Raw genomic sequence first — 57,671 nt, forward strand, 5'->3', positions numbered from 1 at the left:
ACAAGCAAGATACAGTTCTCCGCTCCGGTAGAAAGCGTCTTGGGAGGAAAGAAAACAAATGAAGTCGTTGTAAACGCCCGCTTCACCGAGAACGGAAAAGACGGTGAAGTAATCACAAACAATTACTTCTTTGATCGTTATAAAGATATCGACTTTCCGAAAGCCGATATTCAAATGACATCGGTTCCGTCCGGAGACGGCTACGATGTGACAGTCAGCAGCGACGTATTTGCCCGGGGTGTGTTCCTGAGTATCGACGGCATCGACAATTTCTTCTCCGACAACTATTTCGATCTCTTGCCGGGCGAACCGGTAACCATCCATGTTACGACCCGGCTGGATAAAGCCTCTTTTGACAAGCAACTGAGAAGCGAAAGTATCGTAGATGCTATAAGTATTTATCCAAAACAGCCATCAGGGCAATAATATCGATCGGTTTTGCCAGATGATAATTCATACCGGCTTCGAGCGCATTCGTTACATCTTCGGAAAAAGCATTGGCAGTCATGGCTATAATCGGCATACCGGAAACATCAGCACGTCCGAGGGCGCGAATCCGGCGGGTTGCCTCGTAACCATCCATCACCGGCATCTGAACATCCATCAATATCATCTGGTAGAACCCTTCGGGAGATTGTGACACCTTGTTGACTGCCTCCAGGCCGTTCACAGCCGTATCGATGGAAACGCCGGTGCTTCCTATGATCTCGACAGCAATTTCAAGGTTCAATTCATTGTCTTCCACCAACAGGATACGCTTACCCGAAAAATCAGCATCAGACAATTTTGTCGGAGTGATATGTCCCCGGACATTCTCCTTGTCTATAAACCTTTTCAGGACCTGGATCAATTTAGATTTGAATAATGGCTTCGTAATAAATCCGTTCGCACCTGCCTTTTTGGCATCCGATTCATACTCTTCCACATCGTACGCGGATAAAATAATAATCGGGATATCGGGACCCACTGCCGCTCTAAGTAATTGGGTAGTTTCGATACCATTCAGCCCGGGCATCTTCAGGTCCATTATAATAGCAAAATATGCATTATTCTTTTCGCTTCTTTCCCTGGCAATCTCTACAGCTTCCTCACCGGAACAAACCCAGTCGCATCGTACCCCGATTTCCTCCAGGCAATTACAAGTACCCTGACAGGCAATCCGGTCATCATCGACAACAAGGATAGACATTCCAGGGACACCTATCGCTTCCGGGACATCCTGCTCACGAAGCCGTAACGGCATATTTATGGTAAAACGGGAACCTTTGCCGTATTCGCTTTCGATCAGTATGTCACCTCCCATCATCTGTACGATCTTATGGCTGATCGACATGCCGAGCCCCGTCCCCTGTATGCCTGCAATATCTTGATCGTCCGCCCGTTCGAACGGCTGGCATATCCTTGAAAGGAATTCGGGCTTCATCCCTCTTCCGTTATCTTCAAAAACAAATTCATAATACCCGATACCGTCCCGGGAGGACTTTTCATTGATCCGGATCAGAATCCGTCCGTTGTCCGGCGTATATTTTATTGCATTGGACAGGATATTCATCAAAACCTGTTTGATCCGCTGCATATCTCCAATTACATTTTCATGTTGCATTCCCATGAGATGGATATCCAATTGATGCTGTTTGCTCCGGATCTCCGGTTGCATCATAATGATCAGATCCTGCAACAATTCTCCAATATTCAGTTCATCATCGGAGAGCTTGAGTCGTCCGCTTTCAATTTTTGACATATCCAGCACCTCGTTAATCAAGCTGAGCAGCAATTTGGAAGCACCAGTGATCTTGTTCAGGCAGTCAAGGACCCGTTCTTTGTCATCCACATGGGCACCGGCAATGGCGGTCATTCCGACAATGGCATTCATAGGCGTACGGATATCATGGCTCATACGGGCCAGGAAATCAGATTTGGCCTGATTTGCTTTTTCTGCAAAATCAAGCGCTTCTTTTAATTGCTCGGATTGCTCTTCCAGCTTTTTCTGCAATTCGCGCTGCTCGGTAATATCAGTTATGTCGATGAAAACAACAAGGTAGACAGGCTCTTTACCTTCCCATCCGATACATTCGCCGTTCAGCTGCAACCAGGCATCCGTACCGTTTTTATCTTTGGATCGAATCACAAAATGCACAGATTCTCCCTTCTGCATCAAAGGAATATATTCATTCAGTACACTCCGGCTCTTATCGTCCAGTCGGGAAAAAGGGCAGAATGCGGAAATCATATCTTTTTCGATACCTGCAAAATCCAAATATTTATCATTCGCTTCAATCATGATAAAACGGCCATCCTGCTTTACCTTATATTTAGCAACAAAACCGGGCAGGTTATCATAAGCGACTGTTTGTTCGAGACGCACTTGCATGATGTCTTCAACGTCAGTCATCACTGTATATGAAATAGGGATACCGTTTTGTAGCTGATCAGTAAATGTTGCATTCAGTTTAATCCATCTCATTCCACCCTTCACCGGCATTTTGGTAATGAGCTCATAACCGTTTGCTTTGTTCTCAATTGCCTCGTAGACTTTCTGGCCTAAAGCTTCCCAGAGCTCCGGATATTGCTTATAATACAAATCCGGTCGATTGTGGAAAAGGGTTTCGTAATCATCTTTAGGATAACCAATCATATCATAGTAGAAATCATTTGCCCACAACAGGGTGAAATGTTCATCCAACAAATGTTTGCTGACACTAACACCCATTTGTCCCATTAACCCCACCAACAGCCTATACTCAAGATCTGTTCCTGATTGTGAAAAATGCTCATCCATGATCTATCCCTCCTATTTTCTGCCTAATGATTTTCTTTTATGACAGCATACAGTTTTTCATAGCGCAGTTTTAATTCCTCTTGTTCTTCCTTTATCATTGTCATATCCCCTCTTCTTAGCTGTTCGGTCATAGGCACCAGGACTTCCAGTAAAGACTCGAATTCCAGGTTTCCAGCAATGCCTTTCATGGTATGAGCCTGCATAAAAGCCTCGGTAGCATTACCCGTTTTTATGCACTCTTCCAGTTGCTTATAACATGTGTCCTGAATGAATTTCAGAAGAAACTTATCATACAATGCCTCACTTCCCATAAAGCGGTCTAATGCTTTATCCACATTAGTCCCAGCATCAAGCAGCTGTTGTTTATACACACTTTCCATATATAATAAATGAATGTATTGGGATATTCGCTCGTAATATCTTAAAATCCTGATAATATGTATCAATTCACAAAGTAAGGATTATCAGAGGAGATATCCAAATTTATTTTCAATTTATAAACAACGACAATGTTATTATTCTCGTTTTTGATGCATTTTCAACAGTATTTTTTCGAAAATAGAAAAGTTAGGCTGCATTCCCGGCAATCATTTTTGTTGTTTTCTTAAAATGAAAAGAAAAGCGGCAACGAGCAAAGCGACGATTATATATTTGACGAGTTCCCTGTTACCGGCATTTGTCCCTACTTCGGGCATTTGTGTCTTATCCAGTCGAAAAGAAACCGGAACAAACTTCTGTCCGGCAATATTCCGGCCATTACGTTTAGCCGGAATCCATTGGCCTGCGGTATTCTCCACAAACCGTACGGCTTCATCTTCAAAGCGGGAGTCAGGGCTATTGGACACCTTCACTTCCGTTACCTTTCCATCCGCCTCTATCGTGCAGGAAACCAAGACAACACCTTCCAATCCCTCTTCATATGCCTTCACCGGATATTTCAAATGTTCTTTCTGATACCGGGCAAAAGCGGCACTGCCACCTTTAAATTCAGGCGAAGTGATACCTGGGCCATCCGGAATCTCGACCGGACGGTACACATCTGTATCTCCCAATAAAAAGAGACCTATCAATATAAGCAACAATAAATTTTTCCCCATAAAAGTAGTGTTGTTTTTACTTATTCTCAGTTATCTTAGAACTGGAAATAGATAAAAGGCTGCACTCCAGCACTTTTAAACTGTACAACGACAAAGATGGCCACTGCCAGCATCACCGCTTGCACAAGTAAAGGAGAACGAGTCACAACTGCCTGCAACCCGTTTTCTGCCGATTTAGGCATGAAATGCATGACATAACCGATCACCATCAGGATAAATACCCCTTTATAGCCCATGACAAACTGCATGAACACTTCCGGATGGAAGTTTGTAAAAATCTGTGTCAGCACCTCGCCTACCGTCTGCATCGAATCGGCACGGAACAAGATCCAGCCGAAACAAACCAGATGAAAAGTAATCAATATTCCTAAAACTCTTCTCCAAGGCTTCATATCCGAGCCTAACGGTTTGAAACTACTGAAATGGCCCATCACAAACTTATGAATAGCCAAAGCGACTCCATGTAAAGCTCCCCAAAGGATAAAACTGATGGAAGCCCCATGCCATAAACCGCCCAACAGCATTGTAATCAACAGGTTTATATACGTTCGTATTTTACCTTTTCTATTTCCGCCGAGCGAAATATACAAATAATCTTTCAACCACGAAGAAAGAGAGATGTGCCAACGTCGCCAAAATTCCGTAATTGTTGCAGACTGATAAGGCGAATCGAAGTTTATATTGAAACGGAAACCCAGCAGCAGGGCTATACCGATTGCCATATCCGAATAGCCCGAAAAGTCACAATATATCTGCAAAGCATAGCCATATACCCCCATCAGGTTCTCCACTCCCGTATAGAGTAAAGGGGCATCGAAAATACGGTCTACAAAGTTAAGGCTGATATAATCGGATATAACTGTTTTCTTGAAAAGACCGCACAAGACCAGGAACAGGCCTTCGCCGAACTGTGCCCGTGTGACGGCAGGCACTTTATAAATCTGCGGAAGGAAGTCACGTGCCCGGACAATAGGGCCGGCCACCAGCTGCGGAAAGAAAGAGACATAAAAGACGTAGTCGATCCAACGGTGAAGCGGCTCTATCCTCCCCCGGTACACATCGATCACATAGCTGATCGTCTGGAAGGTAAAGAATGAAATACCGACCGGCAAGAAGATATCCAACGGCTGGTAAGTGATACTTTGCAAAGAGGTATTACCCAACTGATAGCCTAACTCGTGACCAATCGTCGCAACGATTTCCCGCAAGAAATTAAAATACTTGAAATATCCCAATAATCCGAGATCGATGCACAAACTCAAGATTACCCAAGCCTTGCGTCCCCATTTAGGTGCAGTCCGGACAATACGTTGCGCAATAAAAAAGTCGGACGTCGCAACAAACAACAACAGGAAAAAGAAGAACCCGCTGCTTTTATAATAGAAATAGATAGAAAACAGTGTGACATAAATAATACGTGCCAACAAATGTTTCCTTAATGACATATAAATAATCAGGAAACCGATAAAAAGGAAAAAGAACAGTCCGCTACTGAATAATATCGGTGCGTTATGATGGTAAAGAAAAAGCTCCCCAAGCTTCTCAATCGAAAATCCTCCTATATTATTTAAAATATCACCTGTCATCATCTTTCTTATTTTTCGTTTGCATCAAGGCCCGGTACAACAGTGTTCCCTGTTCCCGGTAGCCCTCTTTCGTAAAGTGGATACGGTCGCGCCCCATTAACCGTTCTTTATGCCATTTGGTACAAGAGCTTTTACCTCCCGTAGCCGTAAATAAATCCCAACAGGCAAGCCCCTCTTCATGAGCGACTTTTACGAGCGCCTTTGCCGCAAGCTGGGTATTTGCATTACGGACATAAGTACGTTTCTTGTCTACATAGGTCCGTTTGTAACATTCCGGCGGTGTAGTAAGCAGGATGGCTGTATCCGGCATATATTTCTTAACGAGCGAAATAAACGCCCGTACCTGTCCGCTAAATTCTTCGCTGTTGAAACGGCGGCCGAACGTCTCGTTCGTGCCCAGCGAAACAATCAGCAAAGAAGGTTTCAACAAGGCTAACTGCCGCACATAGGATTCGTCCGTATAATTGACAAACATAGCCCCGTTTACCCCAATCGAGTGGTATAAAACACCCGGATTCCCGTTTGTCAAGCTAAAGCCATAATAAACATTCCTGAAGGAAGAAGCCGGAAGCAACTGGTCCGTTCCTTGTTTCCTCCGGGTACTGTGGAGTTGCAGCGTATCGACAGGATAAGCGATACGGAATGTATCAGCCATAACACCAGCCACAGCCGGAACCATAGCCAAAGAAGTCTGTACGGAATCTTTCAACGGCCCGGTAGGCAACATCGGCATGGATTTCTCCCCCCGATAAAAAATAGCCTGGCTAAAAGAATAACCGGCCCCGTTGTTCGGGGCAATCCGCACATCCAGATTAATCGAAGGAGAGACGGATTGAATGCCGATTCCTCCGATTCCGACCGGACATTTTTTGTTTGCCTGGATACAGCGTCCGGCCACCCATTCCCGGATGGCGGAAGAGATAAAATAATCGTCCGGCTCGTTCGTCCGGCTCAACTTAAAGGGAGCGATCCATCCGCGTCCGGCATTTCCGAACTGCGCCTGTAAAAGACGCATCATCTGTCCGGAATAATACCCGGCCTGTATATGGGAATCTCCCAGATGGACAACCGTAAGAACAGTGTCTTTCCCTGCCCGCAATGAATCCAACCCGGCAAAGAAGGGCTGCAAAGAGGAAGGCGACATGATAGAATCCACCTCTTTCCCAATCGAATAAGAAAGTGAAGGGAGAGGGATTGTATCCAATTTTTCTTGGGCTCCGGCAGCACTTATTGCCATCAGCGCCAGACAAACCATCAGACTAACGAGCCACTTTGTCTGCTTCATCATAAAACTCTTTTTCTAATAATATTGCTTTTAACAAGGCAGAAGCGATCTCTTTTCCTCCCCTGAAACTTAAATGCGTATAATCCTTGCTGGCCCAATTGTTCTCCACAAAACGGACCATGCTGTTCTCGCCTCCCATCGCTCCGAACACATTCCAGAATGTGACACCCGAACGGCGGGCAGCTTGGCGTTGTGCATGGAGCAACGCCAACACGGCAGGCATCGTCTCAAACGTTCCGTCCACTTGCCGGCTTCTGTCCGACACACCCAGCATCAGCACATCGGCATCCGGAAAACAAGTCCTAACATGATGCACAGCTTCTTCCATCCGTTTTGCATACCAGCCATACTGTAGAATGCTGTCGCTGACAATGTTCAACCCATATTGCAGGATTACCAGATCATACGGGCGCAGGGCATTCAGCTCCCGGCAACGGGCACTGTCCAACCGTGTCAAGATCATACCCGAATTTCCGCGCAAGGAATAATTGTCGACAATCACTCCCGAATTATCTTCCAACGCGACTCCGAGTGCACGGAAACCGGCTGTATCGGCAAAAGCAAAGGAGGCCTCCGTAAAAGTCCCCGTACGTTCATATTGGGTAATAACGGAAGTCGGCTTCAGTACCTCGCGGATCGTATCCTGCGTCCCGTTGCAGATCAGTGTCATCCGGGTGCGGGTATTTTTCTCATACAAGAACTTGAGGGAAGATACGGTCTTTAGCTCCGGATAGCGGTCTGTTGTTTTAACAGAGACAGAGGGATGATCGCTTTCCGGCTCGAACGTCATCCCGGAAAGTGTGTACCGGTGGTGATGATCGGTCAGCATCGACCAGGTGTTCCATCCTTCAGCCTCCTGCTCGATAGTCGGACGGAATTGTGCGGCAACAGATGTAATAGGAATAAAACCGACTCCCCGCCCGCCAAACTCCTTCTGCATCCCGGAACGGAAATCAGCGACCACAATATCTCCTTCGATAAACGAGTCTCCCAAAAACGCCACACGAACCGGGCGCTCCTGCTTCCGACTGTCCCTCAAAGCAGCAAAGAAGCGTTTGAGGCCTATATGCCCTACTGAATAATCTTCAATATGCGTTCCCAACGAATCGGCTCCCCGGTCTGCATACATGACTTTATAAAGTGAATCGCGTAAAGCCAATGCCACGGAATCGATACCTGTCGTTTTCAGAATAGAATCGCGCACAGCAGCCGAATCGATCCGGACCGTATCCGGTTGTTCAAGCTGCATACGCAAAGAATCCATCGAGAGGGATTCCTGCTTTATCCTGATATCGGAAAGCAAATCAACCTTTTTTATTTTCATCCCGAACAACCGGTCCGGTAAGTAATATAGTCCTAAACAGATTCCTAATGCAATAAGTAACAGGAGCAAAAGCCTGCCGAAATTATCATCTTTATTCATCTAATCATCTCTTTCGAAGGGACAAAGATAATGATAAATATGAAGCTTGCCCCGGTAGGTCTGCCGTAAATCACAATTTATCGCAAACTAAGCCGTTTATAATATGCAAGTAACAATAAAACAATATAGAATGGAAACACCGGAAAACAAAAGTTGGAAAGTACTGAAAAGCGAATATCTGTTCCGTAAACCCTGGTTCACCGTACGCCGTGAAGAAGTGGAATTGCCGAATGGGAACAAAATACCCGAATATTATGTGTTTGAATATCCGGAATGGATCAATGTAATCGCGATAACCAAAGACCGGAAATTTGTCTTTGTAAGCCAGTACCGTCATGGACTGGGGATTGCAGCCTATGAACTTTGTGCCGGTGTCTGTGAGAAAGAAGACGCATCCCCGCTTGTTTCCGCCCAGCGGGAACTGTTGGAAGAGACCGGCTACGGAAATGGGAACTGGAGCGAACTGATGGTAGTCGGCGTTAATCCCAGTACACATACCAACCTGACATATTGCTATCTTGCCACCGATGTAGAGCCTGTCATGGCCCAACATCTCGAAGCAACGGAAGATCTGAGCGTCCATCTTTTGACACTCGATGAAGTAAAAGAACTCCTGATAAACGACCGGATCAAACAAGCGCTTCATGCCGCCCCGCTCTGGAAGTATATGGCGTTAAACCATCTTATCTGATTATTGTAGTACCTCACGAAGTACAATAGGTTCAGTTTTTTGCAGAACTGAACTATCCCGTTCCCGCGCTCCGACGCGGGATCGCAAAGGAACAGGTTTTATCCAAAACTGGTAAATGATGATTCAGGATACGGCAGGCTATTTTGCGATCCCGCGTCGAAGCGCGGGAACGAGGTAGTTCACTTTTTCTTAAATATGCTCCCTTTCAACTTTCAACTCTTAACTTTCAACTCCCCCGGGGGGCTTATTGTATAAAACGCATTTTTCAGGCTCAAAAGACATCCGAAACAAAACAAATGTTAATCCGTTTTTTGGGCCTCAAAAAGGGACTTTTTCCTCTTTTTTGAGTGTTTTCAACAATTACGACCGTCCTCTTTGCCATTATGACCGTGCTAATAGGTAGTGCACTCGGCACCTCGCGAAGATTAGGACGGTCGTAATGGCGATTTGCACGGTCGTAATTGAAAAGAGGACTGTCTTTAGGGCAAAAAAGTCCCTGAATTTCCTTGGGATATTCGGAACGCCGTCCGTTTTATTTTCAAATATTCGATTCTCCGGGAGTTAAGGTTTATCACTTTGTCGCTGTTTCCGGTTTTCGACAAACAAATTGCATGCTTTTTGGAATGGGCTCGGCAGCTCATTTTCTCTGTTGTCATCCGTAAAAGCTAAAACCATGAAAAGAGTCAATCCAAAATCGATCAAGATTTCGGACGAAATAGAAAAACGGCTGAAATAGGGGGTTATTGTAATCTTTTTATTAGCAATAGGGTTCAGTATTGCCGATTTTTTCTATCTTTGCAGCCGTAAAAAGTAATTATAAATTATGGACGACAGTATTCCGCGAGAAACAAAAACAGTAAGTAACAAATAACGTCGGAGAGGTTATAGCATTGCCTCTGCGCGTTGTAAAACAACGAAAGGAGGCAATAATGAGATCATTTCTTTATTGTGAAGCCGGTTTTGTGGAAAAAGACCAATGGCTTCCAAACAGCTGGATTAATGTAGAATGTCCCACACCGGATGATATCCATTATCTGACAAACGAATTCAATGTTCCCGAATCTTTTTTAAGTGATGTGGCCGATACGGACGAACGCCCGCGTATCGAATACGAAGGCAACTGGTTACTGACAATTATCCGTATCCCGGTACAAAGTCAGGAGCACGGCATCCCTTTTACGACTATTCCTTTGGGAATCATGACAAACAACGAAGTGATCGTTTCTGTCTGTTATTACAAGACGGAACTGATCCCCGATTTCATCCGCTATACACGTCGTAAGGAAGTGGTGGTACGCCATAAATATGATTTGATCCTGCGACTTATCCACTCGTCTGCCGTCTGGTTCCTGAAGTATCTGAAACAGATCAATAATGAGGTGGCACATGCAGAGAAAGCCCTGGAAAAGAGCATCCGGAATGAAGACTTGCTCCGGCTGATGAAACTGGAAAAAAGTATGGTTTATTTCAACACTTCCATTCGTGGCAATGAAGTGATGCTTACCAAACTGCAAAGTATTTTCCAGGAGCCGATCTATATGGATAACGAGCTATTGGAGGATGTGGAAACCGAGTTGAAACAGGCGCACCTGACAGTCAATATCTACAGCGATATCCTGACCGGTACGATGGATGCTTTCGCCTCCATCATTTCCAACAATGTGAACACCATCATGAAGCGCATGACCTCAATCTCCATCATCCTGATGGTCCCCACTCTTATCGCCAGTTTCTACGGGATGAACGTCCCGGTTTATGGTGAAGGTATGCCCCACGCCTTTGCCCTGATCGTCCTGGTATCGATCGCATTGTCTGCGTTGTCGTTCCTTATTTTCAGAAAGATCAAATGGTTCTAAGAACAATCTATTATTGATTACCAATATGGCTCGAACCGTATTGGTAATCAATTTCGATGTTCATGCCGCTATATCTTTTGTATTTTATTTGTTTAGTATCCCAAATACCTTGAAACATTAAAATATACTGAAGCGATACATCGTCCACGCGGGTAAAAAATTTAATGGTCATTTTCGTATCTCCACTGACCTTTGCGATACCCAATGGGACATCTGTTTCGCTTACCCCCGCCAAGGAGCCGTTGACAGAGGCTAAAACTTTGTATAAGGATTGAGTCGTATATTTGCAATCACTGTCTGTCAAACCCGGAAAAATAGAATAATAGGAATCCATATCAGACGTAATCTCCCAGCCCATTTTTTGTTTTGACATGATCTCGACCTCTTTGGCAAACAAACTACCCAAGTTATCGATGACCACCTCTCCCGCGCTTTCGAAAGATGTTAGAATAGTGTCCACCTCCAATTTAGGCCCTATCGAATGTATCGCATAAGAGGACTGTATAGTCGCCTCATGAATATTACGCAGCCAGTTAAAAGTTCCAATCGTTCCCGCCATCTCTTTCCATTGCCCGTCCACTTCTACGCAATGCACAAGCTGTCCGACGTGCAAGAGAGAGTTCGCCTGGTTTATTATTTCTACCGGAAGCGTTTTCTCCGGGCCGGACACTTCCAAATCAAAGGTAACCAAACCGGCATGTTCGAGATCTACCATAGGACCGTTGATAAACTCTGTAGCAGAAACATCTATCGGTTGATCGGATATACCGGCGGGAAATATAATGGAAGTCAGTTTATCTGCTCCCGGATAAACAATAACCGTATCCCTGGACGGATCAATCGTAACAACAGGATTCTTCTTTGCCATCTGCAAGGGAAGTGCCACACTGCTTCTGGTTTGCATTTCTTCCGGTATCGAGACTGTTGTAGTAATCGGAATATACCCTTCTTTCATATACGAAACGGTACATTTTCCCTTTTGGTTTACAGGCAATTGATACCATCCTTCGTGTGAGGTTTCAACCTGGGTATCGGAAAAGCTCACCACTACACCTTCAACAGGGCTATTTCCCTCTTTTATTTGCCCGATAATATAATAGACTTCTTCCTCTAACGGGTTATTCACGATCTCCGGCCTATAGCCTCTGCTACAAGATATAAATCCCATGCCTGCCACAAGCACAGATATAATAGCCATTATTATTTTCTTGAATTTCATATTAGATTTATTTATTCTGTAAATGTAGTAAAAAAACGGTAGCAACCCCTTGTTTTTCAATAAAAAAATCCGCTTTACCTTCACAGGCGAAGCGGATTTAATCGATAAGCTTTTTCTAATCAAATATCTAATCAGAAAACAATATCTCGGGAAGGATAATATCTAATTCTGATAATAATAAAACAAAGAGTGTGCCGGAAACGGTCAAAGGAATGCCACATATGCACCAATAAACTGAAATACAATACAATAAAGTGCGATTAAAGAAAACGGGGAAAATAAGAAAAGTGTGGAGTAAATTGTGGAATGTGTGTAAAAATTCCACACTCTATGGGGAATGCTTATTCTTTAGCGTAGAAATAACAATAGCGGTCAACCGCCTTTTTCAGCAACTCTTCCGGAATATCGGAAACATCATTGAAGAAAGAGACTTCAGGCGCCAGAGCTTTTTTCTTTACAGCTTTTTTCCAGTTGCCGATGATGCGGCCATTATGGAGGATAACCGGATAGAAAATGCCGAAAGTATTGAACGCCTTGGGATGATGCTCCCGGAGCAGGACGGTTGTCCGGTCTTTGTAGCTGATCAGATATTCGTCGTAGGAAGGCAGCAGGTGGAGCACCTGCCGGCAACGGGCTTTCAGGTCACAGGAAGTATGCAAATAGAAAATTTCCGAATCATACTGTTCCGTAAGCAAATCGCATTCGATCAGGCCGACCGCATGGCGGGCATCGGTCGTTGTCAGGCCGGACCACCAGATAAAATCGGCTAACGTAGCAGGGGAATGGCTTTGGAAATAGAGAGTGGCCAGACGGGCAAGCGCCTCTTCCCGGTGCAGTTCCTTAACCGGCGGCACCCGTTCATCCAGGAGGGCATAGGTAGGCTTTTTCCCTTTGTCGACGCCGCTGCAAATAAATCCATCCACTTCTGCACGGATCAAGAAAAGATGCATAGGGTAATTGCCGGCCTCGAGTCCGGATCGTGCAAACTCCTCTCCCAGCTCTTGCTTGGTTAAGCTCTTATTGCCGGCCAACAGCTTTTCCAAAAGATTATTGCTCTGGATATAAAGGCTTTCGGGGATTTCAATTTTATTGCTTCTGGCATACGACTCAAAAGCTGTCTTTATCCGCCCACCGGACAATTGCAGCATCCAACGGATATCCCCGGCGGCAACAAAATGCCAGGTCGGACGCAAGATATGGGTGCGCAGGATTTCGCCTTTTGCAAGTGCATTGTCTACAGCCTGCAACGTGGCAGACTTCAAACGGCAACCGACCGCCCATTTCGCCATTGTGTACTCCTGTGCTTGGATAGCGCCCATCCAGGCAACCACCTCTTCAGGAGTTTTGAACTTTGGTTTTGCCAATTGCTGGCTTAACAGGCGGATATCGGTCAGCATATTTCTTTCTATTAGCAGGATTTGCCGGTCATAATGTCCAACACCAACTTATCGGTCGCTTCCATCCCTTTGGAACCGATAGAGGTCAGGTTGATGATCGATTTGTCTACATCTTCGTCGATAATGCCTTCAACGGGAGTGACGACTTTGTTTTCCATCGCCATCAACGCAGACAGCATGGCGGTAGAGACACCGCTGGATACTTTCATGGCGCAACTGGGCTTTGCGCCGTCGCAGATCATGCCGGTTATGTTACCGATCATATTCTTGATGGCATAGGATATCTGTACTTTATTACCTCCCATCAGATAGGTAATCCCGCAACTGGCTCCCGTAGCCGCCACCACGCATCCGCAAAGGGCGGACAGGCGTCCTAAGCTTTGCTTGATATAAATGACCATCAAGTGGCTTAACATCAGGGCGCGGATCAACTGCTCTTCCGAACATTCGATGTCTTCGGCAAAAGAGAGAACGGGAAGCGTGGCTGCAATTCCCTGGTTACCGCTGCCGGAATTGCTCATTACCGGGATCATCGCCCCGTCCATGCGGGCATCGCAGGCTGCAGCGGTCATCGCCAGCATATGCGTATAGGCGGAATCGCCCATATATTTCCGTCCGTAGACACCGGAAACAGTCTTGCTTACCGTATGACCGAAATTACCTTTGAGCGAAGCTTCGGCTGCTTTCCGGTTCAAGTCGGCGGTTTCCAGGATGAAACGGATTTCGTCGAGCGGCATCTCCATCGCAAACTCATAGACGGTCGAGAAAGAGAGTTTCAGTTCATCATCTTCGGCGGAAGCATCACAGGTAACGCCTTCTTTCCTCAAGTCTGTCAGAACCGAGCCGTTCTTCTCCACATAGACGATATTCGTATGTTCATGGCAGATAATCACCCGGGAGGTTTCGTCTCCGGCAGAACAGAGCACTTCGATATACAGTTTGTCTACATTCTCCTTTAAAGCAATATGAATACATTTATCTTCAATCATCCGCTTACCGGCCGTAAGTGCTTCGGGTGTCAGGTCGCGCAAGACTTCAAGACCATAGGCCGATTTGCCGATCAACGTACCTAAGGCAATCGCGATCGGCAACCCGACCATTCCGGTTCCGGGGATTCCGACACCCATTGCGTTCTTCAGGATATTGGCACTCAGGAATACTTCCGTCTTTTCCGGACGGCAACCTAAAACTTCGGCAGCTTTAGCAGCAGCCAGTGCGACAGCAACAGGTTCCGTACAGCCGATAGCCGGGATTACTTCCTGATGTATAAGCTTGATGATTTGTGTTTGAGTTGTTTTGTTCATGGACTTAGAGTTTTTTCCTTAATTATCCGGCAAAGATAGTTATTTATCATTATTGCCTGCGGTTTCGACAGTGAAAGTTTCTTCATCCGTCCCGTTGCCGCGCCCTTCCAGAAGGCGGACACTGAAGACGGCTTCACCGGTACGCAACTTCGGTGATGCCTGTACGGTTACGTTGTATGTGATACGGTCTTCACGCGTGATCTTCGCTATCCGCACCGGATCGGACAGTTTGATGTTTTTCCCCTTCTTTACTTTCACTACCGGTTCGACATCCAGAGCATCCTGAAAGCTGTTGTTGACAATCACTAAGGAGATATGACAGGTTTCCCCGGCATCGATCTTTTGGTTACGGGCGGTGCTGTCTTCCACCAGGAAGATATCTTCAATCTGCAAGTCGGGAAGAAGGACATGTGACGAAGGCGTATAGTTGCCGGGCTCTCTTTTCTCTACCTTCACTTCGCCTGCATTGGCGGCAATCGAAGCGCCGGCAATTCCTCCGACAGCTGTCCCGACAAAAGAGCCGATGTCAGCCCCTACTTCGTCGTCAATAGCATATCCGACAGCCCCGCCAAAAAGCCAGCCGACAAACGACCCGATCTGCGCACCAAAGCCGACCCGGTCTTCCCGACTCATGTTCTTCATCGATCCGCAACCCGTCAGAATCAACAAAGACAACGATATAGACAGTACTTTATTTTTCATATTTTCCTATTTTAATCCTTCTTATTCCATGAACAAAGATAATCATCTGTTCGACTTTATGACACCGGAAAGGGCGAAAACCCCTATCCGATTGCATTTTTTTATGTAAGTTTGCGCCCGATTAAAACGAGAATAATGACAATTCAATATAAGACTCCATCCGCAGACTTGCAGCATCAGTTGGATCTTCTGCAAAAAGAATTCGACTATGAAAAGGAGATGTACAGGGAACAGACCGAGCGGACCGGAATACACCGGCGCATCCAGCAGGGACTTTGCTGGTATCCCGTCTTGCCGGGAAGGAGTTACTATAATTCACTTAACCAACTCGTCATCGAGATCGAACGGCGGGAAGACAAAGAGATAGAACATAACTTCGAGTACGGGCGGCCGGTTTGTTTTTTCACAACGGGCGCAAGCGGGAAACCGGAATACCTGAACTTCTCGGCAGTTATCAGCTACGTGCAGGACGACCGCATGGTTGTAGTATTGCCCTCGCCTTCCGCCCTGTTCGACATTCAGGGAAAAAGCGAGATCGGCGTACAGCTCTATTTCGACGAGACCAGCTATAAGACGATGTTTAGCGCCTTGTCTGCCGTCATAGGCGCCAAAGGAAACCGCCTGGCTTACCTGCGCGATGTGTTATTAGGAAAGACACCTGCCGGCAGGCGCACGCTTTTCCCGATCCGTTTTCCCTGGCTGAACGGGTCGCAGGAAGAGGCTGTCAACCATGTGCTGGCGGCCAAAGACGTTTCGATCGTACACGGCCCTCCCGGAACCGGAAAGACAACGACTTTGGTAGAGGCGATCTACGAGACTTTGCATCGTGAAAACCAGGTGATGGTCTGTGCACAGAGTAATACGGCCGTAGACTGGATCGCGGAGAAGTTAGTGGACCGCGGCATAAACGTCCTGCGTATCGGCAATCCGACGCGGGTAAACGACAAGATGCTTTCCTTCACCTACGAACGGCGTTTCGAATCGCATCCCGACTATGCCGAACTGTGGGGCATCCGCAAGGCGATCCGCGAGATACAATCCAACCTGAAGAAGAAAAGTCACAGCGAGAAAGAGACGGCACGCAACCGTCTTTCCCGTCTCCGCTTCCGGGTAACGGAGTTAGAGGTGAAGATCGATGCGGAACTGTTTGCCGAAGCGCGCGTCGTTGCCTGCACACTGGTCGGCTCTGCCAACCGGGTGCTGATGAACCGCAACTTCACTTCCTTGTTTATCGACGAAGCGGCACAGGCGCTCGAAGCAGCCTGCTGGATCGCCATCGGAAAGGCGGACCGCGTTATCCTTGCCGGCGACCATCACCAGCTCCCGCCTACTATTAAATGTATAGAGGCGGCACGGGGCGGACTGGACTGCACGCTGATGCAAAAAGTAACGGACAGTAAACCGGAAGTTGTCTCGCTACTGAAAACACAATACCGGATGCACGACGACATCATGCGCTTCCCCTCCCACTGGTTCTATAACGACGAATTGCTGTCTGCGCCGGAGGTGAAACATCGCGGCATCCTGGAATACGACACGCCTGTCGTCTGGCTTGACACGGCGGACTGCCATTTTACGGAAGACCAGCTTGCCGACAGCATGAGCCGTATCAATAAAGACGAAGCGAACCTGCTGGTCTCGACCTTGCAGACTTATATTGGGAAGATCGGAAAAGAGCGCGTCCTGGACGAGAGCATCGACTTCGGACTGATCTCGCCCTATAAATCCCAGGTGCATTATATCCGGGGACTGATCAAACGCAATGCCTTCTTCAAACCTTTCCGCCGTCTGATCACCGTCCACACGGTAGACGGTTTCCAGGGACAGGAACGCGATGTGATCATGATCAGCCTCGTCCGTGCCAACGAGAAAGGACAGATCGGCTTCCTCGGCGACCTGCGCCGCATGAATGTGGCCATCACCCGCGCCCGGATGAAACTGATAATCTTAGGCGATGCACCGACGATGACACGGCATGCTTTCTATAAGGCGCTTTTCCAATATATCCGGCAGAACGGGCAAGTGATAACGCTTACACCTGAAGAATAGTTCGCCCGGCAGGAAGGAAGGGAAATAAATTTTCCCTATATTTGTATCATTAACAAAAAATACAGAGAGGCCATGAAGTATAAATTATTAGTTCTCGACGTAGACGGGACGCTGCTCAACAATAACAAAGAGATCAGTCCCCGTACCCAAGCTGCCCTGTTGAAGGTACAGCAAATGGGCGTACATATCGTATTGGCATCAGGAAGACCGACAAATGGCGTCATGCCCATCGCTGAAAAGCTGGAACTGAATCATTACGGAGGTTATATCCTTTCCTACAACGGCGGTCAGATCATCAACGCGCAGACCGGCGAACTTCTATTTGAGAAACGTATCGATCCGGAATGGATTCCCTATTTCGAGAAGAAAGCGAAGAAAAACGACTTTGCCATCTTCACCTATCACAAGGACTTTATCCTGACGGATAAGCCGGACAACAAGTATGTCATCCAGGAAGCAAACCTGAACAAGATGCAGATTATCGGTGTCGATAACTTTGCCGAAGCCGTCGACTTCGCCCCCTGCAAATGTATGCTGGCAAGCGATGACGAAGAGGCGCTGATAGGACTGGAAAACCATTGGAAGAAACGGCTGGACGGAGTCTTGGAAGCTTTCCGCTCGGAACCCTATTTCCTTGAGGTCGTGCCCCAGTTTATAGACAAAGGAAACACGTTAGGCGTGTTGATGACCAAATTGGAGATTCGTCCGGAAGAAGTGATTGCCATGGGCGACGGCGTTTGCGACGTAACGATGTTGCAGTTGGCCGGTGTCGGCATCGCAATGGGCAACGCACAAGATTCGGTGAAGGCCTGTGTGGACAATACGACGCTCACCAACGAAGAAGACGGTGTCGCCTTTGCCGTAGAAAAAGCAATCCTGGCGGAAATACGTCCGACCGAAGTTCCGCTCGACCAGCTCAATATGCGCGCCAAGCATGCCTTGATGGGCAACCTCGGCATCCAATACACCTACGCATCGGAAGACCGTGTGGAAGCAACGATGCCCGTGGACGAACGTACGCGCCAGCCTTTCGGAATCCTGCACGGCGGCGCAACGCTTGCACTGGCTGAAACGGTTGCCGGACTGGGTTCGATGATCCTGGCAAAGCCGGACGAGATCGTTGTCGGCATGCAGGTCAGCGGCAACCATATGTCGTCCGCCCACGAAGGAGACACGGTCCGTGCCGTCGGAACCATCATTCACAAAGGTCGCTCCTCGCACGTATGGAATGTGGATGTCTTTACATCAACCGACAAACTGGTATCATCCATCCGCGTGGTCAACAGTATATTAAAGAAGAAATGACTCCCGACGAAATCAGCACTTGCCATATAATAGACGCATTAATCAACGAGAACCGGAGTTTTGCACTCTGGCGCATACCGGGAGAATCGCCCCGTTTCGCCATGCAGACCTCCGGTTCTGCACGTCTTCTCTATAACATCGAGGAACTGGACGGGCAAAGCGGTTTCGTCATCGCTCCGTTCCATGTCAGCGAACAGCATCCGATTGTCCTGATCCGCCCCGACACAACCGTTGTGCCATCGGCATGGCACAACCGTGCCAATACCATGACACAACCGTGTCACCGGCATGGCACAACCGTGCCAACAGTGGGAAATGACAAGGAAGACTACGCATATCGCTTCAACCTCTTTATCGAACCGCTCCGCAAGAAGGCATTCGACAAACTCGTCCTGTCGCGCCATCAGGTCGTGGACGGACAGCCGCTCTCCTTCTCGCCTGCCGCCACGTTCTACGAGGCTATCAAGCGGTATCGGTATTCATATGTTTACCTTTGCCATACGCCGGCAACAGGAACCTGGCTCGGCTGCACGCCCGAAATCATCCTCTCCGGGGAAAAGGGCGAATGGCACACGGTGGCCCTTGCCGGGACACAGCCGCTTCAAGACGGAGAGTTGCCGACGGAATGGGACGACAAAAACAGGGAGGAACAGGAATACGTGGCATTCTACATCCGCAAACAGCTACACGCATTAGGCATCAAGCCGGAAGAGTCAGCACCGTCTCCGGTTCGCGCCGGGGAGTTGGCGCATCTGAAAAGTGATTTCAGCTTTCCCCTGCCCGACAATAGAAAGCTGGGCGACCTGTTGAAACGACTGCATCCCACACCGGCAGTCTGCGGATTACCAAAAGAAGAAGCATACCGTTTCATCCGGGAGAATGAGGGCTACGACCGGAGCTACTATTCCGGTTTTATCGGCCTTCTGGCTCCCGAAGGCAGAAGCGACCTGTATGTAAACCTACGCTGCATGAACATCCTTGCCAATACGCTTGTTTTGTATGCAGGCGGCGGCATTCTCGCCTCTTCCGAGCCGGAAAGCGAATGGCTGGAAACAGAAGCGAAAATGCAAACCATGAAACGGTTGCTGGAAATATAATTCATAATTCTTAATTCATAATTCGTATGGCACACATAGCAAAAAAGCTGACCGACCTCGTCGGTAACACACCGCTGTTGGAGTTCTCTAACTTTAACGCAAGTAAAGGGCTGAAAGCAAAAGTAATCGGCAAGCTGGAATATTTCAATCCGGCAGGAAGCGTGAAAGACCGCGTGGCGCTCGCCATGATAGAAGATGCAGAAGAAAAAGGGCTCCTGAAACCGGGCGCAACCATCATAGAGCCGACCAGCGGAAACACAGGTGTCGGACTGGCTTTCGTCTCGGCGGCGAAAGGTTACAAGCTGATCCTGACAATGCCCGAAACCATGAGCCTCGAACGGCGTAACCTGTTGAAGGCATTGGGTGCAAACCTCGTTCTCACTCCCGGAACGGAAGGGATGAAAGGAGCTATCGCGAAAGCGGAGGCTCTGCGCGACAGCACACCGGGCTCCATCATCTTGCAGCAGTTTGAGAACCCGGCAAACCCGGCACAGCACGTAAAAACGACCGCACAGGAAATCTGGCGCGACACAGACGGTCAGGTCGATATCTTTGTGGCCGGTGTCGGAACGGGCGGAACTGTCAGCGGTGTCGGCAAAGGCCTGAAAGCCCACAATCCGAACATCAAGATCGTTGCCGTCGAGCCAAGTGACTCGCCTGTCCTCTCCGGCGGCAAACCGGGACCGCATAAGATTCAGGGAATCGGCGCCGGCTTTATCCCCAAAGCTTATGACGGTACGGTTGTCGATGAAATCATCCAAGTAGAAGGAGACGATGCGATCCGCACATCCCGCGAACTGGCACAAAAAGAAGGTCTGCTGGTTGGCATCTCATCCGGCGCTGCCGTATATGCCGCTCTCCAACTGGCCCGGCTGCCGGAAAATGAAGAAAAAACGATTGTCGCATTACTGCCCGATACGGGAGAAAGATATCTTTCGACGGTCTTGTATGCGTTCGAAGAATATCCGCTTCTTTAATTGACAATGGACAATTGACAATTGACAATTGACAATTTGAATAACTTTGATGATCGTTTCTTTAATTGTCAATTGTCCATTGTCAATTATCAATTCTCTTTGTAGTTCTTACGAAGAGAGCAACTTGTCTCCGTCGGGAAGTCTTTCGGGACTTTCTGTGTCACCTTGCCGGTAGCAGCCCATTCGGCACCGCGAAGCAAAAGGACCTGGAAACCGGTGCACTGCATGGCGATGTTATCTTCCGGCGTCGGACCGGCATGGCCGAGCATTGTATGGAAAATACGGGCGTTGCCGTAATCGACCGTAAAGACCAGCGGTTCTTCGCGTCCGGAGCCATTCGTTTCTTTCTCCGAATAAGCGGTGTATAGAATATCCTGGATGTTGCCGGGGCCACGCATGCGGTCGTAGAGTTCGTCCTGGGCATGACGCCATTTCACGGGCAAGCCTTTTACGATCGGATGTACTTTGTTACGGCCGTTCAATACATATTCATGCTGGCGTCCGTGCGAACCGCCTACGCCTGCCGAACTGTCCTTGATCAATTTGCCATCCTGCCAATAGACATAAGGACCTGCATTCTCATTACGGCCTTCCCAACCGCCCAGAGCGCAAATCTTATTAAATTCCGGCCATTTGGAGAAAGCATTATCGGCGGCATGATAAATCACGACACCTCCGCCGTTCTGCACAAACTCCAGAAAGCGTCGGTTTGTTTCTTCCGGCCACGAATCGCCGTTATAATCCAACACAACTAACTGGTAAGGGGTGAAATCGAGCACAAAACCGGACATATCTTTTCCCTGCCCGGGAGAGACTGCAAAGTCGACATCAAAACGGCCGGAGTTCTCCAATATCTGCTTCAACACGACATGGCTCACTTGCCAATTATGGTTGTTTTGTCCGGTGATTAATAATGTTTTAATCGGTTTACGCGCTGAAACCGTACAGGCTAACAGAAGGGAAAAAACTACTAATAAGAGCTTTCCTAAGTGTAAATGTCTCATGGTATTCTATGGTTTAAAGATTTGTATGAGACAAATGTAGTAAATCAATATGAAATATGTACTTTTGTTGCCGAAAGAAAAGAACCCTCTATATGAAATATCTATCTCAAACACTACTGATTGCACTTGTAATTCTATTTTCAGCACTTGATTGCCATGCCGATGATTGGCGCGACAAAACGAAACTGCTTATTTACTCCCCTCGTTATTTCGGTCCGAATGCATTCCCGATTCCGGAAATGAGGGACGGACAGGTCAGCCAGCGCTATGAAGTGGAAGTGCGGGGCGAATATCATTATTATACAGGCGATAAGACCTCGGATATAATAGGACGCGCCTTGTTGCCGTTCTTCCGGGGACGCGCCGGAATAGAAATAAACTGGTGCTTCAAGGAAAAATATAAGATGACGCCGGAGACACGCGACGAACGTTTTGCCGTAGAGACGGAAAGCCCTATCAAATATAATGGCGATATTGTCATCAGTTCCTTCTTTCAAGTCCTGAGTAGTGAGAAATGGGTGGATGCTGTTGTCAGCGCCAATATCAAGACAGCCAGTGGCGGACGTTTGTGCGATGCCCGTTTTACGGATGCCGCCTCTTATTGGTTCGATGTAAACGTCGGACGAAACCTTTGGAAAAGCACAGACGGAAAAGCGTCGATCCGTATGCAGGCATTGGCGGGCTTCTACTGCTGGATGACGAACGACATGGTACACCGGCAGAACGACGCAATCTCATACGGAGTCGGTTTCACAGGCAAGTACCGGGGATTTACGCTCGCTACCAACCTGGCAGGTTTCTACGGATATGAAAACAATGGCGACCGCCCCATCCATTGGCGAAACAACCTGAGATATGAGATTAAGAAGAACATTATCTCTTTCCGCTACACACACGGAATGAAAGACAACCTCTATGAAACCTATTCGTTAGGATATATCCGCTGCTTCTAAACCAACCGGAACGCTCCCTTGTTTAAAGGGGAATGAAGGTTAATCGGATAGTAAAGCTGAAACTGGTAGACGCCAGGCTCTATTTCGTGAGCCTGATCGTGGGGCTGCTGACCGGACTGGTGGCAGTGCCCTATCACTATTTGCTGCAACTATTCTTCGATATGCGGAAAGAGTTCTTCCGCTCTTCCCCTCCCTGGTATTATCATGTAGCCTTGTTCCTTGCCTTGTGGGGACTACTTTGCTTTGTCGCCTGGCTGGTCAGGCGATGGCCGTACATATCGGGCGGAGGCATTTCCCAAACACGCGGGGCCATCAACGGACGGATCGAATATAAGCATTCCCTCCGGCAATTGCTGGCCAAATTTACCGGCGGTGTCCTGACACTCAGCAGCGGATTGTCGATGGGCCGTGAAGGCCCTTCCGTACAGATGGGTTCCTACATCGGAGATCTGGTTAGCAAATGGGGACATATCCTGAGCGGAGAACGCAAACAGCTTCTTGCAGCAGGCGCAGGTGCCGGGTTAGCTGCCGCTTTCGCAGCACCTCTTGCAGCAGCCACCTTAGTTATCGAGTCGATCGAACGTTTCGATGCACCCAAAACAGCCATTACAACGATTCTGGCAGGTGTCGTCGCCGGAACGATTGCGAGCACTATCTTCCCGATCAACCCGTATCACGAGATACAAGCCATTGTCCCTGATCTTGCGTTAGGGCTACATATAAAGCTATATCTACTCTTTGCGGTTATCGTATCGGTTTTCGGTAAGTTCTATTCCCTCCTGATGCTCTATGCCAAACGTATGTATCCGGCTATCCGGCAACCGGAATACATCAAACTGTTGGCCCTTCTGGTCATGGCTTACGTCATCTCGCTGACAATAACCGACCTGACGGGCGGAGGTGAACAGTTTCTGATGCAACAGGCGGAAGGGGGCAACAACAATATTTACTGGATTGCCGGCATGATGCTCCTTCATATGGTGTTTACCGTTTTTTCCTTCTCTTCAGGCTTACCGGGAGGAAGTTTCATTCCGACACTGGTGACAGGCGGACTGATCGGCAAACTGTTCGCTCTCGTGTTGGTGCAGCATGGCGTGATCGGGATGGAGAATGTAAGCTATGTCATGCTGATCGGAATGGCTGCATTCCTGATTGCCGTTGTCCGTACGCCTATCACGGCAATCATACTTATCACGGAGATAACTGCACATTTCGAGGTGTTCTATCCTTCCATCGTGGTCGGAGGCCTCACCTATTATTTCACGGAACTGCTGGAGATAAAGCCGTTCAACGTCATGTTCTACGAAGAGATGATCAATAAGCCGGTCTTCCGTGAACAGAAACGACTGATCCTGAATATCGAAATCATGGCAGGCGCTTACTTCGACGGGAAAGACGTTGACACACTCGAACTGCCCAACCATTGCGTAATCCAAAATATCCACCGCGACCATAAAGACATCTCTCCCGCCGGCCAAACCATTCTCCCCGGCGACCAGCTCACGATCGAACTGGACGCCCAGGATATAGAAAAGCTGTATGAGCCGTTAGTGAGTATGGCTAATATCCACTAAAGGCTTTCTACAGGTAAAAAGCCCCCGTTCATTGATTTGTTTTTCTCTTCTCACAATAAGCCCCTACATTCGTTTCCGGCAAAATATTAGCGAACGGCTTATATTGCCCGGTGTGTTTTTACGTACCTTTGCAGGATACGGACAGAGATACCGGTTACCCGTATAAATTCTGACAGATATGGAAAGACAGGAACGCAGGCTCCGGCTATTGGAAAATCTCATCTACCTGATTATTTGGGTAGTGGTGCTGATCGCGCCTATATGGGATTTTAATGCGACAGAAAACTCATCCGGAATTGACTGGAAAGCGACTATTTATGCATGGAAAATGGTCTGCCCGCTCCTGATATTATTCCTGGTTAACAACTACGTCCTGCTCCCGTTCCTGCTGATCCGTAAGAAATCATGGCTATATTTGCTGTTCACCCTTTGTGCGATCGCATTGACTGTGACCGTCTGTGTCTATAACAGACCTAACCGGGATATGCCCAATCGTCCTCCCTGGGAAAACCGGCAACCGGAACAAATGATATCGGGACAGCGTCCTCCGGCTCCATCCATGCCGGCTCCCCAGTTCAGGCCGGAAGACCGCCCGATGAGAGGATTCTGGTTTCCTCTACTTTTCCATTTCCATATTCCGACAATCCTGTTGATTATAGGACTGAACGTGGCTATTAAGTTCCTCTTCAAGTCCATCCGTGACGACCATCGGATGAAGGATTTGGAAAAACAGACCTCGGAGACGGAACTGGCTTATCTGAAACACCAGATCAACCCGCATTTCTTCATGAATACGCTGAACAATATTCATGCACTGATCGATATAGACAAGGAAAAGGCCCAGCAGACCGTTTTGGAATTATCGAAGATCATGCGATATGTCCTATACGAGGCATCCCTTCCTTCCGTCCCACTCGAGAAAGAGATTCATTTCCTCTCGAATTACATCGAGTTGATGAAGATCAGATACACGGAACAGGTCGATATCCGTGTCTCCCTGCCCGAACAGATTCCGGATACACAAATCCCGCCGCTGCTCTTCATCTCATTTTTGGAAAATGCTTTCAAGCATGGCATCAGCTACCGGAAAGCCTCTTTTATCCACCTCTCGATGGAGATAAAAGAGCAGGAGTTGCATTGCCTGTTCGTAAACAGTAACTTCGATACGCAAAAGGCACAGGAGGCAGGCTTCGGATTGGAAAACACCCGCAAACGTCTCCATCTGCTTTATAATACGAATTACACATTGCACATTGAGAATAAAGACAATCAATATCGCGTACTTCTGATAATCCCCATACAATTATGATACGATGCATAACTATTGACGACGAGCCCCTGGCACTCATACAGCTGACAGGATATATACAGAAAGTCCCTTTCCTGGAACTGGTCAAGGCCTGCAACAGTGCGCTTGAAGCACTCGATCTATTGGCACGGGAACCTGTCGACCTGATCTTTGCCGACATCAACATGCCCGACCTGAACGGGGTCGATTTTGTCAAGTCGTTAGTGAACCGGCCTATCGTTATCTTTACAACCGCTTATACGGAGTATGCCATAGAAGGATTCCGGGTGAATGCCCTCGACTATCTGCTGAAACCATTCGGTTACAACGAATTTCTTACGGCTGCCAACAAAGCGTTGCACCAGTACGAGCTTCAGTCGAAAGTACAGCTTCCTTCCACGCCCTCCGTACAGGAAACACCGGCTGAAAAAGAAAGCCTCAATCTGTTTATCAAAGCTGACTATAAAATGATCCGGCTGGACATGAATAAGATTATCTATATGGAAAGCCAGAACGAATACATCCGTATCTTCCTGGAAGAACAAAAGCCGATCATGACGTTGCTGAGCATGAAGAAACTGGAAGAGCGGCTTCCGGCAAGCCTGTTTATGCGCGTCCACCGTTCCTATATCGTCAACCTCGAAAAAATAACGGCCGTAGCGAACAACCGCATCATATACGGCAAGGATACTTACATTCCCATCGGCAATCAATACAAGGATAAGTTCAACGAATACCTGGAAAAACATTATTTAGGGAAATTATAAGGCAACTATAGGCATTGACTCCATTATTTTATACTTTTGTCGGAATAACAAACGCCATATGCTGCCATGAAAGTATTTATTTGCTGTTTCACCCTTTTGCTCCTGTTCCTGTTTCCCCCGCTTTTTGCTATGGAGGGCGCCGGTGTCGCTTTTAAGGTCAGCTTATCCGGGAAAATATACAAACGGTTTTCATTCCTGCTGGAAGAAGATGTCCGTCCCCGTGATGATTTCCGGGAAGCCGGCTGGTTTCTCTCCACAGGGGAAATTAATTACCGTATCCTGCCGAACCTGCGGGCGGGTGCAGGTTATATGTCGCTGGTGCGGTATAAGGCTTCGGAAGAGGTACGCAACCGTTATTACCTGTATGCATCCGGCTCACACCGGTTCGGGGCATTCAAAATCGCCCTTCGGGAACGCTTCCAAAGTACTTATAAAAAGGGATGCCTGCATCCGACCAACTACCTGCGCAGTATGCTCACACTTTCCTATCGCATCGCCTCTTCGGGATTCGAGCCGTTTGTCTATATCGAACCATTTAATAATACGGGTTATAAAGGGAAGATGCGCGCCGACAAAATTCGTTACTCTACAGGTTGCGACTACCGGATGAACCCCAAAAACAATTTGCAGCTGTACTACCGTTACCATACGTTTAATGTCTACGATCCGGTCAACTACCGCCACGCGATCGGGCTGACCTATTCACACCGGTTCTAATATTGCGATCAATCAGGAAATAAATTACTATCTTTGCCGCCTGAAAAAGCAATCCTTTTTCTTATTATTTATTCACCGAGTGCTTGATAAACCTCGTTAAAAACAAGAATTATGCAGAAGACATCTACTGTAACCGTACCGTTCATGCTGTTGGGCATCCTGTTCAACATCTGCCTGGTAGCTTCCAACCTGTTAGAAACCAAAGTAGTCCAGGTATTCGGGATCACCGCTACCGCCGGACTGATCGTATTCCCGATTTCCTATATCATCAACGACTGTATTGCCGAAGTGTGGGGATTCAAAAAAGCACGTCTGATTATATGGAGCGGATTCGCCTCCAACTTCCTGGTAATCGGGTTTGCACAACTGGCCGTTATGTTGCCGGCAGCCCCGTTTTGGGAGGGCGAAGAAGGGTTTAACTTTGTATTCGGCATGGCACCGCGTATCGCTATTGCCAGCCTGATAGCCTTTTTGGTCGGTTCGTTCCTGAATGCTTACGTGATGAGTAAAATGAAAATCGCTTCCGCCGGAAAGAATTTCTCGTTGCGTGCCATCGCCTCTACGCTTGTCGGTGAGAGTGCCGACTCATTGATCTTTTTCCCGATTGCCTTCGCCGGATTGATTCCGGCCGGCGAACTGTTCATCATGATCGGAACGCAGGCGGTCTTGAAGTCGCTCTACGAAGTAATAATCCTTCCCGTCACCATCCGTGTAGTGAAATACATCAAGAAGGTTGACGGGAATGATGTGTACGATGTGGGGACATCGTACAATATATTGAGGGTAAAGGATATTTAAACCCGGGGACTATATCGTAGGGGGAAAATCGATTATCTCGGTACTTTCCGTCCAGTTCTCCACCTCAAAACCGTCGGCAGAGGTCTCTTCGGAATACAGATCACCCAAGGTAATACTGAGATTTAAGCGGTTTCCGGCAGTCAAAGCATCTGTTAGCGGCTTCCGGAAATGTTTTACCTGTCCATTCTTTAACGTCAGTAAGATTGTGAGCGGAGGATTGGCAGAAGATGGGAAAACCATCACAGTTGAATTGGCTGACATCGAAAGGCTGTCGGCAGACATACTCAGTGGGAAAGCGATCGTCTTGGTGAAATCGCTGGGTTCGGCTGTATAATAATCCAGTTGGGATGCGATATTGCCAATCAGAATGCGGGCGGATGCGATACTGGAATCCATCTTCGTACCGTTTTTATTAGTCAACGTTACTCTCAAACCGGCCGAGGCATGCTTCAGGGTTGCCCGCATCTTGTCGGTACCCACCTTGATCGGGCTTACGGCATGCAGGAAATCGTAAACCGGCATATAAGTCGTATCAGAATAATTATTCAGATATAAAGTCATATATAATCCGGATAAATTAGCCCCCAGGCGCAACCCCGGTTCTCTGATGGCAGCGGCAGCATATACAGAGTCGGTCTGGCTATTCTTGGATAAACCCCAGTACAGGAAATTATAATTCCCTAAAGGAAGCCTGACAGGAACCGGCGCTTTATAGATAGAACCATCTTTTATGCTATATGTCGCGTTGACCGGCATTAAAGTTCCATTACTTGCATAATTCCCATAATAAAGGCTGGTGTCTTCCGAACAAGGATAGACCATCAAAACGCCGGTAAATGAAGTAGTCTGACCACCGGATGTGACCGTCATTTCTGCCAGTTCCGGACTGATCAGATCGTCATTATTCACACATCGGCAGTCATCATCTTTTGAACAACTACCCAGAAACAGGGCCAGCAACAGCACATAAAAAACCATCTTATTCATAATCACCAAATGTTTGTTTAGATTTGTGCTTATTAAACAGCTAACCTGCTATTTGGTTTTTAGAATAAGGCGAATTAACAGTACCCGGCGTTACTTAAACAGGAAAGACCAGTCTTCGCGAGGTTCCGGCGTGTAGGTATGAAGCCCTAATGATTCTGCGGTGCGGCAGTTGGGCGTGGCGTCGTCGATGAACAGGGTTTCTTCGGGTTTTATCCCGGCATCCTGTAAGACATATTCGAAGATATCGGCATTCGGTTTCAGCATGTGGAGCTTATAGGAGAGGTAGATGCGGTTGAAAAAATCGGATACATGGTGGCCTTTATAAGAAAAGCAAGTCCGCTCGGACCATTCCCAATGGATTTCATTCGTGTTACTGAGCAGCATCGTGTTATAATGTTTACGGAGGTCGAGCAGCAGATTCAGCTTATAATCGGGTACATCGTCGAGCATCGCAATCCAGGCGGCATCGATCTGTTCGTCCGTCAGCGCCTGTCCGGACAAGCGACGGATACCGTCACGGAATCCGACGCTTGTAATGGAACCGATCTCCACCTGCATAAAGAGATCCTTATGCTGATAGTTGTTTACGATCTGTTCCCGGATATCCTGGACACCCAGACTCTCGAACGCTTCAATGCAGCGGTTACGGGTGAGATTGATAATCACACCGCCAAAATCAATAATCAAATTCTTAATGCCTTCCATATTATACTCCTTATGCGGAAACTTATCCCCTTCCCTGTTTACCAGCGGCGACGGCGCCTGTGGTGGCGTTTCCGCTGTTTATATTCACGTATCCTGCGATATACCAACCATACGAACAAAACACCGAATACGGCAAATATTAATAATACGATTCCTGTATTCAGGTTATCGCCCTTTACACGACTCCACATCTCGAGCACCAGTTCCGTCCTGTCTCCGAAATCCCGGATCATGGCACAACGTTCCACCACCTGCCGGTCGGGATATTGCACCGGATTGATCCGGATGCTGTCGGCCCCCGGACCAAAGAAATAGCTCAGGTCGGAAACCTTCTCCACAGTCGAATCGATCTTGGCTTCCAATATCTCGGGAGTGGCGATGGCACTGACATAACCGATTGCATCCATATTACGCAAAGCCACATCCGGACGACAAAGATAATCAATAAAATAACTGGCTGCCTTCACATTGCGGGCATATTTTGGGATTGCCCAGCCGTCGTACCAGATATTACTGCCTTCGCGGGGAACCTCGTAGTCCAGCTCCACACCGACCGCCTCCGCTTCCTCCATTGCCCAAACTGCATCGCCGCTCCAGGTAAAGTTGAGCCAAGCCTTGTTTTTCGTCATCATCTCCTTACCGAAGTCAGCTTCCCAACCGGCGATATTCGGTTTCATCTTTTTGAGATAGTCCTCTGCAATGGCAATCGCTTCGAGAGAGTTATCGTTCATCAGTTGTTCGACTGTCACCGTTCCGTCTGCTAACTCTTTCGCGTGGGCATAGATAATAGCCGTACCATAGGCGTCACGGTAACTGTCCTTCATCAGGATCTTATTCTTGTATTTGGGGTCCCAAAGGCATTCCCAGCTCTCGACAATATCTTCGGTAACAAACTTCTTGTTATACAGCAGGCCCGCCGTTCCCCACATATAGGGCACGACATAATCAGTCGTTTTCCTTCCCGGTTGGCTCAGTTTGTTCAACTGTTCCCGGATATAAGGAGAGACGTTATCCAGATAGTCCGGTGTCTTACCGAAGTTCCGGTCTATCGGGACGAGCAGGTTCTTCTTTAACATCCGCTCGATGATATATTCGGAGGGACAGATCAAGTCGAAATCCTCATGCCCGCGCTCAATCTTGGTCAACATGATTTCATTGATATCGAATACTTGATAGATGATGCGGATATCCTCGCCGGTCTGTTCCTTATACCAGGCGGGGAACTCGGCCAGGACATCTTCGTCGATATAGTCCGCCCAGTTATAGACTTTCAGGATATGGCTGCGTTCTTCCTCCGAACGTCCGCATGAAGACATGATGCCTAAAAAGAGAATCAGCCCTGTTGCTATTTTTAATAATCTGTTCATTTCCTGTTTTCCCTTTATTAGCTTTCGGATTTCTCCGCCCGTTTATTAATCACAATCAGAAGGACGAGTACCGTCACGAAGATAATCGTCGACAACGGACGCAGTTCGGGAGTCAATCCGCCTTTACGGGCATCCGCATAAATAAAGGTCGAGAGAGTTTCCAATCCTTCATTGCCGATCGTAAAGATTGTTACGGCAAAATCGTCGATCGAAAGCGTAAAAGCAAGTATAAAACCGCTGATCATTCCCGGGCGTATCTCCGGTAATATCACCTTGCGCAATGCCTGGAAAGGCGTTGCTCCCAAATCGAGCGCCGCCTCATAGACATTCTGGTTCATCTTCTTCAAGCGCGGCATCACACTCAGCACCACATAGGGAGTACAGAACGTGATATGCGCCAATACGACTGTCGTAAAGCCCTGCGAAACGCCAAAGCTCACAAACAGCAGGAAGAGGGAAACACCCGTAATGATATCGGCGTTCATCATCGGGATGGCATTTGCGAAATTCATCACCTGACGCGTCCGTGACCGCAGGTTAAAAATCCCGATTGCCGCAATACTGCCTAACAGTGTGGAAACGGTTGCTGCAATCATTGCAATCGCAAACGTATTCCAAAGAGCGCTCACTAACGAACGTTGTACACCGCCTGTAAACAACGAACTATACAGTTTGGTTGAAAATCCCGTCCAGTTCCCCAGCACCTTGGCTTCGGTGAACGAGAAAATCATGATAATCAGAATCGGGGAATAGAGCAGCACCAACAGGAGCCAAAGGTATCCTTTCGCCATTAACTTCGTCATCATATCACACCTCCTCCTTCGTTAGAAGCGTTGTCCTCTTCATTGGTAAAGAGAATGGTAACGCCGATGAGCAACAACATGATCAGGGAAAGCGCCGCCCCATAGTTCCACATACCGTTATAGATATTCTCCTGCACGGTCGTACCGAACAGTTTGATATTATTCATCGTCAGCAACTCGGCAATGGCAAAAGTAGAGACAGTCGGCATAAAGACCATCACGATCCCGCTCATTACACCGGGCATGGATAGCGGCAGGATCGTCTTCATAAAGACCTGAAAGGGATTCGCCCCCAAATCCTGCGCCGCCTCGATCAGGCTGCGATCCATCTTCTGCAACGTATTATAAATCGGATAAATCATAAACGGAAGGAAGTTATAGACCATACCGAACACCAACGCCCCCTCTCCCAACGGCAGGTTCAGGAAGTCGAACAGCGCCACGGTTGCCAGCGTACGGATCAGGATATTCACCCACATCGGCAGGATAAAAAGAACGACCATCGTACGGGAAGTATTGAAACGCTCATGGCTCAGGATATAAGCCGCCGGATAACCCAGAACCAGACAGGCCAATGTCGTGATAATAGCAATCCCGATCGAATACACAAACGTATTGATAGCCTCGGGATGAATCATAAACTTACGGAAATTGGCAAAGGTGAAAGCGCCGTCGGCATCTGTGAAAGCATAGAGCACGATCAGCAACAAAGGCATCACCACAAAGACAGCCAGAAACAGGGCATAGGGAATCGTCCAGTTCCTGCGCCGCATGAAAAAAGACGAAATTTTACTTATTATCACTTCCTTCCTTATTATTAGATTGAACAATCCGTATATTTTCGGGTGCGATTGTGATGCCGACCCGGTCGCCGTCGTCCCAGACATCGTTCGTATCGACAAAGATATCCTCGTCCCAGTCGGTAAACACCGTCAGGTGATAATGGTTGCCTTTATACAGGATAAACTTAACTTCACCGGTCAGACGTCCGTCTTCCTCATTATCTTCCAGGATGACATCTCCGAAGCCGATCTCCACCCGGACTGGAGTCTCGGGTTCGATACCGGACACTTCCTTGCATTCGAACGTACATCCTAAGAACTCCACATGTGTAGTGTCGATCATTTTTCCTTCGAACGTATTGCAGACACGTTCCTTCTTCATCACATGGATGTCGAACGGCTTTACCAATAAACCGACTTCCTGTCCGGCGTCAAAGCAATGGTAATCCTGTACCATGAACTCAAAGCCTTCGGGCGTCTGTACCATCATTTCATAATGAACACCTTTAAAGATGGAGGAAGTAACCGTTCCGGTAAGCATTGCCGCTTCCGAAGGTTCGAATATATAAATGTCTTCCGGACGGATCACGACGTCCACCGGTGTATGTTCACCGAAACCTTCGTCAACACACTCGAACTCGTGTCCGGCAAAAGAAACCGATTTGTCTTTAATCATCAACCCGTTCAGGATATTGCTCTCGCCGATGAAGTCGGCAACGAACGAGTTGATCGGTTCGTTATAGATGTCGATCGGTGTCCCGATCTGCTGTATCTTTCCTTCACTCATCACCACGATGGTATCGCTCAGGGTAAGCGCCTCTTCCTGGTCGTGGGTAACATAAATAAAGGTTATCCCTAAGGATTTATGCATCTCTTTCAGCTCCATCTGCATATCCTTACGCATCTTGAGGTCGAGAGCCGCCAACGGTTCGTCCAGCAAAAGCACCTCCGGTTCATTCACGATGGCACGGGCAATGGCTACACGCTGCTGTTGCCCGCCGGAAAGGGAATCGACATCGCGGTCCTCGTAATCGGTCATCCCCACCATTTTCAACGCTTGCTTCACTTTCTTTTCAATAACGGCAGCCGGCAGCTTCTTCAACTTCAGCCCGAAAGCAATATTATTGAAGACATTCAAGTGAGGAAAAAGGGCATACTTCTGGAATACGGTATTGACCGGGCGTTTATGAGGAGGCGTTTGCGTGATTTCCTTTCCCGCAATGGTGATCACACCCTCCGAAGCGGTCTGAAATCCGGCAATCAGACGCAACAACGTCGTCTTTCCACAACCGGACGGCCCCAGAATAGTTACGAACTCGCCCTTACGGACAGACAAATTGACATCATTCAATACGGCCTTGTCCCCGAAAAACTTCGAGACATGCTCTACACCAATGATGCAGTCAGACTTTTGCATAGACTATACCTCTTTTTACCAATACAGATTAAACATATTCCGATTTTTCTTGCCTAAAGCGGCACAAAGGTATAGTAATAAATTGAAAATCGAGAATTGAGAAATAAACTATTTTGTTGTCCAGACTTCGCAATCCAATTTCTTTTCCTAATTTTGCCTGTACTACAAATAATACACAAACATTATGAAAACGATCCCATTCGCCATTGTCTTAGTCTTCCTGTCAATAAGTACCGGATGCAAGATGAATCCTGAAAAAAAAGAAACACCTCTTCCCGCCTTCGATTTAGGTGAAGCTATCACAAAGCATGTTCCGGACACATTTACCTGGAACAGCATCACTAAACATATCACCTATATCCCCATATCGAGTACATCCGACCTTCTCTTCGCATCGGCCCAGCCAGTATATAGCGGCAAAGATTTCTACTGTGTGGTCGATCATAGAACCAGTACAATCTTCTGTACTGATAAAAACGGGAAAGTGATCCATTCTTTTTCAAAGAAGGGACAAGGCCCCGGTGAATATACCACGATCGCATACGTACATGTCAACCCGCAAGAATCAACCATCCGGGTTTTCGACCAAAGAGCTAATAAATATATTGTTTATGACCTGGATGGAAACATGAAACAGGAGATTTTCCTGAAAGATAAAGAGATCACCACCCCTCTTTTCATCTCCGACAATTACACCGTAGCCAAAGGTCAAAACGATGCGCCTTATAGACTGTATATTACCGATAAAGAATTGAATATCCGGGAAGGTATGTTTCCTACAGATACATCTTTAACAGAAATGGAACGTATGTGTATGACCTGGCAACTTAATTTCTGCCGAAACCGAGACCAAGCAATTGTCCATTATGTAAACGAAGACACGGTATTTACCATCAACGGAACCGGTTTACAACCTCTCTGTATCTTTAAAAAAGGAGAATACAAACTTCCCGAAGAAGAAGCGAAGAAACCGATGGAGATGACTACCAGTGGTTCACCTTATATCCGGAGCATGTGGTTATCCTCCATACCGGGCTATTATCTGATTGCCTATTTGCGGGAAAACCATTTCTTTTATGAAGTATGGGACCAGACTAATAATGAAATAATATCACGTTTTTCAAATGAAAAAGGAGAATGGGGCTTGCCTTTATGCCTTCCTTCCGGGAAAAAGGTACGGATAGATACAAGAAATATCTATATTAATGGCAATACGGTTATCTCCTATATCGATGCAGCAACAGCTGCTGAAGGAAAAGTCCCGGGAGTAGAGGAAGATGATAATCCGGTTCTGGTCGTAATGGAATTATAGTAATAAGCGACAGGACAGTTCATGTCGTTTAATACAATAACCCCCTTTTGATGCTATTTTTCTATTTCGTCCGAAATCTTGATCGATTTTGGATTGACTCTTTTCAGGGTTTTGGCCTTTTTATCTGACAACAGATGAGGTGAGGTGCGCAGCCCGTTCTAAAAAACGCTCTTTTTGATTGCCGAAAGACGGAAACGCCGACAAAGTGATAAAGCTTAACTCCCGGAGAATCGCCTGTAGCAAAACAAAGACGGACTGCGTCTCAAATATGCAAAGGAAGTTCCGGGAGCTTGTCGCCACGACGACCGTCTTCATCGCCCTCGCGACCGTCTTCATTGGAATGGCGACCGTCTTCATAGGGTACGGCGACCGTCTTCATGGCGATAAAGTACCTCGAAAATGAAATAAAGGTTGACTTCCCTGCCTAAAGACTCCCGGGAAAGAGTACAAAGTCCTTTTTTGAGGTCAAAAAAGCGGATTAACATTTGTTTTGTTTCGGATGCTTTTTGAGCCTGAAAAACGCGTTTTATACAATAAGCCCCCCAGGCAATCCCAATAAAAAAGCGGTTTGTGTGAAAAAGTTTTCAGAATTACTTACATTTGTCGATTATATTAAAATGAATCAGTTATGATCTGTTTTCCTAATGCCAAAATAAATCTGGGACTGAATGTCGTAAGCAAGCGCCCGGACGGCTACCATAATATCGAAACTATTTTCTATCCGGTTCCGGTGAAAGATGCACTGGAAATAGTCGGAGCCGACAGTTTTTCCTTCACGCAGACCGGGATTCCCGTCGATGCCCCGGCAGAAAAGAACCTGGTAATAAAAGCGATGAATCTGCTGAAAAGCCGGTACGAAATTCCTGAATTGAATGTCCATCTGTTGAAAGCAATCCCTTTCGGGGCCGGACTGGGCGGAGGATCGGCCGATGCCGCTTTTATGCTGAAGCTGCTCAATGATTATTGCAAATTGGATATTTCGCAGGAGGAGCTGGAAAAGTTAGCATCCTCTATTGGAGCGGACTGCCCGTTCTTTATCCGCAATACACCGGTATTTGCTTCCGGCACGGGGAACATATTCGAGCCGGTGAAATTGTCGTTGAAAGGTTACCACCTTTGCCTGGTGAAACCGGATGTAGCAGTCTCCACACCCGAAGCCTATGCAAACGTAACGCCGCAAGCGCCCCATGTCTCGCTAAAAGAGATTGCCGAAAAACCGGTGACGGACTGGAAAGAACTGATGATAAACGATTTTGAAAAGAGCGTTTTCCCTAAATATCCGGTGATCAGCGAAATAAAAGAGATGCTTTACAGGGAAGGTGCGCTGTATGCCTCGATGTCCGGTTCCGGTTCATCCGTCTTCGGACTGTTCAGGGAAGCAACCGGATTGAAAGGATTGTTCCCGGATTGTTTTGTCTGGGAGGGACAATTGCCATGAATAAAATAGCGGAATTCTTCGATACCCTGGCAGACCGCTGGGACGAATTGTGCACGCATGATCCGGAGAAGCTGAACCATATCCTGCAAAACACCGGACTCCGGAAGGGGCTTCGTATCCTGGATGTGGGATGCGGCACGGGAGTATTGGAAAGTTATCTCCTGCCTTATTCTCCGCAACGGATTGTCGGAGTCGACATATCGCCGGGCATGATTGAAAAGGCACGAAGCAAGTATGCGACACCGGTTGTCGATTTCCGTTGTGCGGACGTGTTGGATCTTCAGGGAGAGTCGTTTGACTATATCATTGCCTACAGTGTCTTTCCCCATTTTCCGGAACCGGAGAAGCTCATCTCCCACCTCGCCGGACTACTTACGGCAGGGGGTGAACTGGTGATTTGCCACAGTGAAAGCCGTCACAAGATCAACGGCCATCATGATAAACACGCCGGAAAGCTATCCGAAGGATTGCCTCCGGTGGAAGAATTGGCCGGCATGTTGTCCCCTTTCTTCACCGTGAATAAGGCCGAAGACAACGAGCGACTCTATATGATTAGCGCTACACGTAAACAAACATTATAAACATACACAAATATGAATCAAAAGATTAAACTTATCCCGGTACTCCTCTTCTCGGCTTTCGCGGCACAAGCTGCGGACGACGTCAAGGTGATGCAGTACCTTCATGCCGGCCCTGTTCCGGTGAACAAGCCCATCCTAACAGACAGCCTGAACGTCAACGGCAAACCTTTCGAAGCAAAAAACCTGGTCAAGTCGACTGTCCCGTTCGACCGGGCGTTGAGTAATGCAACCGTTATCGATGCAGACACGGCAGGACTGATCACCGTTCCTGCCCCCGAAAAAGGATATGCCTTGCATCTTTACTCTTTCTACCTGAACAGTGACCGCTACACAAAAGGATCATTAGAGGTATCCGGCCCGGGCACATTCGAGGTATTTGTCAACAACAAACTGGTCGGTGCAACTTCCGAGCTGACGCTGGAACCGCACCGCTATGAAGTGGTAGTGAAATATCTGACTGCAGAGACCGACACTTGCCCCTCCACGCTGAAAGCGCTTTTTAAAAGTGAAGAAGAGGCTCAGGTTACAGCGTCCCTCGATCCGGAGAAACGATATACCTCGCGCGACATCCTCGAAGGAACACAGTTTCGCGGGACAAGCGTCTCCCCGAACGGTAAATATGTATTGGTAAAATACTATACCCGCATGGAAGGCGGCAAGAGCGAACAGTATGCCCAACTGCGGGACGCGGCAACCGGACGTGTATTGCTGCAGGACAAGGGTTTTATCCTGAGTGCCGACTGGATGCCGACCAGCAATAAAATGTATTTCACCCGTACGGGATTGAACGGAAGCGAGCTGGTCACCGTAGATCCTGCCACCATGCAGGAAGAAGTCCTGGCTGAAAACCTGCCGGAAGGAAGTTTCAGCTTTACGCCGGACGAAAAGACTCTGCTCTACACGATCCAGGAGGAAGGACCGAAAGACGGGCCGGACATGCTCCGCATACTGGAGCCGAACGACCGCCTGCCCGGTTTCCGTAACCGCTATTTCATCTGGCGTTACGACCTTCAGACCGGCTTGTACGAACAGTTGACATACGGGCATAACAACACGTTCATCAACGATGTAAGTGCAGACAGCCGTTACCTGCTGTTCAGCACCAGTGAACAAGATTACACTGCGCTGCCCAGCTCAAGCAACTCGATGTATAAACTGGACTTGCAGACAATGGCCGTCGACACATTGTGGGAAGGCGCCAAATACATCAACGCAGCCACTTTCTCGCCGGACGGCAAACAACTGCTGGTGTTCGGCTCCGGTAACGCTTTCGACAATATCGGTCTGAACATCCAGGAAGGACAAATCTCCAACACATACGACGGACAGATTTTCCTGTATGATCCGGCAACCCGGAAAGCGAAAGCGCTTACCAAAGACTTCAATCCGAACGTCACGACCGCACAGTGGAGCAAGTATGACGGACAAATCTATATGCTGACGGAAGACCAGGATTACCAGCGTGTCTATACCTGCAATCCGGCAAACGGGAAGATTCGCCGGATAGACCTGCCGGAAGATGTGATTTACAACTATTCGTTGGCCGAAGCCGCCCCGGTGATGTACTATTACGGCCAGAGCGTATCCAATGCCAACCGCCTGTACTGCTATAATACGAAGAGCAATAAGAACCAGCTGATCTACGACCTGTCTGCCGACAAGCTGAAAGACGTCAAGTTCGGCGAAGTCCATGACTGGAACTTTACCTCTGCCGACGGAACCGTGATCCAGGGACGCTACTACCTCCCGCCCAATTTCGATGCGGCAAAGAAATATCCGATGATCGTCTATTATTATGGAGGTACATCCCCGACGAACCGCGCGCTGGAATTTAGCTATTCCATGCATATGTACGCTGCTCTCGGCTATGTGGTCTATACACTGAATCCAAGCGGAACAACCGGCTTCGGACAGGAATTTGCAGCCCGCCACGTCAATGCGTGGGGAACCAAGACTGCCGACGAGATCATCCAGGGCACGGAGCAATTCTGCAAGGAACATTCCTTCGTCAATCCGAAAAAGATCGGTTGTGCAGGCGCCAGCTACGGTGGTTTCATGACCCAGTATCTGCAAACCAAAACCGATCTGTTTGCCGCCGCCGTCAGCCATGCCGGCATCAGTGCCCTGAGCAGTTACTGGGGCGAAGGATATTGGGGATACGGATATTGCTCGGTTGCCAATACGGGCACTTATCCCTGGAATAATCCGGAGTTCTTCACCCGACACAGTCCGCTGTTCAATGCCGACAAGATCAAAACTCCGCTCCTGCTGCTCCACGGCAATGCAGATACAAACGTTCCTATCGGCGAAAGCATCCAGATGTTCCTGGCGTTGAAGATACTTGGAAAGACAGTTGAGTTTGTTCAGGTAGACGGCGAGAACCACGGAGTGGCCGATTATAAGAAACGGCTGGAATGGCAGAACACGATCTTCGCCTGGTTTGCCAAATACCTGAAAGACGAACCGCAATGGTGGGACGCTCTTTATCCGGAAAGACATCTATAAACCAAAAAGGTACATCTAAAGGGAAAAGCCCCTCCGGATGTACCTTTTTTTAATAACCTAAATCTTTTTACCTAATTACAACCTTCTTATTTAATATTCGGATTCAATGCATGCCATTCGGAGATCGGAGGCAAGACTCCCATTGCGATCACCTCGTCACGCAAAGCGCAAAGGTGTTCGTAGCTCTTTTCCAAAGCAGCTTCTTCTTCCGGAGTTCCTTTCACATCCTTCAGGGCTACACCGTCTTTCGTAATGGAAGTTTCCCATGCCATCATGATATGGTCGAACTTGCCATTCGATACGTAAGCGCCTGCCGGCCAACGGAACGGTTTACCTCCCATAGCGGCGGCAATCATTTCGATAGAAACATAAGAGGGGCTCTGGAAAGAAGAACGGCCACGCAAAGCAATGATGTTGGCACCGCCTTTTGTCACCTTCGTCTGGATTTCAGCCCACTGTTCTTTGGTCAACTTATCAGTTCCGATCATATCTGTCAACGGTTTGCCGCTGACTTTTGCCGTAGAAGCGTAGACAGCCATCTGTTCGCCATGACCTCCGTATGTGCGGCAGTTTTCGACTACATCCATAGATACGCCGAAATGTTTTGCCAACTCGCTACGCAGGCGGGTCGAATCCAAAGCGGCCAATGTCGTTACCTGCGACGGTTTCAAACCTGCATACAATAAAGTGATCAGACCGGTAATATCAGCCGGGTTGAATATCACAACAATATGTTTAACATCCGGACAGTAAGCCTTTACGTTCTTTCCGAACTCTTCTGCGATAGCAGCATTGCCTTTCAGCAAATCTTCACGGGTCATGCCGGCTTTACGGGCAGCACCACCTGAATTTACGATATACTTGGCACCGGTCAGCGCTTCTTTGATATCGGAAGTGAACGTAATATTCACACCTTCAAAACCACAATGGAATAATTCTTCTGCCACTCCTTCCAAACCCGGAGCATACGGGTCATACAAGCAAATATTGGAAGTAAGTCCCATCATGATGGCAGTCTGTGCCATGTTTGAACCAATCATACCTGCTGCACCTACGATCGTGAGCTTTTCGTCTGTTAATGTTTTCATATTGTATTGTTTTTAAATATATATCTTCTTATGTAACACTTCCGGCTCCATAAAGTTCGCCCGGAAACCTTAATTCTTATTTCCTTTGCAAAGATAAACAGTTTAAAAATCCCTTGCCAATCATTAATTCCTATCTCCCATAAGCAAAAGTTATATCGGCTCAGTCCGTATCTTCCAGTTGGAAGATTTCATCCACATGCTTCCCGAAAATACCGGCAATCTTCAATGCCAGGACAGTAGAGGGAATATACTTGCCCGACTCTATCGCATTGATCGTTTGGCGGCTCACACTTGTCGCTTCCGCCAACTGCTGTTGCGTCATCTTCTTGATTGCTCTTTCTACCCGTATCGTATTATTCATCTTCTACTCCATTCTTTTTAAATTGATACAAATCCCATCTGTATTTTACAATAAAAAATATCAGGACAGTGAACAACCCGACAAATGCGACACTCAGATAGGCAGCGCCATATATAAATATGGTAGCCAGGATCAGCAATAAATAATTAACCAATATAGCCCAAACCAAAGAGTTCATACGAATCCTGGCTATGCACTCATCTTCATCTTTCTCTCTTGAAAAACCTACAAACAAGAGAGAAACGGCCAAACCGATCGAAGCAATTTCATCCAAAGCCCCATTTTCACCCACATCCAGCAAAACATCGATAAAACCCCTTTGCTCGGGAGAATGGTTAAACGGCGGAAACTGAAACAATTGAAATCCATCCGATCCGTAATTAAATACATACAAACAGTAAATGCTTAACAGCCCGAACGGGATTAATAAGCTCCAACCTATCTTCCTGAAGACGGCAGGAAAAAGATAATTTGCTTTCATAATATTCAAGTATTTGTAACGCCACAAATGTAAAGTATATTTTACATTAAAACAAACAAAACAGACAAAAAGTAAAGCAAACTTTACTTTTAAGCAAACTCTCTCTTCTCTACAATCTTAATCTTGTAACTCTATTTCGGCAGGAAATTCGTATCTTTGCAGATATGAAGACATTCAGACCGGAGGCTTGGTTACCGACTACCAAGAAAGAAGTTGAAGCTCGCGGATGGGATTATATAGATGTGGTGCTTTTCAGCGGGGATGCGTATGTGGACCATCCTTCGTTCGGGGCGGCTGTTGTCGGACGGACGCTCGAGTCGATGGGACTGCGCGTTGCCATTGTGCCGCAACCGGACTGGCGCGGAGATTATCGTGATTTTAAGAAGTTAGGAGCTCCCCGCCTCTTCTTCGGCGTCTCTGCCGGAGCGATGGATTCGATGATTAATCACTATACGGCCAACAAACGACTGCGCAGCGATGATGCTTACACGCCGGATCGCCGGGCAGGTATGCGCCCGGATTATCCCAGCATTGTCTACACCAAGATATTGAAAGAGATTTACCCGGATGTTCCTGTCGTATTAGGAGGTATCGAAGCCTCCTTGCGACGTGTTACGCATTATGATTATTGGCAGGACAAATTGCTTCCGGGTATTCTGAAAGACAGCCCGGCCGACTTGTTGATTTATGGTATGGGAGAACTTCCCCTTAAAGAACTGGTCACCCGGCTACAGGCGGGAACTCCTTTCCATGAGCTCAAAGACATTCGCCAGACAGCTTATCTGACTGATACGATAGAACCGCTGCCGGACGACATCAATCTCTTTTCGCACGAAGAATGTCTGCGCGACAAGCTGAAACAGGCAAAGAACTTCAAGCATATAGAAGAAGAATCCAACAAGCAGCATGCCTCGCGCATCCTGCAAAAAGCGGGAAAACAGACCATAGTCGTAAATCCTCCCTTCCCGCCGATGACGGAAGAAGAGATCGACGCTTCATTCGATCTGCCCTACACGCGCCTGCCCCATCCCAAGTATAAAGGGAAGACGATACCGGCTTTCGAGATGATCAAATTCTCGGTAAATATCCACCGGGGATGCTTCGGCGGCTGCGCTTTCTGCACGATCTCGGCACATCAGGGAAAGTTTATTGCATCCCGCAGCAAGGAATCTATCCTGAAAGAGGTGAAAGAGATTACCCAAATGCCCGACTTCAAAGGCTACCTGAGTGATCTCGGAGGCCCTTCCGCCAATATGTACCGGATGAAAGGGAAGAATCCGGACATCTGTGCCCAGTGCAAAAAACCGTCCTGCATCTCTCCCGTCGTCTGCAAAAACTTGAATGCAGACCATTCACCGTTATTAGATATCTATAAAGAGGTGGACAGCCTGCCGGGAATCAAGCGTTCTTTTATCGGAAGCGGTGTCCGTTACGACTTGCTCCTGCACCGCTATACAGATGAGAATCTGAATAAGACGGCCCAGAGCTATACGGAAGAGCTAATCGCCCGCCATGTATCCGGTCGCCTCAAAGTGGCGCCCGAACACACCGAAGATAATGTATTGAAGATGATGCGTAAGCCCTCTTTCGAGCTTTTCGGACAATTCAAAAAGATATTCGACCGCGTAAACAAGCAGTATGGCCTGAACCAGCAGCTGATCCCCTACTTCATCTCCAGCCATCCCGGTTGTACGGAGGCGGACATGGCAAACTTAGCTATCCAGACCAAGAAACTGCATTTCCAGTTGGAACAGGTACAGGACTTCACGCCTACGCCTATGACACTGGCAACCGAGATGTATTACACAGGCTATCATCCCTATACGCTCGAAAAAGTGTACACCGCCCATACCAAAGAACAAAAGCTGGCACAACGGCAGTTCTTCTTCTGGTATAAGCCGGAGTTCCGCCGCCAGATCACACAGGCGTTGCAAAAGATCGGGAAGAAAGACTTGGTCGGGAAATTATTTGGTAAATGAAATCTTATATAACCAATATGAATATAACACTTAGACTTGAGCAACCTTCGGATTATTCCGAAACGGAATATGTAACACGGGAAGCCTTTTGGAACCACTATTCCCCGGGCTGTTATGAACATTACTTACTGCACATCATGCGCGACTGCCCGAGTTTCGTGCCGGAGCTTGACATCATTGCAGAATGCGACGGCAAAATCGTCGGAAACGCCGTCTGCCTCAAAGCTGTTATCAAGGCGGATAATGGCAATGATTATGAAGTGCTGAGCTTAGGCCCGATCTCCGTCCTTCCCGAATACCAACGCAAAGGCATTGGCGGCAAGCTGATAGAACAGACCAAAGACATCGCCCGTAAAATGGGATTCCGTGCCATCTTGTTGTGCGGAGACCCGGACTATTACCTGCGGCAAGGATTTATACCGGCCGAAACCTTAGGCATACGGACTGCCGATAATATGTATATGACCGCACTCCACGTTTGCGAATTATATGACAATGCACTGGCCGATGCCAAAGGGCGTTATTTTGAAGATACGATCTATGAGATTGATGAAACCGCAGCCACTGCGTTCGACAAGAATTTCCCGCATAAAGAATTGGTAACCGGAACACCGATGCAACGACGCTTCGGGGAGCTTTCGGCCATGATAAGAAAAGCGTAACACTTTTAAATTTTAATTCTCATGAAACATGTATGCACTAAGTGCCCGCTACGGGCCAAGTATGACAAAGCCCCAAAATCATTAATCGGAAGATTTTGGCGTTGGCACATCGACTATTGTCCGGGATGGAGAAAGTATTTTACTTCCTTGAGCAAGGAAGAGCAGGCAGAACTGCGTAAACAGTATAAATTCACCAGATATGCTTAAGTGAAAGAAAAGTTTCACGCCGAAGAAACTTTTGTTCCCTCTGGAAGAAACTTTTGTTTCATGCCGGAGAAACTAAAGTTTCACCCTAAGGAAACAGGTGAAACTTTAGTGTCCTATTTTTATGATTTTACGGCAATGACTTCGATCTCGACCAGGCCATTCTTCGGCAGCGTCTTGACAGCTACAGCCGAACGGGCTGGGAATGTCCCTTCGAACTGGGAAGCATAAACTTCATTCATGGCAGCAAAGTCACCCATGTCGGCCAGGAAAACAGTCGTCTTCACAACATCGTTGATGCTGAGTCCGGCTTCTGCCAGGATTGCATGGACATTCTTGAATGCTTGCACGGTCTGTTCTTTTACTCCGCCTTCAACGAAGTTGCCTGTTACCGGATCCATGCCTAACTGGCCGGAAGCAAAAAGCATATTTCCTACTTGTACAGCTTGGCTGTACGGGCCGATAGCGGCAGGCGCGTTTTTTGTTGCGATTACTTTCTTCATTGTCTCTTTATTTTAGTGATGTTTATTGTGCTTGTTCATTCATCCGCTGGCGGACTACTTCATAAATCAGGATGGAAGAGGCCACCGAGACGTTCAACGAGCCGATCGTGCCAAACTGCGGTATCTTCACCATGCTGTCGCAGATGCGGAGGTTATCCATGGAAACGCCCGTATCTTCAGCCCCCATCACGATGGCAACAGGACCTTCATATTTAATAGCGGTATAATTCTCGTAAGCCTTTTCGCTGGCGGCATAGACTTTCACTCCCGATTCCTGCAGGAAACGGATTGCCTGCGAAATACTCTTCTCTTTGCAGACGGGCAAAACGTGAAGCGCACCAGCCGACGTCTTGATCGCATCGGCATTCACTGTAACGCTTCCTTTCTGGGGAATCACAATGGCGTCAACGCCGGCACACTCGCAGGTACGGGCTATCGCTCCGAAATTGCGGACATCGGTAATGCCGTCCAGCAACACGATAAAAGGATTCTTCCCTTGTTCATACACAAACGGTATGATATCTTCCAGACGCTGATAGGTAACAGCCGGGATGAACGCGATCACTCCCTGGTGGTTCTTGCGTGTCAGACGATCCAGACGTTCAGCCGGCACACGCTGCACGGGTATGTCGCGCCCTTTCAACACGTCGAAAAGTTCACGGGACAAGTCACCCTGCAATTCGCGTTTCACCAATATTTTATCAATCTCTTTATCGGCCTGGATAGCCTCGATCACGGCACGGATGCCAAACACCATTTCGTTTTCCTTCATTATTCTATGTCTTTTCTTTTCGTCGGGCAAAGATACAAAGATTTATGCTTTTATTACATACCTTTACGGCGCATTCAAGAACAAACAAACTTTACATTAATCTAAATTGAGAGAACATGGCAAAAGAAAAGGCATTTACCATTGAGGGTGTACAGGGAGAACTTAAATTAGTATATGGCCCTTTTAAGATGCGTCTGTACCAGGATGGAAGAGAAATTAAACGGCAGGGGACGTTCAAACCGAAATATTACGTAACCAACACTGCCGGTGAACAGGAAGAAATGATGCTACAATATGGAATTGACTTCGTGCATGTAGCCATATTCAGAGGACAGAAAATCGCCTTGGAGGAGAGACTGACAACCGCAGAATATATCATCGGAGGACTTCCCGTCCTGCTTATCTTTTTAGGAGGAGTAATCGGAGCTGTATTCGGAGTCTTCGGGGCAACCTTCAATTATGATTATATGCGGCAGGAAAAACGGATGCCTATGCAGCTTCTCGTTTCCATCGGCGTATCCGTATTGTGCTATATCAGCTACTTTATCTTAGCTATTGCCCTCCAGCTTTTGGTGGGGAAATAAATAAGCCCGCCGCAGAAACAGCAGACCGGTAATAATCAATGCAGACGAAAGACCGGTATAGAAAACGGAAATAAACGAGTTGGGAAGCAGATGGAAGTGACGGATGGTGATTCCGAAAGTAATCATAAAGATCATCACGATCCAGCCTTTGACATCAAAAAAGGAGAAAGGACAATTCTTTTCTCCTTTTTGTGAAATACGTTCCGAATGCTTGACAAACAGGCGGCGGAATACGAATTGGAAAAAGAGCAGAAAAACAACAGTCGCCTCTCCCATCTTGAATAACCAGTAATGGGCATCATTCAGCCAAGTGACGATGCCGATCCGTAAGATATTGACGCCTGCTATTATCCAAATGCACCCGGCTATAAAAAGCAGGGTGCGTCTGTTCACTCTAAAACCCATTTATCAAACACTTTTCTCCATGCTCTTTCGGGTGTTCGTACGTTGACGATTGTTTGTACGATCCTTGTCCGAGCGTTTATTATCTTTATTATCCTTTTTATTCTTGTCGTAATGTTTGTCTTTATCGCGGTCCGGGCGCTTCTTGTCGTATTTGCCGCTATCGCGCTTATCCTTGTTCTGTTTATTTTTATGGTCATCGAAATGAGGACGACCTCCGTCATGATTGGGGCGATTGTTATTGTGGGGCGGACGGACATTATTAGGAGCCGGTTTTGAATGGTTATGCCCCGGGCGGTCATACTTGCCGGGATACCATTTGCCATCGTCAAAGTGATTAGTCCATCGGTTGTTCGTATATTCCCACTGGCCATGCCAGTAATGATCCTCATACCGATGACAGATATTCGACGGGCGGTAATTCGGATAATGCGGATTATCATACCAGCCGCGCCAATCATGGATACGTGTCGGTGTTTCGCGGACGAAACGGACATACAACCGGAACTGCGAAGGCGAAAGGATACGCTGCAATTTCCGGTCGCGTTCCATCCTTAACTTGTAAATCTTCTGGGCAGACTGGTCCCAATAGCGGTAATTCCGGCGTGCCTCACGTTCTATCTTCTCTCCGTATTTATGGATGATCTTGTGATACTCGGCTGCCTGGCGGCTTGTCATACGGATTGCCTGTTCCATCCAAAGGCAATTCTGGCAATGCGGTTCGTTCCATCCGAAGCTAATCCAGAATTGTGCGTGTCCCTGCAAGCTGCAGAAAAGGACTACCATTAATATAATACTCAATCTCTTCATGTCACTCTACTTTTTAAGTTAGCAATTATATCATCTTGCTATTATGACCATCCATCGATGGAAAGGTTTAATTCTTCGCTTTCAATAATTCTTTCGCATTGGCAATGGAAGCACCGGTCAACGAAGCACCGCTCAGCATGCGCGCGATCTCCTTCACACGTTCTTCCTTATTCAATTTCTTGATACGGGTAACTGTCCGGTCCTCCGTATCTTCCTTATAAACAAAATAATGTTCTTTTCCTTTTGCTGCGATCTGGGGAAGATGGGTAATGGCGAATACCTGCATCTTTGTTCCTAATTCCTGCATGATATCGCCCATTTTATCGGCAATATCACCGGATACTCCCGTATCGACTTCATCAAAGATAATAGCAGGCAAAGCCGTAAATCCGGCAATCATAGCCTTGATGCATAACATCAGGCGCGATATTTCACCACCGGAAGCCGTCTGCGCCACCGGTTGCAGTTCCGCACTCTTATTGGCGGAGAACATAAACCGGATTTCGTCCATTCCATCGCTTTCCGGCTCCGGTCGGGCAACAAAGTCGATGGCAAAACGCGTATTCGGCATCCCTAACGGAACGATCATCTCCACCAGTTGCGAAGCGATTGCCCTCGATGCGATCTTGCGCTGTTCGCTCAACACGGCGGCTTGCTGAAGCAGCTCCTGATGAGAGACTTCCAATTGCTTCTTCAACGATTCGATCTGATCGTCAAACGAATCGATTTCCTTCAACTGTTCCTCGTATTTATCCTGTTGCTCGATCAACTCTTCGACGGTCGAGACACGGTGTTTCTGTTCTAAGGTATAAAGCGTATTGAGGCGGTCATTCACCCAGTCCAGGCGTTCCGGGTTAAACTCGATGTCTTCCTTTTGCACCTCCGTTTCGGATGCCAGGTCGTTCATGTCGATATAAGCAGAGCGCAGTCGTTCCGCGATTTCCTTTGCTTTCGGATAGTAGCGTTCCAGGCTGTCTGCGGTGGAAAGGGCATCTTTGATCAGTTGGACAGCCCCTTGTTCTTCTCCGTTCAGCAATTGTGTGATCTTATAGAGAGAACCTTTTATCTCTTCCGCATGGGAAAGGGTTTCCAGTTCCTGTTCGAGTTCTTCCTGTTCGCCGGCAACAAGATTGGCTTCTGCCAACTGTTCCAACTGAAAACGGACGTAATCTTCTTCCTGTTTGGTTTGAGCTGCTTTTTCAGTCAGTTCTTTCAACTCCCTTTTCAAAGACAGGTAACGGGTGTATTCCTTACGGTAAAGAATCAGCAATATCTCATTTTCGGCCATTACATCGATCACCTTTAACTGGAAACGGTTATCTCCCAACAGAAGATTCTGGTGCTGCGAATGAATATCGATCAGGCGGCTTCCCAGCTCCTTTATCACCGTGAGCGAAACGGGAGAATCATTTACAAAAGCCCGGGATTTACCCGAAGCAAACAGTTCCCGACGAAGGATACAGACCTCTGCGTCATATTCCAAGTCGTTGGACTGGAAGAATTCTTCTAACTTATATCGGGACACATCAAAGACAGCCTCTATCACGCATTTTTCAGAACCGTTCTTAATACTCTTTCCGTCCGCACGCTGTCCGAGCACCAGCGACAGGGCGCCCAATATGATGGACTTTCCGGCTCCCGTCTCACCGGTTATCACCGAAAAGCCTTTGTCAAACTTAATATCCAGGCTATCTATCAGAACAAAGTTCCGTATAAATAAAGATTTCAGCATAGTTGTTTCAGATTACTTTTTAAGCGATTCCATACGTGTCGTAAGAGCCGGATAAAGGTTGGACAGCATTTTATAGCCATCCTGCTTCTCCTGTGTCGTTGCCTTCGAATAGATCAGGACAACTTCATCCAACTTCGCATCGGCAAACATCTGGAGCAATGGAGAGGTCGGACGGGCACTTTTGATCTGTTCCAGGACAGGAAGCAGACCGATGATGGTCGTACGTCCGCGATCCGGATTTGCCGCCATTTCATCGAGACCTTTACGATGATAATTGTACCACATATCACGGAAAAGATCGGAAGTATTGTCGCTCAGCGCTGTTGCCAGTGCATGACGGTTCCGATCGTTTTCGAAGGCTTTCCAGCCGGTCCACGAAGGCTGTGACTGCGCCAGGCTGACAATCTGTTGCGCCTGCTGCAAGAAAGCGCTGCCGCCTTTCGGGGAGAAACTGTCGAAATCGAGTCCGAGGATCGTATAAATATAATATACAACGGTAGCAATCAAGTTGCTGCTCAACGTATTTTCCATATATTCCAGCGGCTCGAATTCGGTATAATCGAAAGAAAGATCCGTATCGCGGTAGTTCAGTATCGTAGTCGTATAACTGGAATTATAGACCGGGCGGCGGGCCTGTACCTGAATCTCGCCCTTAAAGCTATTGTCCGACACGACTTCATTGATGATAAGAGTCATGGTACAGTCGATGCGTTCGTTCACTGCGAAAGTAGCGTCCGTCCACTTCTTGTTATTGACAAACTCGTTCAACGCAGTTTGCAGGGTGGTGAATACCTGTTTGTTGGTACTCTGTATCTTATCACTGTTGATCGTGATACGGGCATTCAACTCCTGCGCTTCGCCCCAGAAGGGAGCTGCGCCCAGCAAGCATATACATAACAATCTCTTAATCATTTTCATTTTAATAACGTTGCCAATTTGTTTACGATATCGACAGCCACTCCCTGTTTGCTCTTCAGCGGATAAGCGACCGACTCTCCTTCCTTGTCGATGATGGTGATCTTGTTCGTATCGCAACGGAAACCGGCACCTGCATCTCTCAACGAGTTGAGCACGATGAAATCGAGATTTTTCCGCTTCAGCTTGCCTTCTGCATGAGCGGCTTCATCATTCGTTTCGAGCGCGAACCCGACCAACACCTGCCCTTCCCGCTTGATGGCTCCCAGCGAGGCAGCAATGTCCTTGTTCGGGACCAGGCGAAGCGTCATCTCTCCTTTCGTCTCCCGCTTGATCTTTTCGGCAGCCTGCACATCCGGACGATAATCCGCGACAGCAGCACAAAGGATACCAGCATCTGCCTTCGGGAAAGCCGCCATAGCAGCCTGATACATCTCTTCGGCAGACTCGACATCGACCCTTTTGATGTTCGGATGAACCGTTTTCAAGGAAACCGGACCCGCTATTAGCGTTACCTCCGCTCCCTGCTGCACACAGGCTTCCGCCAGTGCAAATCCCATCTTTCCGGAAGAATAGTTACCTATAAAACGTACAGGATCTATCTTTTCATATGTCGGACCGGCAGTTATTACAATCTTTTTTTTTTCGAGTTGTGTTTGGGAAGCAAAGAAATCCTCCAATGCAGCCACGATCTTATCCGGTTCTTCCATACGTCCCTTGCCAACCAAGTGACTGGCAAGTTCTCCTTCGGCAGGCTCGATGATACGGTTTCCGAATGAACGGAGACGATCCAGGTTATGCTGTGTGGAAGGATGTGCGAACATATCCAGATCCATTGCCGGAGCAACGAATACAGGCGCTTTACAAGACAGGTAAGTGGTGATCAGCATATTGTCGGCAATGCCGTTTGCCATCTTCCCGATCGTCGAAGCCGTAGCCGGAGCGATCAGCATGACATCCGCCCAAAGGCCGAGATCGACATGGCTGTTCCACGTCCCGTCGCGGTTCGAGAAAAACTCGCTGATCACCGGATGGCTGCTCAAAGTCGATAAAGTAAGCGGCGTAATAAATTCTTTCCCGGCAGGCGTAATGACAACCTGAACCTCCGCCCCTTTCTTGACCAGCGAACGGATGATATAAGCCGCTTTATAAGCCGCAATACTCCCGGTTATACCTAATATGATATGTTTACCTTTTAAATTATTCTCCATAACCCATTTCTGTATCTCTCCGGACGAAACCGGAATTTCATAAGCATGAAACTTTTGTTCCATGGGCATGAAACTTTATTTCCATAGGCATGGAACTTTTGTTTCATCGGCATGGAACTTTTTTCCCATAAGCACGGGAGAGTGATTACAAGCGCAGCGCCATAATCTCGCGAGCCACCTTGCTGTCGATGTTATGATGTTCGCCCAGCTTCCATCCCTGCTTGTCGACAGGGGCAGCCAGTGCATCCAGATCTTTTTCCGTGATGCCGCACTCGCCGAGGCGTGTTTTCAATCCCATCCGGCGGAAGAAGTCTTCACAGGCTGCAATGGTTTTATGCGCACGTTCCTCTTCCGAACCTTCGGTAATACCGAATACGACTTCACCCATACGAGCCAGTTTCACCTGTTTCTCTTTAAACATATAAGTCATGACGCCCGGCAAAAGAATGGCAAGTGTCTGTGCATGATCCAACCCGAACTGCGCCGTCAGCGAATAACCCATGCGATGGGATGACCAGTCTTGCGGAACTCCTTGGCCGATCCAGACATTCAACGCATTGGTTGCCGCCCACATCAGATTGGCACGGATATCGTAATCGTTCGGTTGATCCAGCACTTTCAAGCCTTCTTCGTGGATGACACGCATCAGGCCTTCCGAAAAAGCATCCTGCACTTTCGCATTGACCGGATAGGTCAGATATTGTTCTACGACATGAATAAAGGAGTCGACAACCCCGTTCGCCACCTGACGGGCAGGCAATGAATAGGTTACTTCCGGGTCCAGGACAGAGAATTTCGGAAAGATCAGCGGACTGGCAAAATTCAGTTTCTCACGGGTCGACACACGCGAAATAACCGAACGTTCGTTCATCTCCGAGCCGGTAGCAGCCAACGTAAGCACCGTACCCAAAGGCAACGCACTCTTTATCTGACCGCCTTTTGAAAGAATATCCCAGGGATCTCCTTCAAAGCCAACGGAAACAGCAATAAACTTCGTAGCGTCGATCACCGAACCACCGCCTACCGCCAACAGAAAATCAATCTTCTTTTCCCTGACGATCTCCACTGCCTTCATGCAGGTCTCGTAATGCGGATTCGCCTCTATGCCGGGAAACTCCGTTACGTCAAAACCTTTCAGGGCATCCGTCACTTGCTCATAGATGCCGTTTTTCTTAATGCTTCCGCCTCCATACACCATCAAGACCTTGCTCCCTTCGGGAATCAAAGCAGACAAACGGGCAATGGAACCTTTGCCGAAAACAACCTTTACAGGGTTACAGAACTCAAAATTATTCATTGTTCTTATTTTGAATTAAAACCTCTCAATTTAATTTCTGTCAACATCTTCTTGGTGTTCAATGGGAAATCGCCATTCATGATCCAGGAATAATAGCCCGGATCATTCTTCAGCACCTCTTCCACCAAACGGCCTTTATATTTACCGAAGTTGATCACCTCTTCTCCCTTGTCGTTGTAAACCATACGGCCTGCAAAATCCACATTATTACCATAGCTCGAATATTGGGAAAGGAAATTGATGTCGTTCTGCAACTCCGGATAGCGGTCCAATTGCGCCTTCAGCACTTCATAAGTCGCCATTGTATCGGCCTCCGCCGTATGGGCATTTTCAAGGCTTTTATCGCAATAGAACTTATAGGCTGCGGCAAGCGTACGCTGTTCCATCTTATGGAAAATGGTCTGCACATCCACAAACTTGCGTTTATTGAGGTCGATATCGACACCGGCACGAAGAAACTCTTCTGCCAACAATGGAATATCAAAACGGTTGGAATTGTATCCGGCCAGGTCGCACCCTTCAATCTGGGCTGCCAGCGATTTGGCTATTTCTTTAAAAGTAGGACAGTCTTTTACATCTTCATCCGTAATACCATGGATAGCCGTAGATTCCGGTGGAATGGGCATTTCCGGATTGATCCGTCTCGTTTTAGACTCTTCTTTTCCGTTCGGGTGAACCTTCACAAAAGAGATTTCGACGATACGGTCTTTTACAATATTAATACCCGTAGTCTCCAAATCGAAGAAGACTAACGGGTTTTTCAGGTTTAACTGCATTTCTTATGTATTAATCATTCAACATCATAGGCATCAGCAGCATCAGCAGGTCTTCATTCTCTTCGTTTTCAGAAGGAACGATCAGGCCGGCGCGTGAAGGATCAGCCAGTTCGAGTATCACCTCTTCCGAGTTGATGTTGCTCAATATTTCAATCAGGTAAGTAGCTTTAAAGCCAATGCTCAATTCCGTTCCGTCGAAGTTGCAAACGATCTTTTCTTCAGCGGAAGTAGAGAAATCGATATCCTGGGCGGAAACCACCATCTCGCTTTCTTTCAACTGCAACTTCACAAGGCTGCTTGCCGGATTGGAGAAAACGGAAACACGCTTCAGGGCGTTCAGGAAAGACACGCGGTCGATCGTCACCTTGAACGGGTTTTCCTGCGGGATCACACTGTTATAGTTCGGATAACGTCCTTCGATCAGGCGGCAAACCATTTCGAAGTTCGAACAGCGTACATAGGCGTTATTATCGTCGAACTTGATGACAACTGCTTCTTCCTCTTTCGAAAGCAGCCCTTTCAGGATGTTAGCCGGCTTCTTCGGTAAGATGAAAGATGCTCTTTCCGGCGATTTCACCGAAAGATTGCGCAGGCGCACCAGTTTATGCCCGTCGGAAGCGACAAAAGTCAGATCGTCCGTATGGATATCGAAGTAAACACCGTTCATGACCGGACGAAGCTCGTCGTCAGCAGTGGCAAAGAGAGAACGACTAATACCGTTCAACAACATCTGCGCATCCATCGTAACGGAAATAGCATTCTCGTTCAAGGGTTTCTGCTGCGGATAAGTATCCCCTTTCTGCCCGATAAAATTATATTTACCATTCTGGAAATGGATAAAGATCTCCAGGTTTCCGTCGTTGATATCGAAAGTCAACGGTTGCTCGGGCAACTCTTTCAACGGGTCAAGTAAGATTTTCGCAGAAACGGCAAAAAGCCCGCTTCCCTGTGCATTCATCACGTCGACAGATGTCACCAGACGTGTTTCAGCATCCGAAGCTGTTATAGTCAGTTTATTACCTTCCAGGTCAAAAAGGAAACTGTCCAGGATAGGCAATGAATTCTTAGAAGCAATAACTTTGCTAATAGACTGCAAGCGTGATAACAGCGCAGTGCTGGATACATCAAATCTCATGGTTCTTAATTATTATATTGTTTTTATTATATTCGGCCACACAAAATTAGGAAAATATTCCATATAACCATCCGTACGGGAACAAAAAAAGAGGTTTCTCCCATCATCGGGAAAAACCTCTCTTTCTATTATCTATTACGCTCTATTATTTCGCGAAATAATCTTTAACAGCTTCGTTAGGAATCATTTCTTCCTGGAAGATGTAAGCACCGGTCTTCGGGGACTTAACCATCTTGATTACTTTAGAATAGGTACGACCGTCACCTTTCTTAAATGTTGCAACCGCTTTTTTTGCCATTGTTTAATCTCCTCTTACTTAATTTCTTTGTGTAACGTCATCTTCTTCAGGATAGGATTGTACTTCATCAGCTCCAATCTCTGAGTTGTATTCTTTCTGTTCTTAGTTGTGATATAACGAGAAGTACCCGGCATACCACTTTCTTTGTGCTCAGTGCATTCAAGAATCACCTGAACTCTGTTACCTTTTGCTTTCTTTGCCATTTCTTATTTCCTCCTCAAATTAAGCGTTTAAATAACCTTTTTCAGCAGCTTTCTTAATTGCTGCATCCAAACCAAGTTTATTGATAGTACGCAAGCCAGCGGCTGAAATATTCAGGCTAACCCAACAGTCCTGTTCTACCCAGTAGAACTTTTTAGTAAACAGGTTCACATCAAACTTACGTTTCGTTCTTCTCTTAGAGTGAGAAACGTTGTTGCCAACCATTGCTTTCTTTCCGGTAATTTGACAAATTTTAGACATCGCTAATCTTTCTTTTTAATATTACGAAATTTAAGTCAACTCCTGCTATCTGTCTTCCCTTTTTGCACTGCATCTTGAACAAAAACAAAGATTCTAATAGAGTTTCTCTTCTTTTACGGGGCACAAAGGTACTAATTATTTTGATTTAAACACAAGAAATCAATAAATAAATCAGCTCTTTCTGCTATTTTTCCTTAATTTATTCTGTATAAGAGTATCAAACCCTGCTGCCGCATAAACCGTTATCGCAAAAAGATAGGGATAATGATAGCGGGATGTGATCACAAAAAGCAACGTCACAGCCGTTCCCAAAACAGGGAGCAACAAATAGACATTCCGCTGCCGCAACAGGTCGCGCCGGTTCACCCAGACATAGTAAAGGAAAAAGAGAAGGGCCAGATAATAGACCAGACTCTTTAAGAACAGCACTGCTATTAACTCCATCATTTTTAACCTATTGCCCTCTACATTCGAAAGTACCACTCTAAATCCCATATCCGGCTTCACCCGTTCCGTCCAAGTATCTTCGCAATACAAAGCCGCCAACTTGAACGGCACCTGCGAAAGATATTTCAACGGATTATCCAGTATCCAGCGAACCGACGCACGCTTCAGCAAACTGTCGCGCTCCATGTAGGTATAATCGCCGGGAGGCAGATAAATGTAATTATTCGGATCAGCGAAACCCTTAAAGTTAACCAGCCCGTTTGCATCGTCAAATGAGCTCATCGCCAGATTAAATCCGCCGGAAACCGCCTGATAAACGAAATGGCCGGTCCTTGCCTTTGCACTCTGCCCGATCAGGAAAGCAGTCAGCACGAGCGGTAATGCCAATGCCGCATACTGCCGCCATCCCCTCTTTTCCACGATGAAATGGACAATTATCACCAATAAAAAGACAATCGCCAACGGCCGGAACCAGTTAGCCAGACTGATCATCACACCCGCCACCGCTATCGGCAACAGCTTACGGCTAAGACACAGTAGCAACGCTGTCAGCAACAGGAACGTAAACGGCAGATCGGTCAACATGGCAATCGGAGTATAAAGATTCGAATAGATCAACATATAAATAATGGAAGAGATATACCCGATTCGCTCATTAAACAGTTTCCGGGCCAAGATCAACACCTCGAACACCATCGCAATGTTCAATAACAGATTCAGCAGGCGGACAAAAGAGAATGATCCGAGAAGAGAATGGATACCGATAAGCAGATTGACATATCCGGGGCCAAAAATAAACGGGTTATACAGGTTATGCGGCGCCGGATACCAAGTCCCCGCCTCTATACATTCCGTCGCATATTTGGCATAAAAATAGGCATCATCATGGTTCGGCATATCCCAATACTTCACCACCAGGCAAACCTGTATGATCACCCACACCACAAACACAATCCCAAAAACAGCAGGTAACTTCCTCCCAATCATTATCTTTCCATTTTTGCCAGACAAAGATAGCCCTTTTCACCGGAAATCTTTCTATCATAGATTATTTCTATAGCATCATATCAAAAACGGCCGGTCTTTTTCGCAACAAATCCAATCACCCGAAGGTTCTTATTTAAAAGGAACATAAAATAAAACAAATTAATTATGGCACGAGATTTTAAAGAAGCATTGAGACATCGCAGAACGTATTACCATATCACGAACAGTTCTCCGATATCAGACGAACAGATCAAAGAAATAATAGACTTCGCTGTTATGAACGTCCCTTCCGCCTTTAACTCACAATCAACCCGCATTGTGTTATTATTAGGCAAGAACCATAAACGCCTTTGGGAGATCACAAAGGAGACATTGCAACGGCTGGTTTCAGCTGAAGTATTCAAAGGGACAGAAGCCAAAATCGACGGTAGCCTGGCTGCCGGATACGGAACAATTCTGTTTTTCGAGGATAAAGCCGTAATCGAACAATTGCAGGATTCATTCCCGACCTACCACGATAAATTCCCCATCTGGGCGCAACAGACTTCCGCCATGCACCAATTGGCCATCTGGACCATGTTAGAAGATGCCGGCCTGGGCGCATCCCTGCAACATTACAATCCGCTAATCGATGACACCGTATGCGCAGAATGGAAACTCGACCCTAAATGGGAACTCATCGCCCAAATGCCTTTCGGAACGCCGACAGAAGAACCGGGGCCGAAAGAGATCAAACCGTTGGACAAAAGAGTGCTGGTATTCAAATAAAAAAACGAGGGGCTTGTAAAAGCCTCTCATTT

General features: G+C 47.2%; 56 protein-coding genes (2 of these 56 running past the window's edge). 21 read left to right on the forward strand and 35 right to left on the reverse strand.

Annotated features, from left to right (window positions below):
* Window positions 1–426: the 3' portion of a beta-mannosidase gene (locus DWU89_RS00430; protein WP_115497726.1), read on the forward strand. 2,208 nt of this gene lie to the left of the window's left edge; 426 of the gene's 2,634 nt are visible here — the last part of the coding sequence; its start codon lies off the left edge, out of view; the stop codon is at window positions 424–426.
* Here the strand turns inward: DWU89_RS00430 and DWU89_RS00435 are convergent.
* The 6 genes from DWU89_RS00435 to DWU89_RS00460 form a co-directional block, all read right to left on the reverse strand.
* A complete protein-coding gene (locus tag DWU89_RS00435) occupies window positions 389–2,779 on the reverse strand; it encodes a PAS domain-containing hybrid sensor histidine kinase/response regulator (protein ID WP_115497727.1) in 2,391 nt (796 codons plus the stop codon). The two genes, DWU89_RS00430 and DWU89_RS00435, sit on opposite strands and share 38 nt — an antisense overlap.
* Before the next feature lie 23 nt (window positions 2,780–2,802).
* Window positions 2,803–3,150 carry an Hpt domain-containing protein gene (locus DWU89_RS00440; RefSeq protein WP_158543297.1) on the reverse strand — a complete coding sequence of 116 codons (348 nt, stop codon included), beginning with the start codon at window positions 3,148–3,150 and terminating at the stop codon, window positions 2,803–2,805.
* 216 nt (window positions 3,151–3,366) lie between these two features.
* The gene (locus DWU89_RS00445; protein WP_115497729.1) at window positions 3,367–3,876 is read right to left on the reverse strand and encodes an energy transducer TonB; all 510 of its coding nucleotides are present in this window, start codon (window positions 3,874–3,876) and stop codon (window positions 3,367–3,369) included.
* A gap of 35 nt (window positions 3,877–3,911) precedes the next feature.
* The gene (locus tag DWU89_RS00450; protein WP_392391915.1) at window positions 3,912–5,465 is read right to left on the reverse strand and encodes an MBOAT family O-acyltransferase; all 1,554 of its coding nucleotides are present in this window, start codon (window positions 5,463–5,465) and stop codon (window positions 3,912–3,914) included.
* Window positions 5,452–6,750, reverse strand: a complete 1,299-nt coding sequence (locus DWU89_RS00455; RefSeq protein WP_187574905.1) for a GDSL-type esterase/lipase family protein — start codon at window positions 6,748–6,750, stop codon at window positions 5,452–5,454. The genes DWU89_RS00450 and DWU89_RS00455 overlap by 14 nt, the downstream gene beginning before the upstream one ends.
* Window positions 6,722–8,170, reverse strand: coding sequence for an SGNH/GDSL hydrolase family protein (locus tag DWU89_RS00460; RefSeq protein ID WP_115497730.1), 1,449 nt, complete (start codon window positions 8,168–8,170; stop codon window positions 6,722–6,724). The genes DWU89_RS00455 and DWU89_RS00460 overlap by 29 nt, the downstream gene beginning before the upstream one ends.
* Before the next feature lie 130 nt (window positions 8,171–8,300).
* Between DWU89_RS00460 and DWU89_RS00465 the strand changes: the two genes are divergently transcribed.
* Window positions 8,301–8,861 (forward strand): NUDIX hydrolase, encoded by a 561-nt coding sequence (locus DWU89_RS00465; protein ID WP_115497731.1) that lies wholly within the window; start codon window positions 8,301–8,303, stop codon window positions 8,859–8,861.
* A gap of 929 nt (window positions 8,862–9,790) precedes the next feature.
* Entirely contained in the window at window positions 9,791–10,717 is a 927-nt protein-coding gene (locus tag DWU89_RS00470; RefSeq protein ID WP_115497732.1) for a magnesium transporter CorA family protein, read from the forward strand.
* A 10-nt stretch (window positions 10,718–10,727) separates the two neighbouring features.
* Here DWU89_RS00470 and DWU89_RS00475 read toward each other — a convergent pair whose 3' ends face one another.
* From DWU89_RS00475 to DWU89_RS00490, 4 genes are all read right to left on the reverse strand, one after another.
* A complete protein-coding gene (locus DWU89_RS00475) occupies window positions 10,728–11,936 on the reverse strand; it encodes a hypothetical protein (protein WP_115497733.1) in 1,209 nt (402 codons plus the stop codon).
* 341 nt (window positions 11,937–12,277) lie between these two features.
* Entirely contained in the window at window positions 12,278–13,333 is a 1,056-nt protein-coding gene (locus DWU89_RS00480) for a winged helix DNA-binding domain-containing protein (protein WP_115497734.1), read from the reverse strand.
* An 11-nt stretch (window positions 13,334–13,344) separates the two neighbouring features.
* Entirely contained in the window at window positions 13,345–14,637 is a 1,293-nt protein-coding gene (locus DWU89_RS00485; protein WP_115497735.1) for an L-cysteine desulfidase family protein, read from the reverse strand.
* 39 nt (window positions 14,638–14,676) lie between these two features.
* Window positions 14,677–15,339, reverse strand: a complete 663-nt coding sequence (locus DWU89_RS00490; RefSeq protein ID WP_115497736.1) for a glycine zipper family protein — start codon at window positions 15,337–15,339, stop codon at window positions 14,677–14,679.
* A gap of 135 nt (window positions 15,340–15,474) precedes the next feature.
* Between DWU89_RS00490 and DWU89_RS00495 the strand changes: the two genes are divergently transcribed.
* From DWU89_RS00495 to cysK, 4 genes are all read left to right on the forward strand, one after another.
* A complete protein-coding gene (locus DWU89_RS00495; RefSeq protein WP_115497737.1) occupies window positions 15,475–17,388 on the forward strand; it encodes an AAA domain-containing protein in 1,914 nt (637 codons plus the stop codon).
* A gap of 72 nt (window positions 17,389–17,460) precedes the next feature.
* The gene (locus DWU89_RS00500) at window positions 17,461–18,693 is read left to right on the forward strand and encodes a Cof-type HAD-IIB family hydrolase (RefSeq protein ID WP_115497738.1); all 1,233 of its coding nucleotides are present in this window, start codon (window positions 17,461–17,463) and stop codon (window positions 18,691–18,693) included.
* Entirely contained in the window at window positions 18,690–19,790 is a 1,101-nt protein-coding gene (locus DWU89_RS00505) for an isochorismate synthase (protein ID WP_115497739.1), read from the forward strand. Before DWU89_RS00500 ends, DWU89_RS00505 begins: the two co-directional genes overlap by 4 nt.
* Before the next feature lie 26 nt (window positions 19,791–19,816).
* Window positions 19,817–20,767: a cysteine synthase A gene (gene cysK, locus DWU89_RS00510; protein WP_115497740.1), complete on the forward strand. Its 951-nt coding sequence runs from the start codon at window positions 19,817–19,819 to the stop codon at window positions 20,765–20,767.
* 89 nt (window positions 20,768–20,856) lie between these two features.
* Here cysK and DWU89_RS00515 read toward each other — a convergent pair whose 3' ends face one another.
* Window positions 20,857–21,771: a ThuA domain-containing protein gene (locus DWU89_RS00515; RefSeq protein WP_115497741.1), complete on the reverse strand. Its 915-nt coding sequence runs from the start codon at window positions 21,769–21,771 to the stop codon at window positions 20,857–20,859.
* Window positions 21,772–21,863: 92 nt separating this feature from the next.
* Between DWU89_RS00515 and DWU89_RS00520 the strand changes: the two genes are divergently transcribed.
* The 6 genes from DWU89_RS00520 to DWU89_RS00545 all read left to right on the forward strand — a co-directional run bounded on the left by DWU89_RS00520 (window position 21,864) and on the right by DWU89_RS00545 (window position 27,868).
* Entirely contained in the window at window positions 21,864–22,724 is an 861-nt protein-coding gene (locus DWU89_RS00520) for a hypothetical protein (protein ID WP_115497742.1), read from the forward strand.
* 32 nt (window positions 22,725–22,756) lie between these two features.
* Complete coding sequence (locus DWU89_RS00525; RefSeq protein WP_115497743.1) at window positions 22,757–24,298, forward strand: ClC family H(+)/Cl(-) exchange transporter; 1,542 nt, start codon at window positions 22,757–22,759, stop codon at window positions 24,296–24,298.
* Window positions 24,299–24,476: 178 nt separating this feature from the next.
* Window positions 24,477–25,607, forward strand: coding sequence for a sensor histidine kinase (locus tag DWU89_RS00530; protein ID WP_115497744.1), 1,131 nt, complete (start codon window positions 24,477–24,479; stop codon window positions 25,605–25,607).
* Window positions 25,604–26,353 (forward strand): LytR/AlgR family response regulator transcription factor, encoded by a 750-nt coding sequence (locus DWU89_RS00535; protein WP_115497745.1) that lies wholly within the window; start codon window positions 25,604–25,606, stop codon window positions 26,351–26,353. The genes DWU89_RS00530 and DWU89_RS00535 overlap by 4 nt, the downstream gene beginning before the upstream one ends.
* Before the next feature lie 66 nt (window positions 26,354–26,419).
* The gene (locus tag DWU89_RS00540) at window positions 26,420–27,070 is read left to right on the forward strand and encodes a DUF2490 domain-containing protein (RefSeq protein ID WP_115497746.1); all 651 of its coding nucleotides are present in this window, start codon (window positions 26,420–26,422) and stop codon (window positions 27,068–27,070) included.
* Window positions 27,071–27,181: 111 nt separating this feature from the next.
* A complete protein-coding gene (locus DWU89_RS00545; RefSeq protein WP_115497747.1) occupies window positions 27,182–27,868 on the forward strand; it encodes a queuosine precursor transporter in 687 nt (228 codons plus the stop codon).
* A 9-nt stretch (window positions 27,869–27,877) separates the two neighbouring features.
* On the opposite strand, the gene DWU89_RS00550 is transcribed toward DWU89_RS00545, so the two are convergent.
* The 6 genes from DWU89_RS00550 to potA all read right to left on the reverse strand — a co-directional run bounded on the left by DWU89_RS00550 (window position 27,878) and on the right by potA (window position 33,929).
* Window positions 27,878–28,855 carry a FimB/Mfa2 family fimbrial subunit gene (locus tag DWU89_RS00550; RefSeq protein ID WP_115497748.1) on the reverse strand — a complete coding sequence of 326 codons (978 nt, stop codon included), beginning with the start codon at window positions 28,853–28,855 and terminating at the stop codon, window positions 27,878–27,880.
* A gap of 90 nt (window positions 28,856–28,945) precedes the next feature.
* Window positions 28,946–29,560, reverse strand: a complete 615-nt coding sequence (locus DWU89_RS00555; protein WP_115497749.1) for an HAD family hydrolase — start codon at window positions 29,558–29,560, stop codon at window positions 28,946–28,948.
* Window positions 29,561–29,598: 38 nt separating this feature from the next.
* Window positions 29,599–30,927: an ABC transporter substrate-binding protein gene (locus DWU89_RS00560; RefSeq protein WP_115497750.1), complete on the reverse strand. Its 1,329-nt coding sequence runs from the start codon at window positions 30,925–30,927 to the stop codon at window positions 29,599–29,601.
* A 17-nt stretch (window positions 30,928–30,944) separates the two neighbouring features.
* On the reverse strand, window positions 30,945–31,733 hold the full coding sequence (locus tag DWU89_RS00565) for an ABC transporter permease (protein WP_115497751.1): 789 nt from the start codon (window positions 31,731–31,733) through the stop codon (window positions 30,945–30,947).
* A complete protein-coding gene (locus DWU89_RS00570; RefSeq protein ID WP_115497752.1) occupies window positions 31,730–32,503 on the reverse strand; it encodes an ABC transporter permease in 774 nt (257 codons plus the stop codon). The genes DWU89_RS00565 and DWU89_RS00570 overlap by 4 nt, the downstream gene beginning before the upstream one ends.
* A 16-nt stretch (window positions 32,504–32,519) precedes the next feature.
* Complete coding sequence (gene potA, locus DWU89_RS00575; protein ID WP_115497753.1) at window positions 32,520–33,929, reverse strand: polyamine ABC transporter ATP-binding protein; 1,410 nt, start codon at window positions 33,927–33,929, stop codon at window positions 32,520–32,522.
* Window positions 33,930–34,113: 184 nt separating this feature from the next.
* Between potA and DWU89_RS00580 the strand changes: the two genes are divergently transcribed.
* From DWU89_RS00580 to DWU89_RS00600, 4 genes are all read left to right on the forward strand, one after another.
* On the forward strand, window positions 34,114–35,241 hold the full coding sequence (locus DWU89_RS00580; RefSeq protein WP_115497754.1) for a 6-bladed beta-propeller: 1,128 nt from the start codon (window positions 34,114–34,116) through the stop codon (window positions 35,239–35,241).
* 628 nt (window positions 35,242–35,869) lie between these two features.
* Window positions 35,870–36,679: a 4-(cytidine 5'-diphospho)-2-C-methyl-D-erythritol kinase gene (ispE, locus tag DWU89_RS00590; RefSeq protein WP_115497756.1), complete on the forward strand. Its 810-nt coding sequence runs from the start codon at window positions 35,870–35,872 to the stop codon at window positions 36,677–36,679.
* Window positions 36,676–37,260: a class I SAM-dependent methyltransferase gene (locus DWU89_RS00595; protein WP_115497757.1), complete on the forward strand. Its 585-nt coding sequence runs from the start codon at window positions 36,676–36,678 to the stop codon at window positions 37,258–37,260. Before ispE ends, DWU89_RS00595 begins: the two co-directional genes overlap by 4 nt.
* A gap of 12 nt (window positions 37,261–37,272) precedes the next feature.
* Complete coding sequence (locus DWU89_RS00600) at window positions 37,273–39,765, forward strand: S9 family peptidase (RefSeq protein ID WP_115497758.1); 2,493 nt, start codon at window positions 37,273–37,275, stop codon at window positions 39,763–39,765.
* Between the two features lie 86 nt (window positions 39,766–39,851).
* Here the strand turns inward: DWU89_RS00600 and DWU89_RS00605 are convergent, their stop codons facing one another.
* The 3 genes from DWU89_RS00605 to DWU89_RS00615 all read right to left on the reverse strand — a co-directional run bounded on the left by DWU89_RS00605 (window position 39,852) and on the right by DWU89_RS00615 (window position 41,695).
* Window positions 39,852–40,853 carry a malate dehydrogenase gene (locus DWU89_RS00605; protein WP_115497759.1) on the reverse strand — a complete coding sequence of 334 codons (1,002 nt, stop codon included), beginning with the start codon at window positions 40,851–40,853 and terminating at the stop codon, window positions 39,852–39,854.
* 160 nt (window positions 40,854–41,013) lie between these two features.
* Entirely contained in the window at window positions 41,014–41,214 is a 201-nt protein-coding gene (locus DWU89_RS00610) for a helix-turn-helix transcriptional regulator (protein ID WP_115497760.1), read from the reverse strand.
* Complete coding sequence (locus DWU89_RS00615) at window positions 41,207–41,695, reverse strand: hypothetical protein (RefSeq protein WP_115497811.1); 489 nt, start codon at window positions 41,693–41,695, stop codon at window positions 41,207–41,209. Before DWU89_RS00615 ends, DWU89_RS00610 begins: the two co-directional genes overlap by 8 nt.
* 164 nt (window positions 41,696–41,859) lie before the next feature.
* Here DWU89_RS00615 and DWU89_RS00620 point away from each other — a divergent pair, with 164 nt between their 5' ends.
* Both DWU89_RS00620 and DWU89_RS00625 read left to right on the forward strand, forming a co-directional pair.
* Window positions 41,860–43,674 (forward strand): YgiQ family radical SAM protein, encoded by a 1,815-nt coding sequence (locus tag DWU89_RS00620; protein ID WP_115497761.1) that lies wholly within the window; start codon window positions 41,860–41,862, stop codon window positions 43,672–43,674.
* Between the two features lie 17 nt (window positions 43,675–43,691).
* Window positions 43,692–44,336 (forward strand): GNAT family N-acetyltransferase, encoded by a 645-nt coding sequence (locus DWU89_RS00625; protein ID WP_115497812.1) that lies wholly within the window; start codon window positions 43,692–43,694, stop codon window positions 44,334–44,336.
* Between the two features lie 326 nt (window positions 44,337–44,662).
* Here the strand turns inward: DWU89_RS00625 and DWU89_RS00635 are convergent, their stop codons facing one another.
* On the reverse strand, window positions 44,663–45,043 hold the full coding sequence (locus DWU89_RS00635; protein WP_115497763.1) for a RidA family protein: 381 nt from the start codon (window positions 45,041–45,043) through the stop codon (window positions 44,663–44,665).
* A gap of 22 nt (window positions 45,044–45,065) precedes the next feature.
* A complete protein-coding gene (gene rlmB, locus DWU89_RS00640; protein WP_115497764.1) occupies window positions 45,066–45,815 on the reverse strand; it encodes a 23S rRNA (guanosine(2251)-2'-O)-methyltransferase RlmB in 750 nt (249 codons plus the stop codon).
* 116 nt (window positions 45,816–45,931) lie between these two features.
* Between rlmB and DWU89_RS00645 the strand changes: the two genes are divergently transcribed.
* Window positions 45,932–46,399: a hypothetical protein gene (locus DWU89_RS00645; protein ID WP_115497765.1), complete on the forward strand. Its 468-nt coding sequence runs from the start codon at window positions 45,932–45,934 to the stop codon at window positions 46,397–46,399.
* Here DWU89_RS00645 and DWU89_RS00650 read toward each other — a convergent pair.
* The 12 genes from DWU89_RS00650 to DWU89_RS00705 form a co-directional block, all read right to left on the reverse strand.
* Window positions 46,364–46,804: a hypothetical protein gene (locus DWU89_RS00650; RefSeq protein WP_115497766.1), complete on the reverse strand. Its 441-nt coding sequence runs from the start codon at window positions 46,802–46,804 to the stop codon at window positions 46,364–46,366. The genes DWU89_RS00645 and DWU89_RS00650 overlap by 36 nt on opposite strands.
* A 3-nt stretch (window positions 46,805–46,807) precedes the next feature.
* Entirely contained in the window at window positions 46,808–47,611 is an 804-nt protein-coding gene (locus DWU89_RS00655; protein ID WP_115497767.1) for a hypothetical protein, read from the reverse strand.
* 67 nt (window positions 47,612–47,678) lie between these two features.
* On the reverse strand, window positions 47,679–49,343 hold the full coding sequence (gene recN / locus DWU89_RS00660) for a DNA repair protein RecN (protein WP_115497768.1): 1,665 nt from the start codon (window positions 49,341–49,343) through the stop codon (window positions 47,679–47,681).
* A 12-nt stretch (window positions 49,344–49,355) separates the two neighbouring features.
* Complete coding sequence (gene porD / locus DWU89_RS00665) at window positions 49,356–50,261, reverse strand: type IX secretion system protein PorD (protein WP_115497769.1); 906 nt, start codon at window positions 50,259–50,261, stop codon at window positions 49,356–49,358.
* Window positions 50,258–51,469: a bifunctional phosphopantothenoylcysteine decarboxylase/phosphopantothenate--cysteine ligase CoaBC gene (gene coaBC / locus DWU89_RS00670; RefSeq protein ID WP_115497813.1), complete on the reverse strand. Its 1,212-nt coding sequence runs from the start codon at window positions 51,467–51,469 to the stop codon at window positions 50,258–50,260. The genes porD and coaBC overlap by 4 nt, the downstream gene beginning before the upstream one ends.
* A gap of 145 nt (window positions 51,470–51,614) precedes the next feature.
* The gene (locus DWU89_RS00675) at window positions 51,615–52,766 is read right to left on the reverse strand and encodes an iron-containing alcohol dehydrogenase (RefSeq protein ID WP_115497770.1); all 1,152 of its coding nucleotides are present in this window, start codon (window positions 52,764–52,766) and stop codon (window positions 51,615–51,617) included.
* Window positions 52,767–52,771: 5 nt separating this feature from the next.
* Entirely contained in the window at window positions 52,772–53,542 is a 771-nt protein-coding gene (locus DWU89_RS00680; RefSeq protein ID WP_115497771.1) for a 3'-5' exonuclease, read from the reverse strand.
* Window positions 53,543–53,552: 10 nt separating this feature from the next.
* Complete coding sequence (gene dnaN, locus DWU89_RS00685; RefSeq protein ID WP_115497772.1) at window positions 53,553–54,677, reverse strand: DNA polymerase III subunit beta; 1,125 nt, start codon at window positions 54,675–54,677, stop codon at window positions 53,553–53,555.
* Window positions 54,678–54,822: 145 nt separating this feature from the next.
* Window positions 54,823–54,975, reverse strand: a complete 153-nt coding sequence (locus tag DWU89_RS00690; RefSeq protein ID WP_005638125.1) for a DUF4295 domain-containing protein — start codon at window positions 54,973–54,975, stop codon at window positions 54,823–54,825.
* Window positions 54,976–54,989: 14 nt separating this feature from the next.
* Complete coding sequence (gene rpmG / locus DWU89_RS00695; protein ID WP_005642977.1) at window positions 54,990–55,178, reverse strand: 50S ribosomal protein L33; 189 nt, start codon at window positions 55,176–55,178, stop codon at window positions 54,990–54,992.
* A gap of 19 nt (window positions 55,179–55,197) precedes the next feature.
* Window positions 55,198–55,437, reverse strand: coding sequence for a 50S ribosomal protein L28 (gene rpmB / locus DWU89_RS00700; protein ID WP_005638129.1), 240 nt, complete (start codon window positions 55,435–55,437; stop codon window positions 55,198–55,200).
* Between the two features lie 171 nt (window positions 55,438–55,608).
* The gene (locus DWU89_RS00705; RefSeq protein ID WP_115497773.1) at window positions 55,609–56,871 is read right to left on the reverse strand and encodes a glycosyltransferase family 39 protein; all 1,263 of its coding nucleotides are present in this window, start codon (window positions 56,869–56,871) and stop codon (window positions 55,609–55,611) included.
* Between the two features lie 165 nt (window positions 56,872–57,036).
* On the opposite strand from DWU89_RS00705, the gene DWU89_RS00710 reads away from it, so the two are divergent.
* On the forward strand, window positions 57,037–57,639 hold the full coding sequence (locus DWU89_RS00710) for a nitroreductase family protein (RefSeq protein ID WP_115497774.1): 603 nt from the start codon (window positions 57,037–57,039) through the stop codon (window positions 57,637–57,639).
* Window positions 57,640–57,665: 26 nt separating this feature from the next.
* On the opposite strand, the gene DWU89_RS00715 is transcribed toward DWU89_RS00710, so the two are convergent.
* Window positions 57,666–57,671, reverse strand: partial view of a helix-turn-helix domain-containing protein gene (locus tag DWU89_RS00715; protein WP_115497775.1) — the end only. It continues 972 nt past the right edge of the window; 6 of the gene's 978 nt are visible here — the last part of the coding sequence; its start codon lies off the right edge, out of view — the gene reads right to left on this strand; the stop codon is at window positions 57,666–57,668.

The organism is Parabacteroides acidifaciens, assembly GCF_003363715.1.
Taxonomy (GTDB): Bacteria; Bacteroidota; Bacteroidia; order Bacteroidales; family Tannerellaceae; genus Parabacteroides; species Parabacteroides acidifaciens.

Bases quoted from the DNA above. Each gene is read 5' to 3' on its own strand.
- DWU89_RS00480 (WP_115497734.1), bottom strand. From the start codon at position 13,333: ATGCTGACCGATATCCGCCTGTTAAGCCAGCAATTGGCAAAACCAAAG.
- DWU89_RS00495 (WP_115497737.1), top strand. From the start codon at position 15,475: ATGACAATTCAATATAAGACTCCATCCGCAGACTTGCAGCATCAGTTG.
- DWU89_RS00620 (WP_115497761.1), top strand. From the start codon at position 41,860: ATGAAGACATTCAGACCGGAGGCTTGGTTACCGACTACCAAGAAAGAA.
- DWU89_RS00680 (WP_115497771.1), bottom strand. From the start codon at position 53,542: ATGCAGTTAAACCTGAAAAACCCGTTAGTCTTCTTCGATTTGGAGACT.
- DWU89_RS00635 (WP_115497763.1), bottom strand. From the start codon at position 45,043: ATGAAGAAAGTAATCGCAACAAAAAACGCGCCTGCCGCTATCGGCCCG.
- DWU89_RS00530 (WP_115497744.1), top strand. From the start codon at position 24,477: ATGGAAAGACAGGAACGCAGGCTCCGGCTATTGGAAAATCTCATCTAC.
- DWU89_RS00460 (WP_115497730.1), bottom strand. From the start codon at position 8,170: ATGAATAAAGATGATAATTTCGGCAGGCTTTTGCTCCTGTTACTTATT.
- DWU89_RS00550 (WP_115497748.1), bottom strand. From the start codon at position 28,855: ATGAATAAGATGGTTTTTTATGTGCTGTTGCTGGCCCTGTTTCTGGGT.
- DWU89_RS00490 (WP_115497736.1), bottom strand. From the start codon at position 15,339: ATGAAAAATAAAGTACTGTCTATATCGTTGTCTTTGTTGATTCTGACG.
- DWU89_RS00645 (WP_115497765.1), top strand. From the start codon at position 45,932: ATGGCAAAAGAAAAGGCATTTACCATTGAGGGTGTACAGGGAGAACTT.
- DWU89_RS00565 (WP_115497751.1), bottom strand. From the start codon at position 31,733: ATGATGACGAAGTTAATGGCGAAAGGATACCTTTGGCTCCTGTTGGTG.
- DWU89_RS00500 (WP_115497738.1), top strand. From the start codon at position 17,461: ATGAAGTATAAATTATTAGTTCTCGACGTAGACGGGACGCTGCTCAAC.
- DWU89_RS00540 (WP_115497746.1), top strand. From the start codon at position 26,420: ATGAAAGTATTTATTTGCTGTTTCACCCTTTTGCTCCTGTTCCTGTTT.
- DWU89_RS00605 (WP_115497759.1), bottom strand. From the start codon at position 40,853: ATGAAAACATTAACAGACGAAAAGCTCACGATCGTAGGTGCAGCAGGT.
- dnaN (WP_115497772.1), bottom strand. From the start codon at position 54,677: ATGAGATTTGATGTATCCAGCACTGCGCTGTTATCACGCTTGCAGTCT.
- DWU89_RS00650 (WP_115497766.1), bottom strand. From the start codon at position 46,804: ATGGGTTTTAGAGTGAACAGACGCACCCTGCTTTTTATAGCCGGGTGC.
- coaBC (WP_115497813.1), bottom strand. From the start codon at position 51,469: ATGGAGAATAATTTAAAAGGTAAACATATCATATTAGGTATAACCGGG.
- potA (WP_115497753.1), bottom strand. From the start codon at position 33,929: ATGCAAAAGTCTGACTGCATCATTGGTGTAGAGCATGTCTCGAAGTTT.
- DWU89_RS00470 (WP_115497732.1), top strand. From the start codon at position 9,791: ATGAGATCATTTCTTTATTGTGAAGCCGGTTTTGTGGAAAAAGACCAA.
- rlmB (WP_115497764.1), bottom strand. From the start codon at position 45,815: ATGAAGGAAAACGAAATGGTGTTTGGCATCCGTGCCGTGATCGAGGCT.
- DWU89_RS00705 (WP_115497773.1), bottom strand. From the start codon at position 56,871: ATGATTGGGAGGAAGTTACCTGCTGTTTTTGGGATTGTGTTTGTGGTG.
- DWU89_RS00690 (WP_005638125.1), bottom strand. From the start codon at position 54,975: ATGGCAAAAAAAGCGGTTGCAACATTTAAGAAAGGTGACGGTCGTACC.
- DWU89_RS00450 (WP_392391915.1), bottom strand. From the start codon at position 5,465: ATGATGACAGGTGATATTTTAAATAATATAGGAGGATTTTCGATTGAG.
- DWU89_RS00475 (WP_115497733.1), bottom strand. From the start codon at position 11,936: ATGAAATTCAAGAAAATAATAATGGCTATTATATCTGTGCTTGTGGCA.
- DWU89_RS00610 (WP_115497760.1), bottom strand. From the start codon at position 41,214: ATGAATAATACGATACGGGTAGAAAGAGCAATCAAGAAGATGACGCAA.
- DWU89_RS00625 (WP_115497812.1), top strand. From the start codon at position 43,692: ATGAATATAACACTTAGACTTGAGCAACCTTCGGATTATTCCGAAACG.
- DWU89_RS00655 (WP_115497767.1), bottom strand. From the start codon at position 47,611: ATGAAGAGATTGAGTATTATATTAATGGTAGTCCTTTTCTGCAGCTTG.
- DWU89_RS00515 (WP_115497741.1), bottom strand. From the start codon at position 21,771: ATGAGACATTTACACTTAGGAAAGCTCTTATTAGTAGTTTTTTCCCTT.
- DWU89_RS00465 (WP_115497731.1), top strand. From the start codon at position 8,301: ATGGAAACACCGGAAAACAAAAGTTGGAAAGTACTGAAAAGCGAATAT.
- DWU89_RS00675 (WP_115497770.1), bottom strand. From the start codon at position 52,766: ATGAATAATTTTGAGTTCTGTAACCCTGTAAAGGTTGTTTTCGGCAAA.
- DWU89_RS00560 (WP_115497750.1), bottom strand. From the start codon at position 30,927: ATGAACAGATTATTAAAAATAGCAACAGGGCTGATTCTCTTTTTAGGC.
- DWU89_RS00570 (WP_115497752.1), bottom strand. From the start codon at position 32,503: ATGCGGCGCAGGAACTGGACGATTCCCTATGCCCTGTTTCTGGCTGTC.
- DWU89_RS00615 (WP_115497811.1), bottom strand. From the start codon at position 41,695: ATGAAAGCAAATTATCTTTTTCCTGCCGTCTTCAGGAAGATAGGTTGG.
- DWU89_RS00485 (WP_115497735.1), bottom strand. From the start codon at position 14,637: ATGAACAAAACAACTCAAACACAAATCATCAAGCTTATACATCAGGAA.
- DWU89_RS00520 (WP_115497742.1), top strand. From the start codon at position 21,864: ATGAAATATCTATCTCAAACACTACTGATTGCACTTGTAATTCTATTT.
- DWU89_RS00445 (WP_115497729.1), bottom strand. From the start codon at position 3,876: ATGGGGAAAAATTTATTGTTGCTTATATTGATAGGTCTCTTTTTATTG.
- DWU89_RS00555 (WP_115497749.1), bottom strand. From the start codon at position 29,560: ATGGAAGGCATTAAGAATTTGATTATTGATTTTGGCGGTGTGATTATC.
- DWU89_RS00435 (WP_115497727.1), bottom strand. From the start codon at position 2,779: ATGGATGAGCATTTTTCACAATCAGGAACAGATCTTGAGTATAGGCTG.
- DWU89_RS00455 (WP_187574905.1), bottom strand. From the start codon at position 6,750: ATGATGAAGCAGACAAAGTGGCTCGTTAGTCTGATGGTTTGTCTGGCG.
- DWU89_RS00535 (WP_115497745.1), top strand. From the start codon at position 25,604: ATGATACGATGCATAACTATTGACGACGAGCCCCTGGCACTCATACAG.
- DWU89_RS00505 (WP_115497739.1), top strand. From the start codon at position 18,690: ATGACTCCCGACGAAATCAGCACTTGCCATATAATAGACGCATTAATC.
- recN (WP_115497768.1), bottom strand. From the start codon at position 49,343: ATGCTGAAATCTTTATTTATACGGAACTTTGTTCTGATAGATAGCCTG.
- DWU89_RS00600 (WP_115497758.1), top strand. From the start codon at position 37,273: ATGAATCAAAAGATTAAACTTATCCCGGTACTCCTCTTCTCGGCTTTC.
- DWU89_RS00710 (WP_115497774.1), top strand. From the start codon at position 57,037: ATGGCACGAGATTTTAAAGAAGCATTGAGACATCGCAGAACGTATTAC.
- DWU89_RS00545 (WP_115497747.1), top strand. From the start codon at position 27,182: ATGCAGAAGACATCTACTGTAACCGTACCGTTCATGCTGTTGGGCATC.
- porD (WP_115497769.1), bottom strand. From the start codon at position 50,261: ATGAAAATGATTAAGAGATTGTTATGTATATGCTTGCTGGGCGCAGCT.
- DWU89_RS00580 (WP_115497754.1), top strand. From the start codon at position 34,114: ATGAAAACGATCCCATTCGCCATTGTCTTAGTCTTCCTGTCAATAAGT.
- rpmG (WP_005642977.1), bottom strand. From the start codon at position 55,178: ATGGCAAAGAAAGCAAAAGGTAACAGAGTTCAGGTGATTCTTGAATGC.
- DWU89_RS00525 (WP_115497743.1), top strand. From the start codon at position 22,757: ATGAAGGTTAATCGGATAGTAAAGCTGAAACTGGTAGACGCCAGGCTC.
- DWU89_RS00595 (WP_115497757.1), top strand. From the start codon at position 36,676: ATGAATAAAATAGCGGAATTCTTCGATACCCTGGCAGACCGCTGGGAC.
- cysK (WP_115497740.1), top strand. From the start codon at position 19,817: ATGGCACACATAGCAAAAAAGCTGACCGACCTCGTCGGTAACACACCG.
- ispE (WP_115497756.1), top strand. From the start codon at position 35,870: ATGATCTGTTTTCCTAATGCCAAAATAAATCTGGGACTGAATGTCGTA.
- rpmB (WP_005638129.1), bottom strand. From the start codon at position 55,437: ATGTCTAAAATTTGTCAAATTACCGGAAAGAAAGCAATGGTTGGCAAC.